Source organism: Parapedomonas caeni (assembly GCF_041060555.1).
Taxonomy (GTDB): Bacteria; Pseudomonadota; Alphaproteobacteria; order Sphingomonadales; family Sphingomonadaceae; genus CAUJIW01.
The window spans coordinates 55,361-112,333 of sequence record NZ_JBEUDS010000009.1 but is presented as its reverse complement, the minus strand read 5'-3'; the positions used below and the strand labels follow the sequence as shown (position 1 = coordinate 112,333).

At 70.0% G+C, this 56,973-nt stretch carries 47 protein-coding genes (2 of these 47 only partly in view); 16 read left to right on the top strand and 31 right to left on the bottom strand.

Features of this window, described 5'->3' with window-relative positions:
• The 13 genes from ABU113_RS08445 to ABU113_RS08385 all read right to left on the bottom strand — a co-directional run.
• Window positions 1-718 carry the start of an XrtA/PEP-CTERM system amidotransferase gene (locus tag ABU113_RS08445; protein ID WP_454559066.1) on the bottom strand. 1,196 nt of this gene lie to the left of the window's left edge, so only the first 718 of its 1,914 coding nucleotides appear in the window; it begins with the start codon at window positions 716-718; the stop codon falls past the left edge of the window.
• Window positions 719-752: 34 nt separating this feature from the next.
• The gene (gene xrtA / locus ABU113_RS08440) at window positions 753-2,363 is read right to left on the bottom strand and encodes an exosortase A (protein ID WP_454559065.1); all 1,611 of its coding nucleotides are present in this window, start codon (window positions 2,361-2,363) and stop codon (window positions 753-755) included.
• Window positions 2,360-3,622: a TIGR03087 family PEP-CTERM/XrtA system glycosyltransferase gene (locus tag ABU113_RS08435; protein WP_454559064.1), complete on the bottom strand. Its 1,263-nt coding sequence runs from the start codon at window positions 3,620-3,622 to the stop codon at window positions 2,360-2,362. The genes xrtA and ABU113_RS08435 overlap by 4 nt, the downstream gene beginning before the upstream one ends.
• Window positions 3,623-3,624: 2 nt before the next feature.
• Window positions 3,625-4,695: a FemAB family XrtA/PEP-CTERM system-associated protein gene (locus tag ABU113_RS08430; RefSeq protein WP_454559063.1), complete on the bottom strand. Its 1,071-nt coding sequence runs from the start codon at window positions 4,693-4,695 to the stop codon at window positions 3,625-3,627.
• On the bottom strand, window positions 4,676-5,512 hold the full coding sequence (locus ABU113_RS08425; RefSeq protein WP_454559062.1) for an XrtA system polysaccharide deacetylase: 837 nt from the start codon (window positions 5,510-5,512) through the stop codon (window positions 4,676-4,678). The genes ABU113_RS08430 and ABU113_RS08425 overlap by 20 nt, the downstream gene beginning before the upstream one ends.
• Before the next feature lie 61 nt (window positions 5,513-5,573).
• A complete protein-coding gene (locus ABU113_RS08420; RefSeq protein WP_454559061.1) occupies window positions 5,574-6,674 on the bottom strand; it encodes an XrtA/PEP-CTERM system-associated ATPase in 1,101 nt (366 codons plus the stop codon).
• 33 nt (window positions 6,675-6,707) lie between these two features.
• A complete protein-coding gene (locus ABU113_RS08415; protein WP_454559060.1) occupies window positions 6,708-8,354 on the bottom strand; it encodes a TIGR03016 family PEP-CTERM system-associated outer membrane protein in 1,647 nt (548 codons plus the stop codon).
• Between the two features lie 51 nt (window positions 8,355-8,405).
• Window positions 8,406-9,371: an XrtA-associated tyrosine autokinase gene (locus ABU113_RS08410; RefSeq protein ID WP_454559059.1), complete on the bottom strand. Its 966-nt coding sequence runs from the start codon at window positions 9,369-9,371 to the stop codon at window positions 8,406-8,408.
• 25 nt (window positions 9,372-9,396) lie between these two features.
• The gene (locus ABU113_RS08405) at window positions 9,397-10,974 is read right to left on the bottom strand and encodes an XrtA system polysaccharide chain length determinant (protein WP_454559058.1); all 1,578 of its coding nucleotides are present in this window, start codon (window positions 10,972-10,974) and stop codon (window positions 9,397-9,399) included.
• Window positions 10,975-11,243: 269 nt separating this feature from the next.
• Window positions 11,244-11,855: an XrtA/PEP-CTERM system exopolysaccharide export protein gene (locus ABU113_RS08400; protein WP_454559086.1), complete on the bottom strand. Its 612-nt coding sequence runs from the start codon at window positions 11,853-11,855 to the stop codon at window positions 11,244-11,246.
• A gap of 287 nt (window positions 11,856-12,142) precedes the next feature.
• A complete protein-coding gene (locus tag ABU113_RS08395) occupies window positions 12,143-13,384 on the bottom strand; it encodes a pyridoxal-dependent decarboxylase, exosortase A system-associated (protein WP_454559057.1) in 1,242 nt (413 codons plus the stop codon).
• Window positions 13,381-15,042 carry an acyl-CoA ligase (AMP-forming), exosortase A system-associated gene (locus ABU113_RS08390; protein ID WP_454559056.1) on the bottom strand — a complete coding sequence of 554 codons (1,662 nt, stop codon included), beginning with the start codon at window positions 15,040-15,042 and terminating at the stop codon, window positions 13,381-13,383. Before ABU113_RS08390 ends, ABU113_RS08395 begins: the two co-directional genes overlap by 4 nt.
• Window positions 15,039-15,713: an N-acetyltransferase family protein gene (locus ABU113_RS08385; protein ID WP_454559055.1), complete on the bottom strand. Its 675-nt coding sequence runs from the start codon at window positions 15,711-15,713 to the stop codon at window positions 15,039-15,041. Before ABU113_RS08385 ends, ABU113_RS08390 begins: the two co-directional genes overlap by 4 nt.
• Before the next feature lie 116 nt (window positions 15,714-15,829).
• Between ABU113_RS08385 and ABU113_RS08380 the strand changes: the two genes are divergently transcribed.
• The 3 genes from ABU113_RS08380 to ABU113_RS08370 are packed head-to-tail and all read left to right on the top strand — an operon-like array spanning window position 15,830 to window position 17,714.
• Window positions 15,830-16,096 (top strand): acyl carrier protein, encoded by a 267-nt coding sequence (locus ABU113_RS08380; RefSeq protein ID WP_454559054.1) that lies wholly within the window; start codon window positions 15,830-15,832, stop codon window positions 16,094-16,096.
• Entirely contained in the window at window positions 16,093-16,875 is a 783-nt protein-coding gene (locus ABU113_RS08375) for a hypothetical protein (protein WP_454559053.1), read from the top strand. Before ABU113_RS08380 ends, ABU113_RS08375 begins: the two co-directional genes overlap by 4 nt.
• The gene (locus ABU113_RS08370; protein ID WP_454559052.1) at window positions 16,872-17,714 is read left to right on the top strand and encodes a hydrolase 1, exosortase A system-associated; all 843 of its coding nucleotides are present in this window, start codon (window positions 16,872-16,874) and stop codon (window positions 17,712-17,714) included. Before ABU113_RS08375 ends, ABU113_RS08370 begins: the two co-directional genes overlap by 4 nt.
• Before the next feature lie 5 nt (window positions 17,715-17,719).
• On the opposite strand, the gene ABU113_RS08365 is transcribed toward ABU113_RS08370, so the two are convergent.
• Window positions 17,720-17,854 (bottom strand): hypothetical protein, encoded by a 135-nt coding sequence (locus ABU113_RS08365; RefSeq protein WP_454559051.1) that lies wholly within the window; start codon window positions 17,852-17,854, stop codon window positions 17,720-17,722.
• 321 nt (window positions 17,855-18,175) lie between these two features.
• On the opposite strand from ABU113_RS08365, the gene ABU113_RS08360 reads away from it, so the two are divergent.
• Window positions 18,176-19,498 (top strand): putative O-glycosylation ligase, exosortase A system-associated, encoded by a 1,323-nt coding sequence (locus tag ABU113_RS08360; RefSeq protein ID WP_454559050.1) that lies wholly within the window; start codon window positions 18,176-18,178, stop codon window positions 19,496-19,498.
• Between the two features lie 49 nt (window positions 19,499-19,547).
• On the top strand, window positions 19,548-20,648 hold the full coding sequence (gene wecB / locus ABU113_RS08355; RefSeq protein WP_454559049.1) for a non-hydrolyzing UDP-N-acetylglucosamine 2-epimerase: 1,101 nt from the start codon (window positions 19,548-19,550) through the stop codon (window positions 20,646-20,648).
• 132 nt (window positions 20,649-20,780) lie between these two features.
• Here wecB and ABU113_RS08350 read toward each other — a convergent pair whose 3' ends face one another.
• From ABU113_RS08350 to ABU113_RS08335, 4 genes are read right to left on the bottom strand one after another with little or no spacing between them, the layout of a single operon-like run.
• Entirely contained in the window at window positions 20,781-21,992 is a 1,212-nt protein-coding gene (locus ABU113_RS08350) for a CCA tRNA nucleotidyltransferase (protein WP_454559048.1), read from the bottom strand.
• Window positions 21,989-22,258 (bottom strand): hypothetical protein, encoded by a 270-nt coding sequence (locus tag ABU113_RS08345; protein WP_454559047.1) that lies wholly within the window; start codon window positions 22,256-22,258, stop codon window positions 21,989-21,991. Before ABU113_RS08345 ends, ABU113_RS08350 begins: the two co-directional genes overlap by 4 nt.
• The gene (locus tag ABU113_RS08340; RefSeq protein WP_454559046.1) at window positions 22,255-22,902 is read right to left on the bottom strand and encodes a CoA pyrophosphatase; all 648 of its coding nucleotides are present in this window, start codon (window positions 22,900-22,902) and stop codon (window positions 22,255-22,257) included. Before ABU113_RS08340 ends, ABU113_RS08345 begins: the two co-directional genes overlap by 4 nt.
• Window positions 22,896-23,510 (bottom strand): DUF1285 domain-containing protein, encoded by a 615-nt coding sequence (locus tag ABU113_RS08335; protein WP_454559045.1) that lies wholly within the window; start codon window positions 23,508-23,510, stop codon window positions 22,896-22,898. Before ABU113_RS08335 ends, ABU113_RS08340 begins: the two co-directional genes overlap by 7 nt.
• Before the next feature lie 48 nt (window positions 23,511-23,558).
• Between ABU113_RS08335 and ABU113_RS08330 the strand changes: the two genes are divergently transcribed.
• Genes ABU113_RS08330 through ABU113_RS08315 form a run of 4 tightly spaced genes read left to right on the top strand, consistent with a single transcriptional unit; the run spans window position 23,559 to window position 30,110 of the window.
• Window positions 23,559-24,554 (top strand): AAA family ATPase, encoded by a 996-nt coding sequence (locus tag ABU113_RS08330; protein ID WP_454559044.1) that lies wholly within the window; start codon window positions 23,559-23,561, stop codon window positions 24,552-24,554.
• Window positions 24,551-25,414 carry a DUF58 domain-containing protein gene (locus tag ABU113_RS08325; RefSeq protein ID WP_454559043.1) on the top strand — a complete coding sequence of 288 codons (864 nt, stop codon included), beginning with the start codon at window positions 24,551-24,553 and terminating at the stop codon, window positions 25,412-25,414. Before ABU113_RS08330 ends, ABU113_RS08325 begins: the two co-directional genes overlap by 4 nt.
• Entirely contained in the window at window positions 25,411-28,104 is a 2,694-nt protein-coding gene (locus ABU113_RS08320; RefSeq protein WP_454559042.1) for a DUF4159 domain-containing protein, read from the top strand. Before ABU113_RS08325 ends, ABU113_RS08320 begins: the two co-directional genes overlap by 4 nt.
• Window positions 28,101-30,110: a hypothetical protein gene (locus tag ABU113_RS08315; protein WP_454559041.1), complete on the top strand. Its 2,010-nt coding sequence runs from the start codon at window positions 28,101-28,103 to the stop codon at window positions 30,108-30,110. The genes ABU113_RS08320 and ABU113_RS08315 overlap by 4 nt, the downstream gene beginning before the upstream one ends.
• Here the strand turns inward: ABU113_RS08315 and ABU113_RS08310 are convergent.
• Together ABU113_RS08310 and ABU113_RS08305 are read right to left on the bottom strand one after the other, a co-directional pair.
• Window positions 30,015-30,620, bottom strand: coding sequence for a GNAT family N-acetyltransferase (locus ABU113_RS08310; RefSeq protein WP_454559040.1), 606 nt, complete (start codon window positions 30,618-30,620; stop codon window positions 30,015-30,017). The genes ABU113_RS08315 and ABU113_RS08310 overlap by 96 nt on opposite strands.
• Before the next feature lie 215 nt (window positions 30,621-30,835).
• Window positions 30,836-31,462 carry a class I SAM-dependent methyltransferase gene (locus ABU113_RS08305; protein ID WP_454559039.1) on the bottom strand — a complete coding sequence of 209 codons (627 nt, stop codon included), beginning with the start codon at window positions 31,460-31,462 and terminating at the stop codon, window positions 30,836-30,838.
• A 114-nt stretch (window positions 31,463-31,576) separates the two neighbouring features.
• Between ABU113_RS08305 and ABU113_RS08300 the strand changes: the two genes are divergently transcribed.
• Entirely contained in the window at window positions 31,577-32,209 is a 633-nt protein-coding gene (locus ABU113_RS08300) for a glutathione S-transferase family protein (RefSeq protein ID WP_454559038.1), read from the top strand.
• 107 nt (window positions 32,210-32,316) lie between these two features.
• Here the strand turns inward: ABU113_RS08300 and trxA are convergent, their stop codons facing one another.
• The 8 genes from trxA to ahcY form a co-directional block, all read right to left on the bottom strand.
• On the bottom strand, window positions 32,317-32,640 hold the full coding sequence (gene trxA / locus ABU113_RS08295; RefSeq protein ID WP_454559037.1) for a thioredoxin: 324 nt from the start codon (window positions 32,638-32,640) through the stop codon (window positions 32,317-32,319).
• A gap of 115 nt (window positions 32,641-32,755) precedes the next feature.
• Entirely contained in the window at window positions 32,756-36,193 is a 3,438-nt protein-coding gene (gene addA / locus ABU113_RS08290) for a double-strand break repair helicase AddA (RefSeq protein WP_454559036.1), read from the bottom strand.
• Window positions 36,186-39,128, bottom strand: coding sequence for a double-strand break repair protein AddB (gene addB / locus ABU113_RS08285; RefSeq protein ID WP_454559035.1), 2,943 nt, complete (start codon window positions 39,126-39,128; stop codon window positions 36,186-36,188). The genes addA and addB overlap by 8 nt, the downstream gene beginning before the upstream one ends.
• A complete protein-coding gene (locus ABU113_RS08280; protein ID WP_454559085.1) occupies window positions 39,121-39,831 on the bottom strand; it encodes a nucleotidyltransferase family protein in 711 nt (236 codons plus the stop codon). Before ABU113_RS08280 ends, addB begins: the two co-directional genes overlap by 8 nt.
• A 59-nt stretch (window positions 39,832-39,890) precedes the next feature.
• Entirely contained in the window at window positions 39,891-40,913 is a 1,023-nt protein-coding gene (locus tag ABU113_RS08275) for an aminoglycoside phosphotransferase family protein (protein WP_454559034.1), read from the bottom strand.
• Window positions 40,914-40,920: 7 nt separating this feature from the next.
• Entirely contained in the window at window positions 40,921-41,394 is a 474-nt protein-coding gene (gene tsaE / locus ABU113_RS08270) for a tRNA (adenosine(37)-N6)-threonylcarbamoyltransferase complex ATPase subunit type 1 TsaE (RefSeq protein WP_454559033.1), read from the bottom strand.
• The gene (locus tag ABU113_RS08265; RefSeq protein ID WP_454559032.1) at window positions 41,391-43,823 is read right to left on the bottom strand and encodes an ATP-binding protein; all 2,433 of its coding nucleotides are present in this window, start codon (window positions 43,821-43,823) and stop codon (window positions 41,391-41,393) included. Before ABU113_RS08265 ends, tsaE begins: the two co-directional genes overlap by 4 nt.
• 121 nt (window positions 43,824-43,944) lie before the next feature.
• Complete coding sequence (gene ahcY, locus ABU113_RS08260) at window positions 43,945-45,342, bottom strand: adenosylhomocysteinase (RefSeq protein WP_454559031.1); 1,398 nt, start codon at window positions 45,340-45,342, stop codon at window positions 43,945-43,947.
• A gap of 244 nt (window positions 45,343-45,586) precedes the next feature.
• Between ahcY and ABU113_RS08255 the strand changes: the two genes are divergently transcribed.
• Window positions 45,587-48,460 carry a PAS domain S-box protein gene (locus ABU113_RS08255; protein WP_454559030.1) on the top strand — a complete coding sequence of 958 codons (2,874 nt, stop codon included), beginning with the start codon at window positions 45,587-45,589 and terminating at the stop codon, window positions 48,458-48,460.
• A gap of 36 nt (window positions 48,461-48,496) precedes the next feature.
• On the opposite strand, the gene ABU113_RS08250 is transcribed toward ABU113_RS08255, so the two are convergent.
• The 3 genes from ABU113_RS08250 to fsa are packed head-to-tail and all read right to left on the bottom strand — an operon-like array spanning window position 48,497 to window position 50,687.
• Window positions 48,497-49,441 carry a tyrosine recombinase XerC gene (locus tag ABU113_RS08250; protein ID WP_454559029.1) on the bottom strand — a complete coding sequence of 315 codons (945 nt, stop codon included), beginning with the start codon at window positions 49,439-49,441 and terminating at the stop codon, window positions 48,497-48,499.
• A complete protein-coding gene (locus tag ABU113_RS08245; protein ID WP_454559028.1) occupies window positions 49,420-50,016 on the bottom strand; it encodes a DUF484 family protein in 597 nt (198 codons plus the stop codon). Before ABU113_RS08245 ends, ABU113_RS08250 begins: the two co-directional genes overlap by 22 nt.
• A gap of 17 nt (window positions 50,017-50,033) precedes the next feature.
• Entirely contained in the window at window positions 50,034-50,687 is a 654-nt protein-coding gene (gene fsa, locus ABU113_RS08240) for a fructose-6-phosphate aldolase (protein WP_454559027.1), read from the bottom strand.
• Window positions 50,688-50,962: 275 nt separating this feature from the next.
• Between fsa and ABU113_RS08235 the strand changes: the two genes are divergently transcribed.
• The 5 genes from ABU113_RS08235 to ABU113_RS08215 all read left to right on the top strand — a co-directional run.
• Complete coding sequence (locus ABU113_RS08235; RefSeq protein ID WP_454559026.1) at window positions 50,963-51,586, top strand: PEP-CTERM sorting domain-containing protein; 624 nt, start codon at window positions 50,963-50,965, stop codon at window positions 51,584-51,586.
• Between the two features lie 305 nt (window positions 51,587-51,891).
• Window positions 51,892-54,057 carry a primosomal protein N' gene (locus tag ABU113_RS08230; protein WP_454559025.1) on the top strand — a complete coding sequence of 722 codons (2,166 nt, stop codon included), beginning with the start codon at window positions 51,892-51,894 and terminating at the stop codon, window positions 54,055-54,057.
• A gap of 154 nt (window positions 54,058-54,211) precedes the next feature.
• A complete protein-coding gene (locus ABU113_RS08225) occupies window positions 54,212-54,751 on the top strand; it encodes a F0F1 ATP synthase subunit delta (protein WP_454559024.1) in 540 nt (179 codons plus the stop codon).
• A gap of 3 nt (window positions 54,752-54,754) precedes the next feature.
• Complete coding sequence (gene atpA, locus ABU113_RS08220; RefSeq protein WP_454559023.1) at window positions 54,755-56,287, top strand: F0F1 ATP synthase subunit alpha; 1,533 nt, start codon at window positions 54,755-54,757, stop codon at window positions 56,285-56,287.
• A gap of 31 nt (window positions 56,288-56,318) precedes the next feature.
• A protein-coding gene (locus tag ABU113_RS08215) for a F0F1 ATP synthase subunit gamma (RefSeq protein ID WP_454559022.1) crosses the window boundary here: on the top strand, window positions 56,319-56,973 show its 5' portion. It continues 224 nt past the right edge of the window; only the first 655 of its 879 coding nucleotides appear in the window; its start codon is at window positions 56,319-56,321; its stop codon lies off the right edge, out of view.

The following is a 56,973-nucleotide window of genomic DNA, read 5'->3' as shown; positions in this document are numbered from 1 at the left end:
CCAGATCATCGGCGCTGCCCTTGTGGCGGGCCTCGAACGAAATATCCCAGTAGCTGCGGGGCGCCGGCACCGGCCTGCCGCGACGGATGGTCAGCGTGTGGGCGGCGGGCAGCTTGCGCGCGGCGCGCAGGATGGTGCGCGGGTCGGGGATGTAGCCGTAGGCGAAATAGTCCTCGACCGCCGGTTCGTCGATGGCCCGCGGCAGGCCGGGGTGGGCCAGCAGCACCTTCAGTTCGGAACCGAAGATCAACTGGCCGTCCGGCAGCAGGCTGTAGTGGAGCGGCTTCACACCCAGCCGGTCGCGGGCGAGAAACAGGGTCTGGGTGCGCCGGTCGTAGAGCGCGAAGGCGAACATGCCGCGAAACTGCTGCACGCAGGCCTCGCCCCATTCCATCCAGGCGTAGAGGATGACCTCGGTGTCGCTGTTGGTGCGGAACTGATAGCCGCAGTCGATCAGCAGCGCGCGGGTTTCCTGGTAATTGTAGATTTCACCGTTGAACACGACGACGACATTCCCGTCCGCCGTCTTCATCGGTTGCTGGCCGGACGACAGGTCGATGATCGACAGCCGCCGGTGGCCCAGCCCGACGCCGGGGTCGAGGAAATAGCCATTCTCGTCCGGGCCGCGATGGGCGATGGTGGTGGTCATCCGCGCCAGCAGGTCGCGGTCGACGGGGCGCTGGCCGGTGGTGTCGAAGATGCCGCTTATGCCGCACATCGGCGTGACTCGTGCAGGGAGGGGCGGTGTCCGCTCATTGAGGGCGCGCTCCGGATTTCAGGATGGACGCGAGCGCCGGTTCCACCGGACCCAGTGCGTCGGCGAAGTGCTGCATCTCGGCAGTGGCCGGCACCGTGGCCTCCCGGCGCTCGGCGGATATGATGATGGTCGCCGCCGTCATGTCGCCGCCGAACAGCTTGGCCTTCAGCGTCTCGATCTTGGCCACGTAAGGATCGGCGATCAGCTTGCCGTTGACCCAGTACCACTGCCAGACATCGCGCACGATTGTCCGCGACCGGTTGATCTGCATGACGGCGCCGGTCGTCGTCCGGCCACCGATGGTGAGTGTCCGTGCCTGATCCATGGCGCGCGTCCACAGCTCCGCCGGGGCGACGGCGGTCTGGCCGAAGGCGATGAGCTCGACGTCGTCGTGCTGACGATCAAATGCCGCGACATAGAGGTCGACCCGGGCATCGCCGTTCCGGTAGCTCTGGAACAGTTCGGCGTTGGCGCCGTTGAAAACGGGTTTCCATTCGGTGCCGGCGAAGGTCGCCGGTGTCCAGCCGGCCGGCGAGGGCGCCGCGAGGCCGCTGTACCGCACGTCGGCCTGCCGGTGGTCGATCCAGTAGGCGTAGGTGGCGCCCGCGCCGACCACCATGGCCAGCAGCGCCAGCGCGCGCGCCGCCTGGGCCGGGGTGCCGGCGCCACCGCGGTTCAACCCGAGCGCGGCCACGTCGACGGCAGGCTCGTCGATCCAGCGATCGGAGAAGGTGCGCCCGATCAGCAGCACCGCCATCATGACGATTGAAAAGAACACCCAGCCGTAGACGATATGATCGACGCCGACGGCATATTCGTTGTCGGTCTTGTAGGCGATGTAGATGATGCCAAACGCCCGGAAACCGTTGGCGATGATCGGCACGATCACCGACACCACCATCAGCAGCGCACGCCGCCATGGCGAGCGGAAGGCGAGGTTGGCGTAAAGACTGCCCACCGCGACCATGGCGATGATGAACCGCACGCCCGAACAGGCGACCGCGACCTCGAAATCCCCGGTGGGGATCGAGATGAAAATGCCGTCGTGATAGACGGGGATTTCCAGCAGATGCAGCATCTGCACCGAGAAATGCGCGGTGAAGTCCTGCATCTGCGGCACGATCTGGTCGCCGAACGGCACCATGAACAGCAGATAGGCGATGGGGAACAGCAACGTCCGGGTGACGTTGAGGCCGAGGATGGTGAGGATGCTCGACTGGATGACGAACAGCACCGCGAACTGTTCGACAAAAGCGACGCGGGCCAGGTGTCCGATCACCCACAGCGCCATCGAGCCGGCGACGGCGACAAGCCCCCAGGCCCAGGGCCTGGGCTCCACCTGGGCCAGTTCATGGCGCCGCATCCAGACCAGCCACAGCGCGATCGGCAGGATCATGTAGGCGTGGCCGAACGTCTCGTCGTTCTCCCACTTCGCCACCATGGTCATGACATCGGCGCGGAACAGCACCAGCAGCGCCGCCACCGTGGCCAGCCAGATCAGGCCGTAGGTGCGCCAGGCACTGGAGAAACGAGGCGGACCGGCAGGCGTCGGCGCCGCCGGTGACGTCGGCGGCGTTGCCGCGGCGGGGTTGTCATCATGCCTCATGCCGAGGCTCCTCCGATCGGCACCGGCACCCGGTCCGGGGTTTCGTGCGTCGAGGCATCAAGGTCGAGCATGGTGTCAAGCGTCGCCAGGCAGTGCCCCCAGTCGTACTGGTCGAGCACCAGCGCCCGGGCGTCATGGCCGATGGCGGCCCGGCGCGGCGCGTCTCCGGCGAGTTCGCCGATCACCCGCGCCATGTCGGCCGCGGAGTCGGCGACGATGAAGTGGCGGCCATCCTCGGCGTTGATGCCCTGGGCGGCGGCGGCCGAAGCGACCACCGTCCTGGCCATCGCCATGGCTTCCAGCACCTTGTTCTGCACGCCGCGCGCGATGCGCAGCGGCGCCACCGCGATGTCGGCGGCGGCGATGTAGGGGCGCACGTCATCCACCGTGCCGGTGACGGTGATGCCGGGTCGCTTGCCCAGCGTCTGTACCTTGGGTGTCGGCCGCGCGCCGACGATGGTGAAGGTCGCCTCGGGATGGCTTTGCCGGACCAGCGGCAGCACATCGTCTGCGAACCAGCTCACGGCGTCCACGTTGGCGAGATAGTCCATGGCGCCCGTGAACACCAGGCGCGGCGCACCCGGCAGGTCGAGCGGCTGGAAATCGCCATCGGGCGAGAAGCGGGCATGATCGACGCCGTTGTGCAGCGCGCGCACATCATGGGCGGCCGAGCCGGCGACGGCCTTGAAGCTGGCGACCTCCGCCTCGGTGACGAACAGCGCGATGTCCGCCTTGTGCGCGCCCAGCTGTTCCAGCCCGAACACCAGGTCGGCTTCCCGGGCATAAATGCGTGACATCGGCCAGCGCGCCGAACGGGCGTACTGGCGCCACTTGTCGGAGTCCATGTCGATGAAATCCATGACCACCCGGCGGCCGGACCGCATCAGCGGCAGCCCGAAGGGCACCATGGCCGAAGAATAAAGATAGATGCGCCGGATATTGTGCTCGCTCACCATCCGCTGCGCCCACGCCTTCATCGGGCTGCGCGGATAGAAGCGGGTGGTGATCGATTCGTTGTTCCACAACGCGGAGACGGCGCGGATCTTGCCCTTCACCGGATCGACCGGCACGAAGCAGCATTCGCCACCGACGACCGAGCGCAGATAATCCTGGTGCTGCATGTCATCGGGGTTGTCGATGAAGCATCCCAGATGCACGCGTGCGCGCTGCGCGAGATGTTGCAGCACGTGCCACGAACGGATCTTGTCCCCCTTGTTGGGCGGATAGGGGATGCGATGGGCCAGAAACAGCACGTCCATGGTCAACCGAGACTCCGCGACAGCAGCGGCCCGATGAAGTTGGCGACAGGCAGCGGCAGGCGCTGCCACAGCTCAACGAACCGCGTGTATTTGGGTGAGTTGGGGTTCATGTCGGGCATCGCGGCGCCTGGCGCGAGCTGGAACTCATAGGCCAGGGGCTCGGGCTCGATGCCCCATTTCAGCTTGAAGTCGTAAGCGCCGGTGCCGACCTTGCTGCGACCGAGATCGTAAGAGGCAAGTCCGCGCCGGCGCCCCGCCTCCATGACCGACCAGAACAGAAAGTCGTTGGCGGCGACGGCCCGGCCGGCGCGGGTGCCACCGGCGTAGAAGATGTGGATTTCGTCGCGGAACACCAGCGACAGGCTGGCGGCGATCGCCACGCCTTCGTGCCGCACGGTCTGGATCACGCAGTCATCGCCGTAGTGGCGCTTCAGCGCGACGAACAGCGAGCGCGGGAATACCGGCGTGCCGAGATTACGCACGGACTCGGCATAGAGCTGCCAGGCGGGATCGACGCCGGTCTCCTCGATGGCCTCCAGTCCCGCTTTCTCGCCCTTGCGGATCATGTTGCGCTGCTTGGACGGCAGTGCCTTCATGTTGGCGTCCGGCGTGTCGAGAATAGGCTTGCGGAAACGGGCATAGACGTCGGTCTTTGCCGGCCAGTCAGGCCGCAGCCGGTGCAGGTTGCGATATTCCAGCAGGCTGGCGCCGGTCTCGTCGCGCAGCCTGATGGCGGCGGCATCCAGCGCGGCGTGCACGTCCGCGTCGTCCGCCAGGGGGCCACCGTAGACCGCGAAGGCGTTGGAGGCCAGCCGGGTGCCGAACAGGCGCGAGCGCACGAGAATCAACGGCAGCAGGCCGACGATGACACCGTCCCGCTCGGCGGCCAGCAGCCAGAACCGATGGCCGAAGGTCTCGGCGATTGCCATCGGCCAGGCGGCGAGATGGAACATGGTGGCGTCGGCGCGTGCGCGCACCGCCTGGTCCCAGCGCGCCCGTGCGGCCGGATCGGCGGCATCGATGGCACGCACCGCGATGGTGCTCTGCGGGCGATCAGGCGGTGACACAAACATCGCTCGTCACCTTCAGGGTGTTGTCGATCCGGTCCCAGGCGAAGTCGTCGCACAGCCGGGCGAGCTTGGCCCGCATCCGGCCGAGATTGACATAGTGGCGCAGGCGGGATTTCAGCGGGGCGTTGGCGACGCGCGGCTGATCGGGGTCCACTTCCCACGGGTGAAAATAGAAAACCACCGGCTGTCCCTCGCTGTTGTTGACCTTGGCGATGGCGCGGCGGGCGATGTCGTAGGGGAGCAGCCGGAAGAATCCGCCACCGAACGACAGCGTACGGCCGGCCATTTTCACTGTCGTGATCGGCAGCTCGATGAGCGGTTGGCCGGCGATCGGCCGATAGGCGAAGCGCGGTGCCTCCGGCCAGCCGTAATGATCGTGGGCGATCGGCGCCACCGACGACGAATAGCGGTAGCCCTGTTCGGCCAGCACGTCGAGCGCCCAGGCGTTGTTCTTGCCGATGGAGAAGCTTGGTGCGCGATAGCCGTGGATGGCGACACCGCCGGCATCCTCCAGCGCCTTTTTCGAACGATCGAGGTCGGCGCGGAACTGGTCGGGGGAGAAGGTGAACACGCGATCATGGGCATAGCCGTGCGACGCGAGTTCATGGCCCTCGCCAACGATCCGTCGCAGCAGCGACGGCTGACGGTCGGCGACCCAGCCCAGGGTGAAGAAGGTTGCCTTGACGTTTTTCTCGGCGAACAGATCCAGCACCACCTGGGTGTTGTAGTCCACCCGGCTGGAGAGGCTGTCCCAGTGATCGCGGGATATGCATGTCTCGAAAGCGCCGACCTGGAAATACTCCTCGATGTCGACGCTCATCGCATTGACGATGGACGAGGTAGCCGCCGGCTGTCCGGCGCGCTGCCCGCCCGCTGGTAGGTCACTGGCCATCGGTTCCCGTCTTGTCGAAGCGATCGGTGGCGGTTTCCGCCCAGTCGGACAGAATCTGCAGCATCTGCTTGATGGTGCGATCATGAGCGCGGACATAACGTTCGAGCACGTCGATCCGGCGCAACAGTTCCGCTTCCGTCAGCGATCCGGCAAACCCCTCCGCCGATGCGGCGGCCAGATCGGCGCGGATCTTCGGCGGCAGGTTCGACCGCACCGGGCCGATGCCCGACAGCGGTGCGTCGAGCTGGGAAATATGCTTGGGCCCGGTGGTCGGCGTGTTGTCCTTCTTGAGGTCGTTGATGACCTCATGGACGATCGCCTCGTCGATCTCGTGCTTTTCCTCAAGGGCGCCGAACAGCAGCACGCGCGAGCTCAGATTGTTGAGGCGACGCGGCACGCCGCCGGAATAGTCGTACATCAGGCGGAAGGCGCCCTCGGTGAACAGCGGGTCGTTGTTCCAGCCGACCATCGCCAGACGATGATAGACATAGCCCGGCAGTTCTTCTTCCTGCATCGGCTCCAGATGGTGCGTGGCGATGACGCGCTGGCGCAGCTGCTCAAGCTCCGGCGACATGGCGAGCTTGTCGCGGAATTCCGGCTGGCCGAGCAGGAATATCTGCAGCAGCGCCCGGTTGCCCTCCTGGAAATTGGAGAGCATGCGCAACTCCTCCAGCGCCGATACCGGCAGGTTCTGCACTTCGTCGACGATCAGCAGCACACGACGGCCGTCGCGGTGCTGCATGCGCAGAAAGTCCTCGATACGGCGCAGGATACCGGCCTTGTCGAGCGTGTCGGTGGCGATGCCGAAGGCATGGGCCACCATCTTCAATGTGTTGTCGGCGTCGAGCTGGGTGCTCACCACCTTGGCCAGCACGAAGCGCGATTTGTCGACCGCGTCGAACAGATGGCCCACCAGCGTCGTCTTGCCGGCGCCGATGTCGCCGGTGATGATGATGAAACCCTCGCCCTGGTTCAGGCCATAGGTGAGGTAGGCCATCGCCTTCTTGTGCGTGCGGGTGTCGAAATAGAAGCGCGGATCAGGGGTCAGCTGAAACGGCTGGCCGCTCAGCTTATAGAACTCGGTGTACATGCCGTGTTCTCCCCGCAATCATGACGATCATCCTCAAAAACTGGCCCTCACGCCCAGGGTCACGGAATTGGACTGGTCATCCGCGCCGGTGGTGTTGCTGATCCGGTGGATGGTCCGCGCGCTGATGCTGGCGGTCAGCTTGTCGGAAAGATCCATGCGATAGCTGATGCCGCCGCCGATGAAGTCGTCCTGGCGGCTGCGCGACAGCGCGTAGGTGGAGTTCTGGTAGGAGGCATCCACCGACAGGCTCTGGCGCTGGCCGAGCTGGCGCCGGAACACCAGCGAGCCGCCCCATGTCTTGTCGTCGTTGCCGGTGGCGGTCGGATCGGGCGCGGGCGTGCTGCTGTCGCCGGTGCGGCCGATGTCGAGGAAAGTGCGCCGGTCGTAATAGCCGAGCATCGTCAACGTATTGCGGCCGCGCTGGTAGGAGACCTGCACCTGAGCCCGCCGCGACCGGAAGGTGGCGTTGTTGATCGAGCCGGCGACGATCGCATAGCCGTTCTCGGTCGGCACGGTGATCAGCGCCGGGCCGACGCGATAATTCTCGTTGACCATGAACGCGAAGGACTGGCCGTCCAGCTCGCCGGAGAAGAGGTTGCCAAAGGTATCCAGCGATTCCTTGTAACTGCCGGTGATCTTCAGCCCCTCGCGGACCTGGAAGGCCAGCGAGCCGCTGAAAACGGTATCGCCGAACTGGCGCCCGCCACGCACCGTCAGCTCGGTCCGGCGGGAAGGAGTGAGCTTGACGCCCACGTCCCACGTCAGGCCGCTGCGGTCGAACACCGTGCGTCGCGGCTGGGCGGGGTCGATCTGCAATCGTCCGTCGCTGTCGAGGACCGGCAGGCCGGTCGTGCTGTCGGTGAGGATATTGTCCTGGCGGTCGAGACGGTCCTCGTAGCCGATGCTGCCCAGCAGATGGATCTTGCGGTTCAGTGCATAGTCGATGTCGAGCACCGAGGTGTAGGTGCGCAGGAACTCGTTGAGGTCTTCCCGCTCGTCCCGCGAGAAATTGTTGCGGATGGCCCATTGCAGCCGCGACGACGGGTTGCGGTTGGCGATGGTGAGCGTGGCGGCGTGATTATAGGAGTCGGAGGCGCGGGCCAGCGAGAAGTTCTCGCCGGATTCCCGGTAGAAATTACTCGGATCGTCCAGGTTGGTGTAGCTGAAGCGGTAGCTGCCCGAGACATTGACCAGCGAGCCGACATCCTGCTTGAACGACGGCGACACGTAGAAGGACGACACCGTCGACAGGTTGTTGTTGTCGGCGTCCGGGTCCGCCGACACGGCGCCGCGCAGGTCGCGCATCACCTGGGTCACCACGCCACCGGCGTTGAGGAACAGGAAGTCGCGCACCAGTTCGGACTGCACCCGGGCCGAGAGCTTGTGGCGGTGCTTTTCCGACAGGTCGCCGTCAATGGCGAACCGGCGGCTGAACTCGTAATCCGCCTGCGCCTTCACCCGGCGCGAGTCGGCTTTCAGCGAGAAGCCGGGTGCCAGCACGGTGATGACGCCGGAGTCATCGCCGCCGCCCACCGAGTCCGAGAAAATCGCCCGGGCATCAACGCGCGGCGTGAATGTGACGTTGGCCTGCGCCGCGCTGGCGGATGCCAGCAGCGAGGCGCCCGCCAGCAGCACCGATACATTGCGGGCCGCCCCCGGCCTCAGCCTCCGCGACTGCATAACAACCCCCTCCATGCGCGCCATTGAGATCCCCTCTGCTTGCCGGCGACCTCAGGAACCGTAGCCGTAGCCGTAGCCGTAGCCGTAGTAGGCGCCGAAGCGGCGGCCTGTGGTCGCAAACCGTGTCTTATTGAGCAGAAGATGCGGTTTTTTGCACCCCGAAATCATCGCCAGGCCCTCGCGCAGCTGCGGCTCGCGGGTGCGCTCGGCCTCGACGACGAACAGCACCTGGCCTACGTGCAGCGCCAGCACCGAGGCGGCCGACGAGGCCAGCGCCGGCGGTGAGTCGAAGATGATGACGCGGTCACGGTACCGCTGGGCGATCTCCTCGATCATCGCGCCCATCCGCTCGGACGCCAGCAGCTCCGTGGTCAGGTGGTGCTGCCGTCCCGCCGGCAGCACCGACAGGTTCTCGATGTTGGTGCGGATGAGGCAGTCGGCGAGGTCGATGGTCGGATCGGCGATGACGTCGATCAGCCCCTTGCCGCCTTCCAGGCCGAGTGTCGAGAGCACTTCCGGCTTCGCGAAGTCGGCATCCACCAGCAGTACCGTGACGTCGCGCTCCGAGGCGATCGACAGCGCCAGGTTGATGGCGCAGAAGGTCTTGCCCTCGTTGGGCTGCGACGAGCACACCAGGATCAGGTTGCCGTTGGCAATGGCGCCGTCGCCGCGGGCGAACGCATTGAGCAGCAGCGTCCGCTTGACGATGCGGAACTCCTCCGCCGTCAGCGTCGAGGGCGAGTCCGGCACCACGAAGCCGTTGTCGCGCAGCGCGATGAGATCGATCTCGCCGCGCCGGCTCTGCTTCGACGAGGCGCGCTTGGACGGCTTGGCCGGCGCCGGAGCCGGCGCCGGAGCCGGGGTCAGGTCCAGTGGCGGCTTGACCACCGGGCTCGCCGGCGCGGCCGGCTTGCTCTCCGGCGCCGCCGCGCGGGCGAGGTCCAGCTTCCGCGCCGCCCGTTCCAGCAGGGAGACGCCTTCCTCGGGAGTGCCCGCCTTTTTGTTGTCGTCGCTCATCGCGTGCGCCTTTCGCCGAAAGATCTCAGATGGCCTGGGATTGCTGGCTGATTTCGAGGATCAGCAGGGCCAGGAACACGCCCGCCAGGCCGAAGAAGCCGATGGCGAACAGTCCGAGCTTGAGGCGTTCCTGCGCCTTCTGCTGTTCCGAGGTGATGGCCGTGATGTTGCCCAGTACCGGGATGCCCGGGAAGGACGACTTCAGGCTATAGATGCTGACGAAGGTGGTGTGGACCTGGCTCAGCAGGAAGGAGAGGCCAATGCCGACACCAAGGCCTGCCATCATCACCATGCCCAGCAGCATCGGCCGGTTGGGCGCGACCGGCTTCAGCGGCACCTCCGGCGGATCGACGATGCGGAACTGCACCTTGTCGGTCTTGCTGTCGAGGTCGGAGGCGACGCGGGTTTCCTCGCGGGACTTCAGCAGTTCCTCGTACTTCGCCTTCAGCACCGAATAATCGCGGTTGAGCTTGGCGCGCTCGGCCTCGATGCCGGGAATGGTCTCGGCCTTCGAGGTCAGGCTGCCAATCTCGCGCTGGTACTGGGCGCGCTGGGCGGCCAGCGAGGCGATCTCCGAGTCCTTGTCGAACAGGCGGCTCTTGAGGTCGACATAGACCGGATTGGGCTGACCCATCGGATCGGCGACGTTCTTCTTGGGCGCCCGCTGCTCGGCCTCCAGCTGCCTGCGCAGGCGGGCGATGGTGTCGCGCGCCGTCACGATGTCGGGATGCTGGTCGGTGTAACCGCGCGCCAGCGAGTCGGTGATCTGGCGTTCCAGCGTCTCGATGCGCCCGGCGGTGGTCGACGGGTCGAGACGCGGGCCGCTGCCCGGCATCGAGAACATGGCGCCAGGAATGGTCTGCGGCACGCTGGCGAGCTGGGAGGCCAGCGCCCGGCGCGAACTCGTCGCCTGCTGCAGCTTGAACTCGATGTCCTGCAGCTGGGTCTGCGCGTTGACCAGCCGCTGGCTGTAGTTGGCGTCACCGGGCAGATAGCCGAGGTTCTGACGCTCGAACTCGGCCTTGCGGCGTTCGGCCTCCTCCAGCTGCTTCTCATAGTCCTGGATCTGCTGCTCGATGAACCGCCGCGTCTCGTTGTAGCTCTCGCGGCTGCCCTCCATGTTGCCTTCGACGAACATGTTGATGAGGTTGGTCACCACGCGCTTGGCGACGGCCGCGTTCTCCTGGTCGGAGCGGCTGGGGTCGCCCGAACGGTAGGAGAGGGTGAACAGGTCGCCGCCCTGTTCCTTGACGCTGATGTTCTTGGTCAGATCGGCGATCAGCTTTTCCATGTCGGTGTCGTCCTTGATCGTCAGATCAAGATCGGAACGGCGGATCACCTTTTCCAGGTTGGGGCGGCTGACCAGCGTGCGGCGGACGATGTCGACCTGGCGATAGACGTTGGTGCTCTCGGCACCAACGATCCGCGGCAGCACCGTGTTGGTGTCGACGAACACGCGGGCGGTTGCTTCATAGACGTCGGGAATGGTGGCGACGACGCCCCATCCCACCAGGCACACCGCCCACATGGCGGCCAGACCGTACCAGCGTTTGCGCCACACCATGTACAAGGTGGACATCACCTGGTCGTAAATTGAAGTCATCGCCCACTCCTCGCATCGGCCTGGCCGGCACTGAACCGGCCGCGCACCGAATCGCCTTTCGACTTCATGTTCCTAACGCGCAGACTTTAAAGCCAAACTAACGCAAGCCGCATGACAGGCGGCAATGCGGCAACACGCAAGTCAACGGGTCGCGTCATCGTTGTGATGACCGACCCGCGACTATCCCGCCTCTGTGTTGCCGCACCAGCCGGCGCAGGCCCGTCCCGTCGGCCCCATGGCCGAAAGGCTGCTTGCGCCGCGTGTCCCGATCAGAAGAAGCTCTCCGGGATGATGATCACGTCGCCCGGCTCGATCCGCACGTTGGCTTTCGTGTTGCCGTCCTTGATCAGGCTGTCGATCTTGACCGCATATTCCCGCTGCGCCCCGCTGTCCTTGTCGAAGCGCACCAGGCGGGCCCGGTTGCCGGCGGCGAAGTCGGTCAGGCCGCCGACGGCGATCATCACGTCGAGCAGGGTCATGTTGGCGCGATAGGGGATCGCCTGCGGGTTGGCGGCCTCGCCGACCACGCGAACCTGCTGGGCGAACGGCCCCTGGAAACCGCTCACGATCACCGACACCAGCGGGTTCTGGATGTAGGCCTTGAGCTTTTCCTCGATCGCCTTGGCGAGCTGGGTCGGCGTCTGGCCGGTGGCGGCGAGATCGTCGATCAGCGGCACGGTGATGCGGCCATCGGGGCGCACGGTCACGCCGGTCGACAGCTCGGGATTGCGCCACACGAAAATGCTCAGCGTGTCGAGCGGGCCAATGATGTAGTCAGGCCCCGGCCCTTCCGCCGGCGAGACGAACTGCGCTGACGGCAGATCGCCGCTCGCGGTGGTTCCGCATCCGCCGAGCGCCAGCAGCGCAACGCACGACACCATGGCACCAGCTTTGAAAATGGAAGACGTCACGGCTTTCCCCCTCGCATAAAAAGCGGCTGCGACTGCCCAAGCCTTGTCTGAGCAGTCATCGGATTGTCAATGCCTTATCCACGATGAATTTTTCGTGAATGCAGGCGTAACGACAGGTTATGGCGGCGCGGGGTCCGGCGCAACCCCCGGGAGTCGTCATTAACCCTCTGTGAATCATTGATTATTCAGTTCGTTTCGGCACCGTTGAGTGGCTGTCACTTTGCCTGTGCCACCGGTGCCCGTATTGGACGGATTCGTCAGGCCAGATACTCGCGCGGCTCCGGGTGTCCGAGGAAGCGGGTCGGACTGGCGGTGAGTCCATAGGCGCCGGCCTGAAACACCGCCACGACATCGCCCGGCCGCCCCTCCGGCAGGGGCACCTTGTCGCCCAGCCGGTCGAGCGGGGTGCACAGGCAGCCGACCACCGTCGCCGTTTCCGCCGCCGGCTGGTCGAAGCGGCTGGCCAGTGCCACCGGGTAGTTGCGCTTGATGACCTGACCGAAATTGCCGCTGGCGGCGAGCTGATGGTGCAGGCCGCCATCGGTGACCAGGAACACCTCACCGTGGGAGAGCTTGCGGTCGATCACCCGGGTCAGGTAGACGCCCGCCTCGCCGACCAGATAACGCCCCAGTTCGATGACGATCTCGGCCCCCGCGATGGCGGGTTCCAGCCGGTCCAGGCGTGCCGCCAGTGCCGCGCCGACGCGGGCGAGGTCGAGCGGCTGGTCGGCCGGCGCATAGGGAATGCCGAAGCCGCCGCCGATGTTGACCAGGCGCGGCGGGCAGGGGGCATCGGCCGCCAGCGCCGCCGCCAGCGCCAGTGTCTTGTCCTGGGTGTCGATGAGGGCGTCGGCGGACAGGTTCTGCGAGCCCGAGAAGATGTGGAAACCCTGGAAGTCCAGCGGCAGCCCGACCATGGCGCGCAGCATCGCCGGCACCCGTTCGGCGTCGACGCCAAACGGCTTGGCGCCGCCGCCCATGCGCATGCCCGACCCCTTGAGCTCGAAGTCCGGATTGACGCGGATGGCGGCGCGCGCCCGTCGGCCGGCAGCGGTCGCCAGCGCCGCCAGCCGGGCCATCTCGCCCTCCGATTCCAGGTTGACCACGACCCCGGCCGCCAGCGCCGCCGCCAGTTCGGTGTCGCGCTTGCCGGGGCCGGCGAAGCTGATGTCGGCGGGTGGCGCGCCGGTGGTCAGCGCCACGTCCAGCTCGCCGGACGAAGCGACGTCGAGCCCGTCTACCAGCGGCGCGATGAACCGTACCAGCGCGGGCATCGGGTTGGCCTTGATGGCGTAGTGCAGCTTCACCCGCGTCGGCAGCACGGCCCGCAGTTCAGCGATGCGCGTGGCGATCAGCGCGCGGTCGTAGAGGAACAGCGGCGTGCCACCGGCCTCGGCGATCCACGCCGACACCGGCCGGCCGGCCACCGCCAGTTCGCCGGCGATGACGCCATAGCCGGCAGGCCAGACGTCGCGATCACCGTGGCCGGGTCGGGTCATTCGGGGTCTCCTGCGGAGGTGGGCGCCGGTGCGGCGGGGTGGCCGGCGGCGATCGCCACCCGGTCGAGCTTGCCGTTGGCGTTGCGGGGCAGGTCGTCGCGCCAGATAACCTGCTGCGGCACCATGTAGGCCGGCAGCTCGCGCCGGCAGTAGCCGAGCAGCGCGTCGGTGGGGCCTGACCCGTCGTCGCTCGGCACGGCCGCGACCACGTCCCCGGCCGCCGGCACGGCGGCAACGACAATCGCCTGGCCCAGCCGGTCGTCGGCGATGCCATAGGCGGCGGCCTCCCGCACCAGGCCGCTGGCGTAGAGCGCCTCCTCGACCTCGGTCGGGCTGACCCGGTAGCCGGAGGTCTTGATCATCTCGTCCAGCCGGCCGACGAAATAGAGGAAGCCGTCGGCGTCGCGGCGCACGGTGTCGCCCGACCATACCGCCGGTTCGCCGGGCGCGGCCAGCCGCGCGCAGGCCGGCGCCGGGCGGAAACGCTGGGCGGTGCGCTCGGGGTCGCCCCAGTAGCCCTGCGCCACCAGCGGGCCGGTATGCACCAGCTCGCCAGGCTCGTCGGGGGCGGCTTCCGAACCGTCGGCGCGCACCACCAGCACTTCGGCAAAGGGGATCGCCTTGCCGATGGACTCAGGCCGGGTGTCCACCAGCGCCGGGTCGAGATAGGTGGAGCGGAAGGCCTCGGTCAGGCCGTACATCAGGAACGGCCGGGCGCCGGGAAACAGCGCGCGCAGCCGGTCAAGCAGCGGACGGGGCATGCGGCCACCGGAATTGGTGAAATAGCGCAAGGAGTTGCGTGCGGCCTCGCTCCACGGGGCATCGGCAAGCTGCGTCCACAGCGGTGGCACGCCGGCCAGCCCGGTGATCCGGTGGCGTTCCACCGCGCGCGGCACGTCGGCAGCCAGCAGATAGTCGAGCAGCACCACCTCGGCGCCCACCAGAAAGGCGGTGGTGAGCTGGCTCAGGCCATAGTCGAAGCTCAGCGGCAGCACCGCCAGCAGCCGGTCCGCGGCGGTGTTGCCGAGGTAGGTCGCGACACTGAGCGCGCCGGTGAGCAGGTTGCGGTGGCTCAGCACCACGCCCTTGGGCCGGCCGGTGCTGCCCGAGGTGTAGAGGATGGCGGCAACCCCGTCGGCCCCGTCGGTGGAGGCCGACAGACTCACCATTCCCTCGGCGGTCGACGGGAAAGTCTGCCCGCCGCCGCGTCGCAGGTCGGCCCAGGCCAGCGTGCCGGGCACGTCGTCGTGGTCCACCAGCACGACATGGGCCAGCGTGGCCGGCAGCGCGTCGGCGGCGCGCAGGCCTTCCCAGCGCTGGCGCGAGGTGACCAGCACATGCACCGTGCAGTCGGCGAGGATGTGCGCCACCTGGCGGGCCTTGAGCACCGGGTTCAGCGGCACGAACACGCCGCCGGCACGCGCCGCGCCGAACAGGGCGGCCACGGTTTCGATCTGCTTGGGCAGGTAGACGCCGACGCGTGCCCCCGCCGGCAGGCCGAGCGCCAGCAGGCCGGCGGCCACCTCGTCGATCAGTGCATCCAGTTCGCCATAGGTGAGAGCGCGCCGGCGTTCGCTCACGGCCGGCCGGCCGGCGTGGTGACGGGCGCTGGCCCGCACCAGGCCATCGAGGGTGTCGACGGGCAGGTCCGGGGTCATGCCGCCGGCACCACCGCGCCCAGGGCCAGCCGCGGCGCGGCGTCGCCGCCAACGCGGTGCCATCGCCAGTTCGGCGACAGGGTCGAGGCGGTGAGCTGCCACCGGCCCACCGTCAGTGCCCACACTGTTCCCACCTTGCGTCCCCCCATGCGCGCCTGCGCGGCCAGCGAGGCGGCGTTATAATCGGTGATCCGGCTCAGCGACCAGTCCAAACCGCGCGCCGCCAGCCAGTCGGCGGCGCCCGCCCACAAGGCGGCGTAGCTGCGGCCCAGGCGGAAGGCCGGCCTGACATAGAGCCCCATGTCCCACGCCGCGTGCGCGCCGGGCTCGTACCAGAGGTCGATCTCGTCCTCGCGGAACGGCCGGTCGGTCAGCCACAGGAAGCCGGTGATGGTGCCGTGCGCGTCGCGGGCGGCGAGGCAGGTGGCGCCCATCGCGCGGCGATGGCGCACAGCCTCGGCCGGCGTGTCCAGTGGCGTGCCCGCCAGTTCGTCGTCGGTCAGCGGCGTCACGGTGAAGCCGCGCGGCATCGCCGGCAGGCCGGCGCGCGGCTGGGCGACCAGCACATAGCGGTGAAAGCCGCAGCCCGGTATCAGGCCGGCCAGACGCGCCAGCCGGTAGGAGGCCTCGGCGTGCGTGTCGAGCGTCAAGGTGGCACCACCGGCTGTCACGCGCGTCCGGTCGATTGGGTTTTGCATCGCTTCATCAGGCCAGTATAACGCCGCCAATTCTAATCGACAGTGAACGTCGCCGGCCAGCGGCGGCGGCTGGGGGACCGGACGGCACCATGAGCGAGCGGGCACAGGCAATCGAGGCGCAACTGAAGGCCTTGCTGGACGAGGCCCTGGGGCTGGGTGGCCGGGCCGCCGCGTTCACGCGCCAGACCGCCTTGCTGGGTGCGTTGCCGGAGCTTGATTCGATGGCCATCGCCACCGTGCTGGCGCATCTGGAGGAACGTTTCGGCATCCTCATCGACGACGAGGACATCAGCGCCGAGGTGTTCGAGACGGTGGGCAGCCTGGCCGACTTTGTTGGCGCGAAGGTTGCCGCTTGAGCAATATCGGCTGGCCAACCCCGGTCGAACTGACCTGCGCCGCCGGCCGGATGCCGGCGTTGTGGCGCGCACCCGCGATCGGTCGCGACAATGCCTGCAACCTGCTGTTCGTGCCGCCGTTCGCCGAGGAGATGAATCGAACCCGGCGACTGATGAGCCTGGTCGGCCAGGGACTGGCGTCACGGGGCGTCGGTTCGTTGCTGCCCGACCTGCCGGGCACGGGGGACAGCGACGGCGCGTTCGCCGATGCCGGCTGGCCGGAGTGGCGCGATGCCGTGGCGTGTGCCGCCACGCACCTTGCCGGGCAGGGCGCGCCCGTTCTGCTGATGGGTTTCCGCCTGGGTTGCCTGCTGGCGCTCGATGCCCTGGCGACGGGGCTTGCCGTCAGGAGCGCCATTCTCGTCGCCCCCGTCGACAGTGGCCGCCAGCATCTCCGGCACTGGTTGCGGGTGCGGGCGGCGGCGTCGCTGGAAAGCGGCCAGCGGGTCAGCGTCGGGGATCTCCAGAAGCGGCTCGAACAGGGCGAAACGGTCGAGTGCGCCGGTTATGAACTGAGCCCCGCGCTCGCGGCGGCGATTGCTCATCTCGACTATGGTCCGCTGCTGGCGGCGACGACGGTGCCCGTGGTGCGGGTCGAGGTGGGGACAGCGCCCGACGGGGTGCACACCGCGCCGGGGCGCCGGCATGTGGCGGCGCCGGCGCCGTGGCTGCTGGCGGAGCCGGGGGAACCGTCGCTGCTGGCGGATACCCTGACCGAAATCGTGCTGGAGGTGGCATGACCGGCACCACCCGGCCGCTGATCTTTGCCTGCGAGGGCCACCCGTTGCTCGGGGTGCTGCATGCCGGCGACCGGAAGACCGGGGTGCTGATGGTCAATGGCGGTGTGCAGACCCGTGTCGGCCCGCATCGCAGTTTTGTCGATCTGGCGCGCGGCTGGGCCGCCGATGGCCATCCCGTGTTGCGCTTCGATCGTCGTGGCATCGGTGACAGCGGTGGCCGCGATCCGGGTTTTCTCGGATCGATGCCCGATATCGAGGCGGCGGTCGCGGCGTTGCTGTGCGGGGGCGGCGTCGATCGCTACATCGGCTTTGGCCTGTGCGACGGGGCGACGGCGCTCACGCTGGCCTGTGCCGGCGATCCGCGTTGTGCGGGGCTCATTCTGCTCAATCCGTGGATCATCGAGGCGAACGACGACCCGGCCCGGCTGACGGCGGCGCAACACTACCAGCGCCGGTTGCGGGATCCGCGCACCTTGCGGCGGTTGCTGCGCGGCGAGGTGCGGATCGGACGGGCGATGCGCTCCCTCGGCCGGCTGGCGCTTGACAAGGTCCGCCGCCGGCGGGCGGCGCGGCCCCTGGCCGGTCAGCTTGCCGAGGCCCTTGTCCGCTTCTCGGGGCCGCGGCTGATTCTGTTGTCGGAGCACGACACCACTGCGGCGGTGTTCGAAGCAGCGCTGCACACGCCGGAATGGGCGCCACTGCTGCAGTCGGGCAACGTGACCCTGCAACGGCTCGCCGGGGCCGATCATACCTGCAGTGCGCCACCAGCGCGCGAGGCCCTGATCGAGACCTGCCGGCGGTGGGTGATGACCGGCGCGGGGCCCGACGCGGCCGCGTGAATGCGTCAGCGCGCGCTGGCGCCGCCATCACCGTCGATGTCGCCGGCATCGTCGTCGATCGTCTCGCCGCCGCGGGCGATGATGAAGAACATGTAGTAGAGCGCGAGACAGACGCAGACGATGAGAAGTTGCGATGCCATGGCGATGCGGTTCCGTTCGTTCCGGATGGTTTGCAGGTCACGCCGTCATCATTGAAGGCGAGGGCTTACAAATTGATAACACACCGCCACTATAGCCATAACCTCGGGCAGGAAAGCCATGATGTACCAGTGGCGGCCCTGCGCCGGGAACAGGCATGAAGGCGTCCGCACGACGGATCAGCGCTTGATTCAACCGCGCGATTGATTCAAGCGGGAGTGACGAAGGTCCGACGTGGCGGCGTGGTTGACGAGGGGTTCGGCATCAAGGCGTCCGGGGGCGGTAGTGCTCGCTGAACGGTCGCCGGGTCGAGGGGAACGCGGTTGAGCAGTCTTTTCGTTCTGCTGGTGGTGCTGGGCGTCCTGCCCCTGATCCTGATGCGTCCCCTGGTCGGCGTGCTTGCCTGGGCCTGGCTGTCGTACATGACGCCGCACAAGCTGGTCTATGGCTTCGCCACGACCATGCCGTTCCTTGATCTGGTTGCCATCTGCACCGCCATCGCGCTCATCCTCAATCGCGACCGCAAGCAGGCACCCATCCATGCGTTGCTGGTGCCGCTGGCCATCTATGTGGTGTGGTTCTCGCTCACCACCGCCCTGTCCCAGAGTTTCGAACTTTCGATCGAGAAATATACCAACAGCCTGAAGGCGGTGCTGCTGGCGCTGCTGGTGCCCGTGGTCACCTATTCGCGTTTCCGCATGACCGCCGTGGTGCTGTCGATCGCCGGCTCGCTCGGTTATTTCGGCCTGAAGGGCGGGTTGTTCACGCTGGCGACCGGCGGCCAGTTCCAGGTGCTGGGCGCGCCGGGCACGTTTCTGGGGGACCGCAACGACCTCGCGCTGGCGCTCGCCATGACCATTCCGTTGTGGCGGTTCGTGCAACTGCACCCGGTGCGCATGGGCTTTATCAGCCCGAAACTGATGTCGCTGTTCGCCGTCTTCATGATGGTGATGACGGCGGTCGCGGTGGTGGGTTCGCAATCGCGCGGCGGCTTCCTGACGCTGGGGGCGCTCAGCCTGTGGCTGATCCTGCTGTCGCGCCGGCGCATTCTGCTGCTGGTCACGGTGGGCGCGCTGGGCGCCGCCATTCTCAACTTCATGCCGGACACCTGGCACAGCCGCATGGAGACCATCGAGAGCTACGACCAGGATGCCTCGGCCCGCAGCCGCATGCAGATGTGGCGGTACGGCATCGAACTTGCCGACGACTATCCGCTCGGGATCGGGTTCCGCGCCTACCGCATGCGCAACGTGGCGGCGGACTATCTGCCGGAAGGCATCAAGATGCGCGCTTCCCACTCGATCTACTTCGAGGTGCTGGGCGAGCATGGCTACATCGGGCTGTTCCTCTACCTGTTCATGAACGCCGCCACCTATTTCACCTGTTCCGAGGTCAAGCGGCAGGCGAGGCAGTTGCGGATGACCTGGGCCTATGACCTGGCGACCATGGTGCAGATCATGCTGGTCAGCTTCGCCGTCGGCGGGGCACTGCTGGAGGTCGCCAGCTTTGATCTTGCCTACCAGCTGATCGGTATCGCCATGGCCCTGCATCTCATCGTGCGGCAACGGCTGGCCGGTCAGCCCGCCACCGCCGCGCCGCCGGCCTTGCCTGATCTGAAGTCGCCCGTGGCGACGCCGACAGCGTGAACCCGACAACCGTCCGACCGACCAAGACACCGCAGTCCAAGAGGAAGCCATGACCGCCATCGTGCACCTGATCGCCGCCGCGCGCCCGAACTTCATGAAGGTGGCGCCGCTTTATCACGCGCTGGCCGCGTCCGGCGATTTCACGCCGAAGATCGTCCACACCGGCCAGCATTACGACGCCAACATGTCGGATGCGTTCTTCGTCGACCTCAACCTGCCGGAACCGCACTTCCATCTCGGCGTCGGCAGCGGCAGCCATGCCGAGCAGACCGGCAACGTGATGATCGCCTACGAGAAGATCGCCCAGGCCGAGCGGCCGGACTGGCTTGTCGTGGTCGGCGATGTCAACTCGACCGCCGCCTGCGCCATGGTCGGCGCCAAGCTGTGGATTCCGGTGGTGCATCTGGAGGCCGGCCTGCGCAGTTTCGACCGCCACATGCCGGAAGAGATCAACCGCCTGGTCACCGACGTGCTGGCCGATGTGCTGTGGACGCCGTCGCCCGACGGCGATGAAAACCTCGCCCGCGAGGGCATCCCGGCCGAGCGCGTCACCCGCATCGGCAACATCATGCTGGATTCCTACGAGCTGCTGCGCGATCGCATCGAGGCCGAGAACGCCCCGGCCCGCTATGGCCTGGCGCCCAAGGGCTACGGTATCGTCACCCTGCACCGGCCATCGAATGTCGATCAGCCGGAGACGCTGACGCCGCTGGTGGAAAAGCTCGAAGCCGTCGCCGCCATGGTGCCGCTGATCTTCCCGGTGCATCCGCGCACCCGCCAGAAGCTCAACGCGTTCGGTCTGTTCGAGCGGCTGGAGAAGGCCGGCGTGCAGCTCGTGGAGCCGATCAGCTACCGGCCGTTCATGAGCCTGGTCAGCAATGCGGCGCTGGTGGTCACCGATTCCGGCGGTGTGCAGGAAGAGACCACCTACCTCGACATTCCGTGCCTGACGCTGCGGGAAAATACCGAGCGCCCGGTGACGGTGAGCGAGGGCACCAACCGGCTGATCAAGCCCGAGGGGCTGATCGAGGCGGTGCGGACGGTGCTCGACGGTCGTTGGCCGTCCGGTCGCCGCCCGGAATTCTGGGATGGCAAGGCCGCCCAGCGCTGCCTAGACGATCTGCGGCGTCGCGCGGCAGCGCGCGGCTAAACAGGGCGCGGCAGCGCGCGGCTAAACAGGGCGCGGCAGCGCGCGGATAAGCACGTCGCGGCAGCGCGCGGCTAAACAGGGCCGGGGGAGCGGGCTGGTGCCGCAGGTGCAAAAGCCAGGTAAAAACCGCGGCTAACCCGCCACGCTGTCGCGCGCCAGCGCCAGCAGTGCGTCCCGATCGGCGGGGAAGCCGGCGGCGATCCAGCGATCCTCGACCGCGCGCAAGGTGGCGGCGACGGCCGGGCCATGCGGCACGCCCAGCGCCATGATGTCCCGCCCGCCGATTGGCAGCCGGGGCGGCGTCCAGTCGCGGGCCTCGGCGCGCAGCGGCGCGACCGTCTCGGCGTCCGGCGCCGACAGCAGCGCGCGATCCAGCACCGTCTCGCCGCCCAGCCGGTAGAGCCGGGCGCGGATGTCGGCGAGGTCGGCCGGCAGCTGCGGCCAGCGTTCCGCCATGGCCACCAGCCGCTTGCGCTCGGCGTTGGACAGGCGCAGCCGGCGGGCGATGTCGTCGAGCAGGTCGGCGTCGGCCGGCAGCAGCGCCGCCAGTCGCCGCAGATCGCAGACGTCGCCCAGCGTGCGCTCGATGCCGACCAGACGGGCGAACGCGTCGAGGTGGTCGACGGTGATCTCCGGCAGCACGGGGGTGAAAATCCCTCCGGTCGTCATCAGGCGCACCGTCGCCACCGGGTCCTCGGCGGCGAGCAGTTTCAGCAGTTCGTCGCGGATGCGCTCACGCGACAGCGCCATCAGGTCGCGGGCGCGGGCGACGCAGGCGGCCAGCCCGTCGGGGTCGGGCGAATCGTGGCCGAAGCGCGCATGGAAGCGGAAGAAGCGCAGGATGCGCAGATGGTCCTCGGCGATGCGAGTATAGGGGTCGCCGATGAAGCGCACCCGGTGCGCGGCGAGGTCGGCCAGCCCGTCGAAATAGTCGTACACCGTGCCGGTCAGCGGGTCGGCGGACAGCGCGTTGATGGTGAAATCGCGCCGGGCGGCGTCCTCCCGCCAGTCGTCGGTGTAGGCGATGGTCGCCCGTCGCCCGTCGGTGGCGACATCGCGGCGCAGCGTGGTGATTTCATAGGGGTGATGGTCGGCCACCGCCGTCACCGTGCCATGCTCGATGCCGGTGGGGATCGCCTTGACGCCGGCCGCCTGCAGCCGGGTCATCACTGCCTCGGGCGGGAAGGTGGTGGCGAAGTCGACATCGGCGCCGGCACGGCCGAGCAGGCCGTCGCGCACGGCGCCGCCGACGACGCGGATCTGGCCGTGGTCGGCTTCCAGGGCTGCAAGGATGCGCTGGACGCCCGGGCTGTCCTGCCAGGGTTGGGGCGGCAGGCAGGTCATCGGGCGTCGGGTCCCTGTTCGAAATTGCCGGGCACGATGCGGCCGTTTTCTTCCCGCGGCGGCACATAATGGGCTGAAGGCGCGGCGGCGTCCGGCAGGGTCAGCGCCAGGCCGAGCCCGAGGATCGCCGCCAGGCCGATGCCGGTGAACAGCAGCAGCCAGCCGGCTTCGCGCTCGGCCTCGGGGTCGCGGCGACGCCAGGCGAGGAAGCCCCACAGCAGCGCGAACGGCGCTAGGAACAGCGCCAGCCGGAACAGCCAGATCACCGTCCGCCCCCCAGCAGGGCGAGCGCGCGGGCGAAATTGACGATGATGCCGGCGGTAACGCCCCAGATGCGGCGCTCGCCGTGATGGATGACGTAGAAGGCGTGCTCGCGGCCCTGCCACTGGCCGATGTGGCGCTCGTGGTTGCGCGGGTCGAGCACATGGCCGAGCGGCACCTCGAACACGTCAGCCACCTCGCCGGCGTGCGGCGTGAGGGTGAAGCCGGGTTCGACGACGCCGACCACCGGCGTGATGCGATAGCCCGAGTTGGTGCGGTAATCCGCCAGCGGCCCGGCGACGTCGATGCGCTCGGCGCCCAGACCGATTTCCTCCCGCGTCTCGCGCAGGGCGGCGGCGATGGCGGACTCGTCGTCATGGTCGACCCGGCCGCCGGGAAAGGCGATCTGGCCGGCGTGCTTGCGCAGCGTGTCCACCCGCCGGGTCAGCAGCAGGGTCGGCTCGCGGTGGTCGACGATGGGCAGCAGCACCGCCGCCGGCGTCAGCGCCGGCGATTCCGGCGGCTGGCTGGGGCCGCTCGGCGGGTCGTCGCCAGCCTCGTGCGGACCCAGCGCGCGCAGGTGCGGCACCGCCTGGCGGATCAGCGCGACATCAAGGCCCGCCGGCGGCAGGGGGGCGGCCCTCAGCATGGCGCGTCCCCGGTCAGGGTCATGAATACGCCCTCGCTCCACAGGCCGAGTGGCGTGCCCACGTCGTCTGTTTCCGCCAGCGCCAGCGCCGCCAGTTCATAGAATACCGGCCGGTTGACCAGCGCCTCCAGCCCGCGCCGGACGTGCAGATAGGGACGCGGTTCCCCGGTGACGGGGTCGACCACCACCCGCAGCCGGTTGTCCGGTCCGGCGATCACGTGCTCGTCGGTGTTGAGGCGGAAGGCCAGCCGGCGGTCGCGGCCGGCGCCGTCGCTGACGACTTCCACCGCGACGAACGGCGCGTCATCGACGCGGATGCCGACTTTCTCGACCGGCGTCACCAGAAAGAAGTCGTCGCCGTCGCGGCGCAGCACGGAGGAGAACAGCTTGACCATCGCCGGCCGGCCGATCGGCGTGCCCATGTACCACCAGCTGCCGTCGCGGGCGATGCGCATGTCGATGTCGCCGCAGAACGGCGGGTTCCAGCGCTCCACCGGCGGCAGCCGGCGGTCGGCCAGTAGGCGCGCGATATCGGCCAGCGAGTGGCCTGCCCCGGTGGCGGGTCCATCTGGCGTCGAAAGTGCGGGCGTGGGCTTGTGGTCTGACATGTTCAAGGGTCTTATATAGGCATTCTTGTCGTGCTTGGAACCGCGTGCATGCTCAATCGCTTCGCTGACGATGGCCACCCGCCGGTCACGCCCGACCGGCTGGCCGCCCTTGCCGACCGGGTCGGCGTGGCGCGGGGCGCCATTGAGGCCCATGTCATCGGTCAGCGCGCCGTCGTCGATCTGGCGCTCATCACCCTGCTGGCCGGCGGTCATGCCCTGCTGGTGGGCCTGCCGGGGCTGGCCAAGACCCGGCTGGTCAAGACGCTGGGGGCGGTGATGGGGCTGGATACCCGACGGGTGCAGTTCACGCCCGACCTGATGCCCTCCGACATTCTCGGCGCGGAAGTGCTGGAGACCGCCGCCGACGGCAGCCGCAGCTTCCGCTTCCTGCCCGGCCCGGTGTTCGGTCAGCTGCTGATGGCCGACGAGATCAACCGCGCCAGCCCGCGCACCCAGTCGGCGCTGCTGGAGGCGATGCAGGAGCATCAGGTGACGGTGGCCGGCCACCGTCACCATCTGCCGGTGCCCTACCATGTGCTGGCGACCCAGAACCCGATCGAGCAGGAAGGCACCTATCCGCTGCCGGAGGCCCAGCTCGACCGCTTCCTGTTCGAAATCCGCATCGGCTACCCGTCGCTGGCGGCCGAGCGCGAGATCCTGCTGGCGACCACCGGTGGTGACGATCCGCTGCCGGCGGCGGTGCTGGGGCCGGACGATCTGGTGGAGGCCCAGCGGCTGGTGCGCCAGCTGCCGGCGCCGGAAGGGGTGGTGGCGGCGATCCTGCGGGTGGTGCGCGCCACCAGGCCCGATGCCGGCGCCACCGATCTGGCCTGGGGCGCCGGGCCGCGCGCGGCGCAGGCGCTGCTGCTGGGGGCGCGGGCGCGCGCCTTTCTCGAAGGCCGCACGGTGCCGCTGATCGAGGACGTGGCGGCGCTGCTGACCCCGGCGCTCGCCCACCGCATGGCGCTGAGCTACACCGCGCGCGCCGACGGGCTGGGCATTGACGATGTCATCGCGCGGGTGGCGCCGCTGCTGGAGGCATGAGCACGCCGGCTGATCCGGGCCGCCAGCACCGGCTGTGGGCGCGGGCGGAGGCCGCCGCCGCCGTGCTCGGGCCGCTGGCGCTGCCGCGCCCCCAGGGCCGTCGGCGTGGCGGGCAGGAGGGCATCCATCGCAGCCGGGTCGCCGGCGAGGGGCGGGATTTCTGGCAGTTCCGGCCGCTGGAACCCGGCGAATCGCGCGAGCAGGTGGATTGGCGGCGCTCCGCCCGTTCCGACGCACTCTACGTGCGCACCCATGAACGCGAGCAGCCGGCGCGGCTGCTGCTGTGGGTCGATCCGTCGCCGTCGATGGCCTATGCCTCGGCGCCCGGCCTGCCGACCAAGGCCGATCATGCCCGGCTGCTTGCCGGTGCCCTGTGCGCGGCGGTCGCCCGGGCCGGCGAACGGGTGGCGGCGCTGGGGGAGGCTCGGGCGGCATCCCCGCGTCTGGTGTTCGAGCACCTGTCCGGTGTCGCGGTGCCCGACCTGCGACGGGTGCCGCTGGCGGCGGGTGACCGGCTGCTGCTGGCCAGCGACTTTCTCGATCCCGCCGTCACCGACGCGGTGGCGGCGCTGGCGGTACGCGGCGCGCCCGGCCTGTTGCTGCAGGTCGCCGATCCGGCGGAGATCAGCTTTCCCTTCACCGGCCGGGTGGCGCTGCACGACCTCGACCCCACCGCTACCGAGCGGGTGGTGGACGCCGGCCCCGAGGCGCGCGCCCGCTACCTCGCCGTCTGGCAGGCGCATCTCGACCGGGTGGCGGCGGCGGCGCGGGCGGTCGGCTGGCAGTGGCGGCTGGAGGCCACCGACCGGCCGTTGTCGAGGGCGCTGGCTGATGCCGCGCGGGCGCTGGTGGGGCCATGACCGGTCTGGGTCCGCTCGCTCTCACCACGCCGACGGTGCTGCTGGGCGCGCTGGTGCTGCCGCTGCTGTGGTGGCTGATCCGCCGGCTGCCGCCACCGCTGCGCCGGCTGCCGTTTCCGGCGATACGGCTGCTGGGGGCGGTCGAGACACCGCCGCCGCCAACGGCGCGGCCACCATGGTGGCTGCTGGCACTGCGGCTGGGCGCGCTGACGGCGCTGCTGCTGGCGCTGGCCGGCCCGGTGTGGGCGCCGCGGTCGGCGACCCCGCCGCCGCAGCGGCTGCTGCTGGTGCTCGACAACGACTGGACCTCGGCGGGCCGGTGGGCGGATGTCCGCGCCGCCGCCGCGCGCCGGCTGGCGGCGCTCGATCCCGCGACCGCCCGGGTGGCGCTGGTCACCACCACGCCGCCACCGGGCGGCTGGGCGGGCGGCGCCCCACCGGCGCCGCGCTGGGTCAGTGTGGAGACCGCGCGTCAGGTGCTGGCGGCGGTGCAGGCCTATGCGTGGCGGGCGGATCGGGCCGGCGTCGCCGCCCGGCTGGCCGGCCTGTCGCCACGGGCCGATGCCGCGTTGTGGCTGTCGACCGGCTGGGCCGCCGCTGACGATGCCGCGCTGGGCCGGGCGCTGGCGGCGCATGGGCCGGCCCGGCTGGTGAATGCCGAGGACACCCCGGTCGTCGTGCGGCAGTTCGATGGCGTGGCGGGCGGCTGGCAGGTGCAGCTCGTCCGTCCGGCGGGTCTGCCGGCCCGCACCGAGCGCCTGCTCGCGATCGATGCCGGCGGGCGGGTGCGCGCCGACGTGCCGGTGGTGTTCGGCCCGCGGGAGATCACGGCCACGGTGCGCGTCCAGGTCCCTGTTGCCGAGCTGGGGCGGATCACCCGGCTGGTGGTCGAGGGCCAGCCGTCCGCCGCGGCGGTGGCGCTGCTCGATGCCGGCGTGCTGCGGCCACGGGTGGTGCTGCTGTCGGGCGAGCGGGCGGGGGCGGCGAGTCCGTTGCGGTCGGCGGCCTTCTACGTCCGGCGGGCGCTGGAGCCCCATGCCGATGTCCAGTCGGCGCCGGCGGCCGAGGCGGCAACGGTGGCGGCCAATCTCAAGCTGCTGGTCGATCTGCCGATTGCCGATGTCGCGCAGGCGCGGGCAATGCTGGCGTGGGTGCGGGCGGGCGGTGTCGCCCTCACCATCGCCGGGCCGCGCGTCGCCGAGAATGGCACCCGGCTGGCGCCGGCGCCACTCGTCACCGGCATCCGCACCGTCGGCACCCGGCTGTCGTGGGACGCGCCGCAACCGCTGGGCGGGTTCGCCGCCGACGGGCCGCTGGCCGGGCTGGCGGTTGATCCGGCGGTGGTGGTGCGCCGGCAGGTGCTGGCGGACCCGTCGGCGCCCGGTGTCGAACGCTGGGCCTGGCTGAAGGACGGCACGCCACTGGTGACGGCGCGGCGCGCGGGGGCGGGGCTGCTGGTGATGCTGCACACCGATGCCGATCCCGCCTGGTCCAACCTGCCGCTGGGTGGACTGTTCGAGCCGATGCTGCGGCGCCTGCTGCCACTCGCCGCCGGGGTGGCGCAGCGGCGCGATGTCACCGCCGAACCGCTGGTGCTGGAAGCCGCGCTCGACGGCGAGGGCGTGCTGGCCGATCCGCTCCAGCCGGCCCTGATCGCGCCCGGGCGCTGGCCGGCGGCGGCGGCGACGGCGCTCACCCCGCCGGGCCTCTACCGCGCCGGCGGGGACGTGCGCGCGCTCAACCTCGCCCGGGTGGCGGGGCCCGTCGGGCCGGCCTACCGCTTCCAGTCGCGCGCCGACGTTACGGGGCTGCCGGTCGACATGGCGTTGACGGGAGCGATCCGCACCCCGCTGGCGCCCTGGCTGCTGGGGCTGGCGCTGCTGCTGGTGGTCGCCGACGGCCTGTGGTCGACGGCGCGGCTGCTGGCCTGGCCCCGGCCGTGGCCGGGTCGTGCCCTGCCCTGGCGGCGCGCGGCGGGCGGGGGCCTGATGGTACTGGTGCTGCTGGTGCTGCTGATGCCGGCGCCGACGCGGGCCCAGTCGGCGGCGGTCGATCCCGACGCGGTGGCGCTGGCGGTGGTCGCGTCCGGCAACCCGGCGGCCGACGACCGGGCGCGCGCCGGGCTGGCGGCGCTGGCGCAGGTGCTGGCCACGCGCACGGCGGTGCGCCCGGCGCCGGTGCGGGTGGTCGATCCGGCGACCGCGGATCTTGGCCGTCACGCGCTGCTCTACTGGCCGGCCGCCGCGCCGCTGTCGCCGGTCGGGGCGCGACGATTGTCGGCCTATCTTGCCAGTGGTGGTCTGGTGGTGGTGGATTTCGGCGCCGACGTGACACCGGCGGCGGCGACGCGGCTGCTGGGGCCGCTGGCCCTGCCCCGGCTGGAGCCGTTGACAGACGAGCATGTGCTCGCGCGCGCCTTCTATCTGCTGGATCGGTTTTCCGGCCGGCGTGAGTCCGGCGCGGTGTGGGTCGAGGCCGGCACCGCCGGACGCGAGGGCGGGGTGGCCGGCGTTGTGTTGGGCGGCGGCGGCTGGGCCGATGCCTGGGCCGGCGATGATGACGCCCGACGCCGCGAACTGGCGCTGCGTTTCGGCATCAACCTGGTGATGTATGCGCTCACCGGCACCTACAAGGCGGACCAGGCCCATGTGAAGGCGCTGCTGGATCGCCTGCCGGAGCGGCAGCGATGAGCGGCGCGCTTGTGTTCCAGCCCCTGCTGCCCTGGCCGGTGCTGTTGCCGGCGCTGGTGCTGCTGCTGGCGCCGGTGGCGCTGGCGGCGCTGGCCCGGCGCTGGCGGATGGCGGCGGCACGGCTGCTGGTGGCGGCGACACTGGCACTGGTGCTGTTGCAGCCGGCGCGGCGCATTGAAGAGCGCCAGCCGCAGGCCGACATCGCCGTTGCCGTGCTCGATACTTCGGGCTCGATGGCGGTCGATGGCCGGGGGGCGCAGGCGCGCGCCGCGCTCGCCGCCTTGCGGGCGGGCAGTCCGCCGGGGCTGCGATGGCGGGTGGTCGAGGCCGGCGACAAGACCCGTCTTGGCGAGGCGCTGACGCGGGCCATCGGTCAGGCGCCGGCGGAGCGGCTGGCCGGTGCCGTGGTGGTGTCGGATGGCATTGTCACGCTGGACGCGCCGCCGGCGCTGCCGCCCGGACGCCCGCTGCATGTGCTGCTGGCCGGCGATCCGGCGATGATCGACCGCCGGCTGAGCGTGGTGGCGGCGGCGCCCTATGCCGTGGTGGGGGGGCGTGCCGGTGTCGTACTCAGCGCCGAGGGCGTGCCGGCCGGCACGGCGGTCGACTGGAGTATCGATGGTCAGACGCAGCCGCCGGCGACGGTGGGTGGCGATGGCCGGGTGAGGCTGGCGGTGCCGGTGGCACGGCGTGGCCCCATCGCCATCGCGGCCGGGGTGCAGCCGGCGGCGCGTGAGCCGGTGATCGCCAACAACGCCGTGCTGACCCACGTCAACGGGGTGCGCGAACGGCTGTCGGTGCTGCTGATTTCCGGCGCGCCAAGTCTCTCGACCCGGTCGTGGCGTGATATCCTTACCGCCGACGCGGCGCTGGAGACCGTGCATTTCACCATCCTGCGGCTGCCGACCTCGTTCGACCCGACGCCCACGCACGAGTTGTCGCTGATTCCGTTTCCGGTCGAGCAGCTGTTCGAGCAGCGGCTGGGCCGGTTCGATCTCATCGTCATGGATCGTTTCGACCAGCTCGACCTGCTGGCGCCGCAGTATTTCACCGCCATTGCCGACTATGTCCGCAAGGGCGGCGCGCTGCTGGTGGTGCCGGGGCGCGACTTCACCCGGCCGACCGGCCTCTTCAACACCGCCCTCGGGCCGATGCTGCCGGCGCGGCCCACGGCCGACTGGTCGGGCGCGCTGACGCGACCGTCACTGACCGCGGTTGGCGCCCGCCATCCGGTTACCGCCACGCTGCCGGCGGCCTGGGGCGGGCGACGCGACTGGGGGCGGTGGTCGGGCCACCTGCCGGCCCGCGCGATACGCGGCGACACCGTGCTGGCCACCGGCGACGGCGCGCCACTGCTGGTGCTCGACCGGCAGGCGCGCGGCCGTCTCGGGCTGCTGCTGTCGTCGGATGTCTGGGCCTGGGGGCGCGGCGTCGAGGGCGGTGGCCCGCGCGACGTGCTGCTTGGCCGGCTGGTCCACTGGCTGATGCAGGAGCCCGATCTGGAGGAGGAAAGTCTCGCGGTGGCGGCTGGCACCGATCGCCTGATGGTGACCGCCCGGGCGCTCGCCAGCGCCGCGCCGCTGCGGGTGACGACGCCGGCGGGCCGCACGTCGACCCTGCCGCTGACGCCCGACGCGCAGGGCGTCGCCCGCCTCGGCGTGACGGCGCCCGCGCCGGGGCTCTACCGGGTCGAGCGGGGCGACTTGCGCCGGTTCGCGCTGGTGGGGGCGGATGCCGAGCGCCAGGAGGTCCGCCCGCGCACCCGGCCGCTGGCCGGGCTGGCGCGCGCCAGCGGCGGCGGCACCTTCTGGCTCAAGGACGGCGTGCCGGCGGTCCGCCGCACCGCGCGCGGCGACCGGCAGGCCGGCGGCGGCTGGCTCGGGCTGGTCGGCAATAACAGCGGCGCGTTGCTAGGCGTGCGCGAGGCGCCCGTCGTGCCCGCCCTGCTGCTGTGGGCCCTGGTGGCTGCCAGCCTCGGCCTCGCCTGGGTGAGCGAGCGGCGCTGAGGTCGCGGCCGCCGGCTTGCTGATGGCCGCCGCCGCTGGCAGCGCCAGCGTGTCGTCGAGCAGTCGGGCCATCACCCGCCGCTGCTCCACCGGGCCGGGCATCCGCCAGCCGCCGGTCGGCGCATTGGTGAAGCCGAAGCGCTCGTAATATTCCGGGTCGCCGACCAGCAGCACCAGCTTGTGGCCGAGCGTGCGGGCGCGTTCCAGCCCGTGGTGGATCAGCAGGCCGCCGATGCCGCGACCGCGACAGGATTCGGCGACCGCGATCGGCCCCAGCAGCAGCGCCGGTGTGGCCGCGCCGTCGGCCTCGGCGACCAGCGCGATCGGCCAGAACTCGATGGAGGCGCAAAGCTGCGCGCCGTCATGCACGGTGAAGCACAGGGCCTCCACCGGCCGCGAGCCCTCGCGCAGGCGGTAGGCGGATTTCTGCTGCCGGTCGGGGCCGAACGCCGTGTCCAGCAACTGTTCGATCTGGGGACGGTCGACGACCGTCGTCTGGGCAATGTGCATCTAGGGGGTGTCCTCGTGAAACCGGGCGGATGGCGCGGGCGTGCGGCGAAGGCGTGGGCAGGCGCGCGGGATGCGCGCGTCCGGTCGCCCACTAGGGTCGTCGCAGGGCCAACGTCGTGCCGGTTGAACGAGTCATCGTCGGGGGTCTTCCTCGATGGAAACCACGGATCAAGCGCGCGCCGATAGCACGCACCCGCCCCCGCCACCAGTGAAATCTACGCGCGCTTCACCGCCACGCAGCGGCTGACCGGAAACAGCGTCGGAAACATCGGGAAATCGGGCTGGATGTCGTGGGTGCCCAGCTCGACGTGCAGGCCGGCGTCTTGGGCGATGGCCAGCGGATCGCGGTTGAGATTGCAGCCGCAGGCGAACGCCCGCTGCAACGGATTGAGGCGTTCCTGCCAGCGGCGATGGCGGGGGTGCCGGCTCGCCACATGCTCGACGAAATGCAGCCGCCCGTCCGTCTTGAGCACGCGCTTGGCCTCCTTGATCACCTGTGCGGGATCGCTGACCGAGCACAGCGTGAACACCAGCACCACGGCGTCGAATCGCTCGTCGTCGAACGGCAGGCGTTCACCGGCGCCCGGTACCAGCTCGACCGGGAATGGCGCCTCGGCGATGCGGGCCCGGGCGCGCGCGGTCATGCCCTCGCTGGGCTCCAGCGCCGTCAGGCGGGTGATGTCGCCGGTGTAGAAGGCCAGCGAGCGGCCGGAGCCGAAGCCGATCTCCAGCACGTCGCCGGCCACGTCGGCCAGCGCGGCGCGGGTCAGTCGCGCCATCGGTGGCGCGTCCATCATCTTGTCGCACATCCAGGGAAAAATACGTTCCTCGTAGAAGCCCATCGGCTTTCTCCCCAAAATCTACCTCTCCTCAGGACTGAAAAGCATGTATATACAGTTTTTATGCGGGAGTCAGGACAAAAGCGCCTGCGCGTGACCATGAAAGGGGAGAGCAGCATGAAATTCTATGACATGAAGATGGCGCCCAACCCGCGCCGGGTGCGGATGTTCCTGGCCGAAAAGGGCATCAGCGTGGAGTCGGTGCAGGTCGACATCCTGGCCGGCGAGAACCAGACGCCGGCCTATCTGGCGAAAAATCCGCGCGGCCTGGTGCCGATGCTGGAGCTGGACGACGGCACGGTGCTCGACGAGTCGGTGGCCATCTGCCGCTATTTCGAGGAACTGCACCCCGAGCCCAACCTGATGGGCCGCACGCCGCTGGAAAAGGCGCAGATCGAGAGCTGGCAGCGGCGCGTCGAGTTCGACGGCGTGGGCGCCATCGCCTCGATTTTCCGCAATGTCGCGCCGCAGTTCGCCGGTCATGCCGTGCCCGGCGTCACCGAGACGACGGAACAGATTCCCGCGCTCGCCGAGCGTGGCGCGCTGCTCATCGCGCTGTTCTGGCGTGATCTCGACGCCCGGCTGGGCACCAGCGCCTATGTTGCCGGCGACCGCTTCACTATCGCCGACATCACCGCGTTTATCTGCATTGAATTCGCCAAATGGGTGAAATCAACCCCGGGGCCGGAATTCGCCAACATTGCCCGCTGGTATGCCGAGGTGTCGGCCCGCCCCAGCGCCAAGGCTTGAGGGGCGTCAAGGCTTGAGGGGCGCCAACGCGTAACGGGTGCGGCGCGTCACAACAAAAAAGGCGGCGCGCGGGCGCCGCCTTTTTTCGATGCGCCGGGGGTCGTCGCTCAGGCGAGCGAGCCGACCAGCCAGTCCTTCAGCGCCGACTTGGGCGCCGCGCCGACCTTGGTGGCGTAGGGCTTGCCGTCGCGGAACAGGATCATCGTCGGGATGCCACGGATGCCATAACGGGTCGGCGCTTCCGGGTTCTCGTCGGTGTTCAGCTTGGCGATGGTCACCTGTTCGGCGAGCTCGCTCGACAGCTCCTCCAGAATCGGGCCGACCTGGCGGCACGGGCCGCACCATTCGGCCCAGAAATCGACCAGCACCGGCTTGCCGGCATTGAGCACGTCCGCCTCGAAAGAGGCGTCGGTCACCTTGATGGAGGCCATGGATAATCTCCTGATACAAGAAGCTGCGGATTTGCTGCGAACGTAAGAAGGCGTTCTGGCGGGGTCAAGCGCGCGCAAGGCCGCACGCAGCGTCGCCGGGCGGGAAACGACCGGTTCAGACGGCGAACGGCAGCGCGCCGGTCAGCAGATCGTCGGGCAGCGGCATCAGCCGGGGCGCGGCCGTCCACAGCAGCGCCGCCTCGATGCGCCGGTCGGGGAACATGCGGGCCAGCGCCGCGCGGTAGGCGGCCATCTGGCGCAGATAGGCGATCGGCGTCGCCGCCGCGTCCTCGGGGATGCGCGCGCCGGTCTTGATGTCCACCACCAGCACCCGGTCCGCCTCCACCAGCAGCCGGTCGACCTGACCGGCCACCACCACCTCGCCGAACACCGCCGACAGTGGCACTTCCGCCAGCGCCTGCGGGCCGAACAGCGCCGCCAACAGCGGGTCGGCGAGCACGCCCGTCACGGTGGTGACGATGTCGGCCAGGGCGGCCGGCTCCAGCTCCGGCGCCTGGCGGGCAAGCCACTGCTCGGCCAGCGTCGCCCGGGCGGCCGGGGCGGCGACGGGCAGCCGCTCCAGCAGCCGGTGGATCAGGCTGCCGCGGCGGGCGGCGCGCTGGTCGCGGCCCATCGGCGAGGCCGCCGGCGGTTCCGGCTCGTCGCCCAGCCGGCTGGGCGCCAGCGGCCGGGGCGGTCGCGGCTCGGCCGGCGCCGGCGTCACCGCCCAGGCCGGCAACACGGCCGGCAGCGGGGCAACGGTGTCCGCGTGCGGCTTGTCGCGGCTGATGACGTCGCCGGTGACGACGAACCGGCGGGCGCTGCCCCACAGCGGGTCTTCGCCGGCCTCGACGCCGAGCCGGTCGAAGGCGGCGTCGATGCTGTCGTACCAGCAGGGGATGCGGGTCTGGCGCTTCTTGCGCGGTTTCCAGCCGCCAACGTACAGCCGGTCCTCGGCGCGGGTCAGCGCCACATAGAGCAGGCGGGCGTGCTCCTGGGCGGTCCGCTGTTCGGCGCGCGCCAGGGCCTCGGCCACCGGGCCGGCCGCCTGGTCCCTGCCGCCGTACCAGACCGGCACCGTGGCGCCGTCGCCGGTCTCCAGCAGCACCATGCCGTCGCGGTCCTCGGGCACCGCGAAGGTGTCGGCGACGATGACGACCGGCGCCTGCAGTCCCTTGGCGCCATGAACGGTCATCACCCGCACCTCATCGCGGGCGACCTCGGGGTCGCGCTTGACCTCGACGTCGCCGCGCTCGATCCAGTCGAGGAAGCCCTGCAGCGACGGCGCATGCTCCCGCTCGAACTGCAACGCCTGTTCCAGCAGGATGTCGATGGGATCGGCCGCCTGCGGGCCGAAGCGCGCCAGCGCGCGGGCACGACCGCCGGCCTCGCTCAGCGCGGCTTCAAGGAATTCATAGGGCGCGGCCCAGTCCGCCAGCGCCAGCAGACGCCCCAGACGGGCGTGGGCCTCGGCGCATCCGGGGTCGGCCTCGGCGCGGTCGCACAGGCGTGCCCACAGCGACTGACGCTCGCGGCCATACGCCAGCGTGAACAGTGCCGTCTCGTCCCAGCCGATGAACGGCGACTTCAGCACCTGGGCGCAGACGAGATCGTCCTCGGGCAGCAGCGCGAAGCGGACGAGGTCGAGCAGATCCTGCACCACCAGCGGGTCGGCGAGCGCCATGCGGTCGACACCGGCCACCGGCACGCCGCGATGGGCCAGTTCGGCCACCAGCGCGGTGACGAACTCGTTGCGCCGGCGCACCAGCACCAGGATGTCGCCGGCCCGCATCGCCCGGTCGCGCGCCTCCAGCCGCTCGCCCGCGCGCAGCCAGTGGTCGATCTGCGCCGCCAGTCGTTCGGCGAAGCGGCGCTCGGCCGGCGGTTCCCAATCCATCGTTTCCGCCGGCGACTCGTCGTCCTCGGCGTCGTCAGCAGTCGAGCCCTCGATCGGCGCCCACAGCACGGCGGCGCCGGTCTGGCCGGCCCGCGCCGCGACGTGCGGGTTGAGGCCGTCGCCCAGCCCCAGCGCCTCGGCGCCCAGGCCTTCCAGCACGGCGTCGACCAGCCGCAGCACGGCGTCGGTGGAGCGGAACGAGCGGTCGAGCGGCACCGTGTCGAGCGCCTCGCCGATGTCCGCCAGTGCCGTGGCGTAGCGTTGCTCGGCGGCGACGAACGTCGCCGGATCGGTGCCCTGGAAGCCGAAGATCGCCTGCTTGACGTCGCCGACCGCGAACACGGAGCGGCGTTTGTCCTCCCGCGCGCCGAGGCCGGCGAAGAACTCCTCGGTGATGGCACCGACGATCGCCCACTGGTCGGCGTTGGTGTCCTGCGCTTCGTCGACCAGCACATGATCGATGCCCAGATCGAGCTTGTAGCGCACCCAGGCAGCACCGGTGTCGCGCAGCAATCGGGCGGCGCCGGCGATGAGATCGTCGAAGCTGAGCGCGCCCACCCGTTCCTTGTAGGCGGTCATGGCGGTGGCCAGCGCCAGCCCCAGCCGCAGGTGGCGGCCGGCGTGCTCGACGATGGCGAAGCGTTTCTGCCCGTCCAGCAGCCCCAACGCCGTATTGGCGGCCACCGTGGCGATGGCCAGTGCGTCCGGCGCGGCGGCCAGTGCGCCCTTGCTCGCCATCTTGCTGTCGGCGAACGGCGTGCCGTCTGCCTTGAGGAAGAGGCCGCAGAATTCCTCGAACGCCGCCGCGCGACCCGGCACGTCGCGCGCCAGCCACGCCGTCAGCCGCGCCGCCTTGTCCTGGTCGGTCTTGGCGCCCTGTGCCCAGGCGCGCGCCAGCCGGTCGAGGCCGGGGCGATCCAGCGCGCCATCACCGAGCCCGCTCGCCAGCCAGTCCTGTGGTCCGCCGTCGAGCGGCAGATCGAACAGCCGGCGCAGCCGTGGTTCAATGCTGCTGGCGCCGCCGCTGCCGGCGAAGGCGATGATGCGCGGCCCCTGGCGCACCAGGTTCGCCACCAGCGGCAGGAAGCGTTGCGGACCGCCGCCGATGCTGAGCTGGGTGATGTCGTCGAGCAGGCCCTGGCGGCCGTGCGACAGCGCGTGGGCGACCTCGGCATTGACGGTCTGGTCGATGGCCTGGGCGGCGGTGCGCTCATCCAGCGTGGTGAAGCCGGGCGACACGCCGGCCTCCAGCGGGAAACTCGCCAGCAGCGACTGCGCCAGCGCGTGCAGCGTCTGGATGCGCAGGCCGCCCTCGGTGTCGAGCGTGCGGGCAAACAGCGTGCGCGCCAGCTCCAACCGCTGGCGGGTGGCGGTCTCGCCAAGGCTTTCCAGCTCGTGGGTCAGCGTGGCGTCGTCGGCGCGGGCCCACGCGCCCAACCGGCGGAACAGCCGGTCGGCCATCTCGGCGGCGGCGGCCTTGGTGAAGGTGATGCACAGCACCGCCTCCGGCCGGCTGCCGGCCAGCAACAGCCGCAGCACCCGGGCGGTGAGCACCTGGGTCTTGCCGGAGCCGGCCGAGGCCGACACCCAGGCCGAGCGGTCCGGCGCGGCGGCACGCGCCTGCTCGGGCGTCAGGGCGGGGCGACGCTCAGTCATGGCCGGTCCCGTCGCCCCGGTTGTCGGCGCGGCCGAACCACTCGGCGACGCGGGCCAGCCGGTCATAGTCGGCGCCCTTGGCGTAGGCCGGGTGGGCCTTGGAACGGAACGGCGCCCGGCCCAGCAGCAGCCGGGTGATCACCCTGGCGTCCAGCTCGGCCAGGGTGCGGGCGATCCAGGCGTCGACGGTGGTCCACGGCTTGTTCTTGTACAGCAGCGCGTCCTTGTCCTCGCCGGGCTGCTTGCCGCCGGAGAGCTTCCAGTAGCGCAGCTCGCCCACCGGCGCGGCCTTGAAGCCTTTGAAGCCGCCGCGCTCGGCGATGGCGGCCAGCAACGGCAGCTGCGGTGCATAGCCGGCCTGACGCTGGGTGTGGCTGGGCGGCGCGCCGGTCTTGTAGTCGACGATGGCGAGCCGGCCGTCGGTGCCGCGGTCGATGCGGTCGGCGCGGCCGGTGAGGGTGATGTCGCCCAGCATGATCGCGCCGCTGACCTCGGTATCGGCCACCGCCCAATCGGGCGCGCGTTCGGCGATGCGCCCCACCACCCAGTCGGCGATGAGCAGGATGCGCGGCCGTTGCAGCAGCAGCGGCAGCGGCTGGCGGATGTGCGCTTCGAGCTGGCCCAGCAGGTGCGTGCGCAATGCCTCGACGCTGTGGTCGCCGCCCTTCCACCACTGGTCGAGGCCATCATGGACCAGGGTGCCGAACGCCGACGGGTCGGGGTCGGTGGCCAGCGGGTCGAGCCGGCGCAGCCCCAGCATCCGCCGGGCGTAGAAGGCATAGGGGTCGGTGAGCAGCTTCTCGACCTCGGTGACCGAGAGCTGGCGCGGCCGGAGCGCCGGATCGGGCGCCGGCGCCGGGGGTTCGGCGGCGCGGATCACGGCCGGCGCGTCGAGCGCGCGGGCGACCGCCAGCAGATCGCTGGCCGGGGGCAGGGCGCCGCCGCTGGCGGTCTCCAGCCGCAGCAGCAGGCGCGACGGCACGGTGGGCGCGGTGCCGTCCTTGCGGGCGCGGGTGAGCAGCACCCGGCGGGCGCCCAGGGCCTGGGCGAAGTCGTGCGCCGACTGGCCGATGCGCCGCTCCGGCGTCGGCAGACCGAGCTGACGGCGGATCGCCGGCGCCAGCCACGGGTCGGGCGCCGGTGTCGCCGGCCAGGTGCCCTCGTTGAGACCGCCGAGAATCATCAGGTCCGCCCGTTGCAGGCGGGCCTCGATGGTGCCCCATACCGCCAGGCGGGGGTGGGAGCCCGCCGACTGGCGCACCACCACGTCGTCAAGCCAGGCGTGGAACAGGGCGGGGTAATCGGCCGGCGTCAGCGGGCCGATCAACGCCCCCAGCCGCACCAGTTCCGCTAGCCGGGCCGACAGCGCGCGGCCGGCCTCGCCCGCCCACAAGGCGTCGGCGCCGGCCAGGGTCTCGGCGGCGGCGATGTGGGTGGCGAGCAGCGCGGCGCCGTCGGCCGTGTCCGCCGCGACCAGTGCCAGCAGCGGCGCCAGCGCGTCTGCCAGTGGCTGCCACCAGTCCGCCAGCTCGGGGGCGTGCTGGCGGATCGCCGCGCCAATGCCGGCGATGCCCGGCGCGGCGCGGGCACCTCGCAGGGCGCGGGCGTCCAGCCGGCGGGTGGCGGCGAGGTGGGCCGCCCGCCCGTCGCCGGCCGCCATGAGGGGATGTTTCAGCAGCGCCAGCAGCGCCACCGGCGCCAGATCCTCGATCACCGCCTGTGCCAGCAGACGCATGAAGGCCGCCGGCGGCGTGTTGGCCAGCGGCATGCCGGCGGAATCGTCGATGGCCAGCCCGAAGCGCTTGAGGTGGCCGGCGACCCGGCGGGCGAGCGTGCGGTCCGGCGTTACCAGCGCCGCCGTGGCCTCGGGGTCGTCGAGCGCCTGGCGCAGCGCGAGCGCGATCGCCAGGGCTTCCTCGGCCGGATTGGCGGCTTCCAGCACCGCGAGGTCGTCGAGCGCGGCGGGCGCCACCGTGGCGCGCTGCCAGCGCGCCGTCTGGCTGGGTGGCAGCATCGCCAACCGGATCAGCGCGTCGCGCGGGCCGCCGCCGGTGCGGCCGGTCGCCGGCTCGTCGGCGGGCCAGGGCAGCACTTCGTGGCGGCCGACGTCGAGGGTGTCGAGCAGCAGCTTGAGGCCGTGCTGCGGGTGGCGCGGGTCGATGGCCGCCCAGGCGTCGTCGTCGAGGTCGGCGTCGAGGCCGGGCAGCACGACGCAGCCCTCGGGCAGGCGGGCGACCACCTTCAGCAACTCGGCGGTGGCGGGGATGGAGCCGGTCGAGCCGGCGGCGATGATCGGCGTGGCCGGCGGCGCGTCGCGCCAGCGGCGGGCGAGCCGGTCGAGCAGCCGGTTGCGGCGCTCGGCGGCGTCGATCAGCCCGCGTTCGGCGAGATGGCGCGGCCAGGCGTCGAGCACGATGGCGAGAAAATCCAGCGTCTGGCGCCAGTGCTCGGCATGGACCTCGGGCGTCGCCTCGCGCAAGGCGGCCGGCGGCACCCGCTCGATGATGAGCTGGTCAAGGGTGTGGGCCAGCGCCACCGCCAGCCGGTGGGCTTCCGCCGCCGGGGCGCCGGCACGGCCGCGCGCGGCCGCCCAAGCGCGGGTGAGCCTGGCCAGCTCCAGCAGCCGTTCCACCGGGCCGATGGCCGGCGGCAGGGCGTCGTCGGCATCCAGGCCATCAAGGAAGCTGCCCAGCGCCTCGTCCTCGTCGACGTCACCGATGGCGATCAGCCGCGGCATCAGGGTGGCGCGCGCGCCGGACTGGCGCACCAGCGCGTCCGTCATCGCCCGCACCGAGCGGCGGTTGGGCAGCAGCACCTGCATTCGCGCCAGCCGGGTGGGGTCGTGGTCGGCCATGGCGAACAGGCCGCGCGCCAGCGTGTCGACGAAGGCCGCGTCGGGCGCGATGGTGTAGACGCGGGGGTGCCGCTCAGCCATGCGCCATCAGCTCGGCGGTGCGGCCGATGGCCTCCGGCGTGCCGACGTGGAACCACTGGCCGGTGTGTACCACGCCGTACAGCCGGCCGCCGCCGATCGCCCTGTCGTACAGCCGGTTGAGCGAGAAGGGTTCCACCGCCACGCCGTCGAACAGCGACCGGCGGAGAATCTGCACGCCGCTGAACACGAACGGCGCCACCTTCGTTTCCGGCCGGCGGCTCAGCCGGCCCAGCCCGTCCATGCGGAAGTCGCCACGCCCGTCATAGCCTTCGGCGCGGGCCAGCGGCACCATCAGCAGCAGCCCGTCCATGGTGTCGGGCTGCCACAGGCGGGCCATGTGGCGCAGCGTGTCGAGCAGGCCGTCGACCCACAGATTGTCGGCGTTGATGACGTAGAAGTCCGGCGCGTCGAGCAGCGGCAGGGCTTTGGCGACGCCGCCGCCGGTCTCCAGCAGCCGGTCGCGCTCGTCGGAAATCAGGATGGTGTCGCCGTCGGCGCGGCCGCGCAGGTGATCCTCCACCTGGTCGGCGAGGTAATGGACATTGACGACGACGCGGCCGATGCCGGCGGCGCGCACATGGTCGAGCGCCCAGTCGAGCAGCGTCTTGCCGGCCACTCGCACCAGCGGCTTGGGGCAGGTGTCGGTAACGGGCCGCATCCGCGTGCCGAGCCCCGCCGCCAGCACCATCGCCGCCGGTGGCACCGCGGCCTCGATGGCCGGGCGGACCAGCCGGGGCGCGGTGGCGCGATGACCGCCGGCGCTCATGCCGGGTCGTTCCAGCGGGCGGCGCGCTGGGGCGCCGGCAGGTGGGTGTCGAACCATGCCTTCACCGGCGCCAGCGCCGGGTGGTGCAGGTTGCGTTCCAGCAGCGACCAGACGCGCGGCTGGTGGCGCAGATAGCCCGGCTTGCCGTCGCGCTGCCACAGCCGGACGAACACGCCGAGAATGCGGGCGGCGCGCTGGGCGCCCAGCACGGCATAGCTGGTGACGAAGGCATCGCGGTCGAGCGTCGGCCGGGCGGCGAGGTAGCGGTCCATCAGTTTCGCTTCGAACGCCGCCGGCACGTCGCGGCGGGGATCCTGGATCAGCGACACCAGGTCATAGGCCGCCGGCCCCCGCAGCGAATCCTGGAAGTCGAGCACGCCGACACGGCGCAGCCCCTCGCGCCCGGGCAGCCACATCAGGTTGGGCGAATGATAGTCGAACTGCACCAGCACCGGCTCGCCGGCCCGCGCCAGCGGCCATACCGCCGCCCAGGCCGCCCGGCAGGCGGCGGCGACATCCTCGGGCACGCCCGTGCCGGAGACGGTGGGCAGATACCACTCCAGCACCAGGTCGACCTCGCGTGTCATGCGCTCGTCGGTGAACACCGGCAGCCGGTGCTCGACATCAACGCCGGGCAGACGATCGGGCACCGGCGCGGCGTGGACGCGGGCCAGCACGTCGGTGGCGGCGGCGTACAGTTCGGCCTCGTCGAAGCCCTCGCTGATCGCCTGCGCGAACAGGCGGTCGCCGAGATCTTCCAGCAGCACCAGCCCGGCGTCCACATCGGCGCCGATGATGGCCGGCACGCTGAGGCCGAGGGTGGCGAGATGACGGCCGATGGCGACGAACGGCTCCACCGCTTCCTTGTCGGGCGGGGCGATCATCAGCACGGCGGACTCGTCGCCGCGGGTCAGGCGCACGTAGCGGCGGTGCGAGGCATCGCCGGCCAGCGGCACCATGGCGGCGCCGTGCCAGTCGTAGGCGGCGAGGAAGGAGGCAACGTTGGCGGGCAGCGGCATGGCGGGGTTACTCGGCAACAGGAAACAGGGAAGCAAGGCGTTTGTCCCAAGCGCCCGGCGCATCGACTGTCAAGCGCCGTCCGCCATCGACCGTCGGTGTCAGCGTCAGCCACAGCCGGTCCGGCGGCATGAGGTCGCCCAGCCGTTCCGGCCACTCGATCAGCAGGGCGGCGTCCCCGGCGGCCTCGTCGAGGCCGAGTTCCACCGCGTCCTCCGGCGTTTCCAGCCGGTAGAGGTCGACGTGCCAGACCGGCAGCCGCAGCGGCGGCGCGTCGTAGGTCTGCACGATGGTGAAGGTGGGGCTGGGGGCTTCCTCGTCGAGCCCCAGCGCCGCCAGCACGGCGCGCGCCAGCGTGGTCTTGCCGGCGCCCAGGTCGCCCGACAGCGCGATGACGTCGCCGGCCGCCAGCACGGGGGCCAGCGCGGCGCCGAAACGGCGCGCGGCCTCAAGGTCGGGCAGGGCGAGGCTGTGCCGGCTCATGCGGCGGGCGCCGGCGTCGCCACCGGAACATGGCGGGGCAGCCGCACCACCACCCGCGTGCCTTCGTTGACGCGGGAGTTGAGCGCGACGGTGCCGCCATGCAGGGTGACGAACTGGCGCACCAGCGACAGGCCGAGGCCGACGCCGGTGGCCGGGCCGGCGTTGCTGCCGCGCCGGAAACGGTCGAACACCGTGTCCTGCTCCTCGTCCAGGATGCCGACGCCGGTGTCGAGCACCTCGATCGCCACCTCCTGATCGTCGCCGGTGGCGATCACCGACACCGAGCCGCCCGGCGGCGTGAAGCGGATGGCGTTGGACAGCAGGTTGTAGAGCACCTGCTTCAGCCGGCGTTCATCGCCGTCGACGGTGCCGGCGTCCGGCTCCACCAGCGAGGTGAGGATCAGCGAACGGCCGCGCGCCTGCTCCTCCACCATGGCGATGACCGCGGTGACCATCGGCTCGATGCTGACGGTACCGATGTCGAGCTCCAGCGCGCCGGCCTCGGTGACGGCGAGGTCGAGAATGTCGTTGATCAGCACCAGCAGGCGGTTCGAGGAGGTAAGGATGCTCGCCACATACTCGCGCTGACGATCGGTGAGCGGGCCGAAATATTCCTGCTCCAGCATTTCCGCGAAGCCGATGATCGATGTCAGCGGCGTGCGCAGTTCGTACGACATGTTGGCGACGAACTGCGACTTGAGCTGGTCGGCGGCCTCAAGCGCCTCGTTGCGGTCGCGCAGTGCCTCCTCGATGTTGGTGGAGGCGGTGACGTCGAGGAAGGTGACCAGCGCGTTGCCGTCAGGCAGCGGCACGGCGGCGAAGTCGAACACCCGGTCGCCGCGCAGGCGCAGGCGGCCGGAGAGCGCCTGGCGGCCGTCGGTGGCCTGAAGCACGCCCTCGCGCAGCCGGCGGGCGTCGTCGAAATCCTCCAGCCGGGCCGCCGAGACGTCGGCGAAGGCGTCCACGTGCGGCTGTTCGTCGAGAAACTCCGGCGACAGCTTCCACAGCTCGGCGAAACGCTGGTTGTAGAGCTGCAGATGACCGGCGGAGCCGAACACCGCCACCGCTTCCGACAGGTGGTTGAGGGTAGCCTCCTGCACCTTGATCAGCGTGTTGCGCGAGCTTTCCAGCGTCAGCTGCTCGGTGCGGTCCTCGAACACCAGCAGCAAGCCGCCGAACGGGTGCGGCTGGGCGATGACGCGCAGCACCGTCTCGTCCGGCAGCACCCAGGTTTCCTCCTGGGCGACGAAGGCTTCGGTGAACCAGGCGAGATGGCGGCGCTTCCAGTCGGGGAAGTCGCGCTGCTCCGGCAAGCGGCGGGCCTGGCGCAGCTCCTCCAGCACCTCGGCCATGTCCGGATGGCCATTGAGCCAGGCGGTGTCGAGTCCGAACAGGGTGGCGAAGGCCTTGTTGTAGAAGGTCAGGCTGGTGTCGGCGGCGAAGATGACGACGCCCGAGGACAGCCGGTCGAGGGTGGCGTTCTGCGCCTGGGCGTAACGGTTGAGCTCCGCCCGCACATCCTCGGCCTCGGTGATGTCGAGCGCGAAGCCGCCGATGCCGGCGTCACCCAGCGGCACGTCGGTGATCTGCAGGGTCCGGCGCTTGCCGTCGATGATGACATGTTCCTCGCGGATCTGGCTGGCGCCGAGATCGCGGGCCCGCTGGGCAGCCTTGGCCGGCGCGGTGGACAACGCGTTGTTGACCAGTTCCATGCCGCGCACCACCGCCTCGGCGGCGCCATGGGCCTCCACCGCCTTGACGTAGGCGGTGTTGACGTGGCGCAGCTTGAGGTCGCCGTCGCGCCGCCAGATCGGGAAGGGCGCCGCTTCCAGCATCGCGGTGGCGGCTTCCAGGTCGTGCGCAAGCTGGTCGCGCTCGCGCTGGAGCTGGCCCAGCGCCTGCTCGCTGTCGGTGGCGTCGATGAACCAGACGACGACACCGGCCTCACCCGCCACTTCCGCCGGGGCCAGCCGGCCCTGGGCCAGCAGCAGGCGGTCGCCACGGGCATTGGCGACCAGGCGGGTGAAGGTGGTGCCCGACATCGCCAGCGCGTCGATGTCGAGTGCCAGCCGGTTGAAGTCATCCTGACGCAGGCCGCTGTCGTCCTGCTGGTTCAGCTCGTCGAGCCGGGTCACCTTGTGGTCGATGGCGAGCCAGGAGCGCAGCGCGTCGGAGCAGGTGACGCGGTCGCCGGCGCCGACGATCAGATAGCCGTTGGGGGTGGTGGCAAGCAGGCCGCGCAACCGCAGCCCCCAGTCCTCGGCCAGCCGGGCCCGGACCCGCGATCGGCCACCGCGGATGATCGCCCAGACCGCCACCGCCAGCCAGGCGGCGGCGACGATGCCGGCGACCGACAGCCGCCAGGGATCGGTCACGATCAAGTGGCTGACCGGCGCCGCCACGGCCGGCAGGCTTGTCAGCGCCGTCATCGCGACCAGGGGTAGAGACCAGGATGCCCGTTTCACGGCGGGCACCATAGAGCCTGATCGCCGGAGATGGAAGCGCGCGGGCGGGGCCGCCCGCGCACCGCCGCCGCGCGCGCCATCCGCCCTAGTAGCGGTAATGCTCGGGCTTGAACGGACCCCGGGGCGATACGCCGAGATAGGCCGACTGCTTGTCGGTGAGCGTCGTCAGCTTGACGCCCAGCTTGGCCAGATGCAGCGCCGCCACCTTCTCGTCGAGATGCTTGGGCAGGGTGTAGACGCTGTTCCGGTAGGCGCCGGCGTTGGTCCACAGCTCGATCTGGGCCAGCGTCTGGTTGGTGAAGCTCGCCGACATCACGAAGCTCGGGTGGCCGGTGGCGCAGCCGAGGTTCACCAGCCGGCCCTCGGCCAGCACGATGATGCGCTTGCCGTCGGGGAACTCGACCTCGTCGACCTGCGGCTTGACGTTGTGCCACTTCAGGTTCTTCAGGCCGGCGATCTGGATTTCGCTGTCGAAGTGGCCGATGTTGCAGACGATCGCCCGGTCCTTCATCGCTCGCATGTGCTCGACGGTGATGACGTCGACGTTACCCGTCGCGGTGACGAAAATGTCGGCGCGCGGCGCGGCGTCTTCCATGGTGACGACCTCGAAGCCCTCCATCGCCGCCTGCAGGGCGCAGATGGGGTCGACCTCGGTGACCAGCACGCGGGCGCCGCCGTTGCGCAGCGAGAAGGCCGAGCCCTTGCCGACGTCGCCGTAGCCGGCGACCAGCGCGATCTTGCCGGCCAGCATCACGTCGGTGGCGCGGCGGATGCCGTCGACCAGGCTTTCGCGGCAGCCATAGAGATTGTCGAACTTCGACTTGGTGACGCTGTCATTGACGTTGATGGCCGGGAATGGCAGGCGGCCGTCCTTGGCCATCTGGTAGAGCCGGTGCACGCCGGTGGTGGTCTCCTCCGAGACGCCGCGGATATTGTCCCGGCACTGGGCGAAGAAGCCCGGCTTCTCGGCGTTGACGCGCTTGATCAGCGCGTAGAGCACTTCCTCTTCCTCGCACGTCGGGCTGGCGATCTTGGCGGGGTCTTTCTCGGCTTCCGCGCCGAGCAGCACCAGCAGGGTGGCGTCGCCGCCGTCGTCGAGGATCATGTTGGGCGTGCCGCCGTCACCCCATTCGAGGATCTTCAGCGCATAGTCCCAGTATTCCACCAGCGTCTCGCCCTTGTAGGCGAACACCGGGATGCCGGCGGCGGCGATGGCGGCGGCGGCCTGGTCCTGGGTCGAGAAGATGTTGCACGAGGCCCAGCGGATGTCGGCACCCAGTGCCTTCAGCGTCTCGATCAGCACCGCGGTCTGGATGGTCATGTGCAGGCTGCCGGCGATGCGGGCGCCCCTGAGCGGCTGGGCGGCGCCATATTCGGCCCGCAGCGCCATCAGGCCGGGCATCTCGGTCTCGGCGATGGCGATTTCCTTGCGGCCCCAGTCGGCGAGGCTGATGTCCTTGACGATGTAATCGGTGAAGCTCACGGGGGAACTCCCTGTTGGGCATGAAGCGGCGGTCGACCGCGTGACGGCAAAGCCCGATCATGGCAGGCTTGCGCGACATATTCAAGTATAAAGATGTCTTTATATGGCTTGCCGCAGGGTGCGGGCTTGCCCCTGTCCTTGGGCTGTGAACCTGTTACAGTCGGACGGGTGGAACGGGAAGGCAGGCATGGCGGAACCTGAGGACGCGCCGCGACCGACTTTGACGCGCGGGGGCCTTTTACTGATGGGCATCGGCATCACCACCCTGGTGGTGTGTCTGGTGCTGCAACTGATGGTGCCGCAGAACGCCGAGGTGCATGGCCCGGCGTTCGTGCTGGACGCGCTGCACTGGAATGTCGCCAGCCTGGTGGCGGCGTGGCTGGCCTGGCTTGGCTATCGCGATGCCCCGCCCGGCATGCGCCCGGCGCACCTGTGGTTCTTCATCGGTCTTGTGCTTTACGAGATCGGTCAGCTGCTCTGGGTGGCGCTGGAGTTCGCCGGGCTGAGCAACTACCCCAACATCACCGATGCCTTTTTCCTCGTGCTGGCGCCTTGTGTCGCCATTGGCGTCGTCAAGACGATGCCGCCGTCGGTGAGCCGCGCCGTGCGCCGTTCCATCGTGCTCGACGCCGCCGGGCTGGCGATCACCGCGCTGGCGGTGTCCCTGGCGCTGTATCTGCCGCTCAAGTCCAACACCAACCTGTTCGGCCTGGCCGTCATCGCCGCCTACCCGATCGCCTACCTGACGGCGGGCTGGATGTGCCTGCTCACGGTGCAGGCGGTGCGGCCGCGCCTGCACGACAGCTGGCTGGCGATGATCGCGTCGCTGCTGATGACCGGCCTGCTGTGGCTGCTGTGGAACCTGTCGGCGCTGGAGACCGATCACGAGTTCGGGGTCTGGTACAACGCGTCCTATTCCGTGCTCAGTCTGGCGCTGGGGTGGGCGGCGTGGCGCTGGCATCTCGCTCCGGCGGGCGGACCGCCGCAAAAGGACCGCATCGACCTGATGGTGCGCCTGCTGCCGATGCTGGTGGTGCTGGGGGTGTCGATCGCCGTCATCGTCATCAATGTCGCACCCGGTGTGCTGCCGTCGGTGCGCCTGATCGTCAACGTCTGCGCGGCGGCGGTGTTCACGCTGGCGCTGTTGCGCCAGAGCCTGTTGCTGCACGAGCATCATCTGCTGCTGGAGGCACAGCACGAGGCGCATCTGCGCGAGCGCCAGGTGCGGGAGAAGTTCGCCAGCGCCTTCCAGTCCAGCGCCGATTTCATGATGATCCTGCGGCAGCGCGACATGGTGATCGTCGAGGTCAACGAAGCGGCGGCCTGTCTGACCGGCTGGTCGCTCGACGCGCTGATGGGCGGCCGCTACCTGTCGTTCAACTTTCAGCGCGATCCGGTCGTCCGCGGCGAGATCGAGGCGGCGCTCAGGGCCCGGCGGCCGATCAAGGACATCGCGATGGTGCTGCATCGCAAGGACGGCACCACCCGTGATTGCCTGGCGACGGTCAGCCGGTTCACCGACGGCGGCCGACGCTATCTCACCCTCATCATCCGCGATGTCACCGCCGCGCGGGCGGCGGAGCGCGAGATTCACGCGCTCAACCGCTCGCTTGATGCCAGTGTGCGGCAGCTGCAGGCGATCACCGACAACCTGCCGGTGATGATCTCCTACGTCGACACCGACCGGCGCATCCGCTTCGTCAACAAGACCGGGGCCACGTGGCTGGCCCGCCCGCCGGTGGCGATCGTCGGCGAGCAGATCGACGCCCTGCTGGACGATACCTTCGCCGACGTGATCCGTGATCTGTCGGCGACGCTCAGCGGCGGCGCCAACTCGCGCGGCGAATGGACCAAGTGTTTCCCCGATGGCGTCACCCGGACCTGCGATCTCCATCGCATCGTCGACCGGGATGATGAGGGCCGGGTTCGGGGAGTCTATTCGCTGCTGACCGACATCACCGAGCGCCGCGCCACCGAGGAACAGCTGCGCCATGCCCAGCGGCTCGACGCGCTCGGCAAGCTGACCGGCGGCGTGGCGCACGATTTCAACAACCTGCTGGCGGTGATGACCGGCAGTCTGGAACTGATCGAGACCAAGCTTGGCGATCGCCCCGATCTGCGCGGCCTGCTGCACCGGGCGATCAATGCCACCGAGCGCGGTGCGACGCTGACCCGCAGTCTGCTGGCCTTCGCCCGTCAGCAGCCGCTGGCGCCCAGCCAGCTCGACCTCAACCACCTGATCCGCGACATGGCGGTGCTGGTGCAGGGTGTGCTGCCCGAGAACGTCAGCCTCGACCTCGATCTCGCGGACCCGCTATGGCCCTGCCATGTCGATTCCGGGCAGCTGCAGAACGCGCTGCTCAATCTTGTGGTCAACGCCCGCGATGCCATGCCGTCGGGTGGCGCGATCACCATCCGGACCGCTCATGCCGAACGGCCGGGCGAGGGCGGTGGCGCGGCGCGGCCGTTTGTCGTGCTGTCGGTGTCCGACACCGGCGCCGGCATGACGGCGGACGTCGCGGCACGGGCGTTCGAGCCGTTCTTCACCACCAAGAGCGGCGGGCTGGGCTCGGGGCTTGGTCTCAGCATGGTCTACGGCTTTGCCAGCCAGTCCGGCGGTCTGGCGGAAATCGACAGCGCGCCGGGCGAGGGCACGACCGTCCGGCTGTACCTGCCCCGTGGCAACCGTGACGGGGATGCGCCGGAGGTGACGATGCCGGAGGAGGCGCCTGCGGCGGCCGGCGAGTCCCTGCTGGTGGTGGAGGATGACCCCGACGTGCTGCTGCTGGTCTCCACCATGGCGCGCGCCCTGGGCTATGCGGTGACCGAGGCGACCGACGCCGCCCAGGCGCTGGCGGTGCTCGACGGCGGGCTGGATGTCGACCTGCTGCTCACCGACGTGGTGCTCAAGGGGGGCAAGAACGGCCGTCAGCTCGCCGAGGAGGCCCAGGCGTCGCACCCCGGCCTCAAGGTGCTCTACATGTCTGGTTATACCGAGAACGCCATCATCGAGAACGGCCGCATCGCCGATGGCGTGCATCTGTTGCAGAAGCCGTTTCGCAAACGCGACCTCGCGGCGAGGATTCGCGAGACGCTGGCCGGTCCGGCAAGCGCCTGACGGTCCGTTACCGGCGTCCGATGCCCCGGGGGCGCTTCACGCGCGCGGGTGGGCGTGACGGTAGACATCGAGCAGCCGGGCGGCATCGACATCGGTGTAGATCTGCGTCGAGGACAGGCTGGCGTGCCCGAGCAGTTCCTGGATCGCCCGCAGGTCGGCGCCGCGCGCCAGCAGGTGGGTGGCGAAGCTGTGGCGCAGGGCGTGCGGCGTCGCGCTGTCCGGCAGAGCGAGCGCGATCCGCGCGCGCTGCATCGCCGCCTGCACGGCGCGCGGCCCCAGCGGTTTGCCGCGCACGCCGATGAACAGCGGGCCGTCGGCAGCCAGCGGGTAGGGGCACAGCGCGAGATAGGCGTCGACGGCGGCGGCGACGACGGGCAGCACCGGCACCCGGCGTTCCTTGCGGCGTTTGCCGAGCACCGTCACCATCGCCGGCAGTGGCGCCTGCGATCGTGTCAGGCCCAGCGCCTCGCTGATGCGCAGGCCACAGCCGTAAAGCAGCAGCAGCACGGCGGTATCCCGGGCGCCGACCCAGGGTTCGGCCTCCGGCTGGTCGGCGGCGGCGGCGACCGCCTCGGCGTCGGCGGGCGCCAGCGGCCGGGGCAGGCGTCTGGGGGTGCGCGGCGGGCGCAGCGCCGCCACGGCGGGGTTGCGGATGCCGGCGGCGCGGGCCAGCCAGCGATACCATGATTTCAGGGCCGAGCCGGCCTGGGCGATCGAGGCCGTCGCCGCACCGTCGCCGCGCCGGGCGGCGAGAAAGGCGCGCAGGTCGGTCAGCGATACGGTGGCCAGATCATCGGGCCCGACCGGACGTCCCCAGTGCTGGCCGAGGAAGGTGAGGAACTGGCGTGTCACCCGGCCATAGGCGTCCACGGTGTGCACGGAGGCGCGGCGCTCGTGGGCAAGCGCCGCCAGCCAGCGCTGGACCAGGGCGTCCGCCGGATGGCACGCGGCCAGGCCGGTCAGGGCTGGGTGGTCAGCCATCGGCTGATGCAGCGGGCGGTGACGGCGCCGAGAAAGGTCAGCAGTTCGGTGCCGTGCACGCCCTCGAAGCTGTGTTCGATGCGCGAGCCCAGTGCCAGCACGCCGCGCGGCAGGGGGGGGGTCAGCGGCAGCCGGATCAGCGCCTGGGAACGGATCAGCGTCGCCGCCGGCCCGAACATGCTGGTGCCTTCGCGGCCGGTGTGTTCCGGCGTGGCCTCCAGGCGCACGTCCTTCACGCCGTCCAGCCAGGTCGCCAGCGCGCCGGGCGCCAGGAACTGCAGGCCCGTCGGTCCCATCCGCACCGCTTGCGCGCTGGTTTCCAGTGCCACCGCCACCGCGTCGAGGCCCAGAATGTCGACCCAGTCCTGGGTGACGACATGCACCAGATGCTCCAGGCTCTGGGCGTCCATCGCCGCCAGGCAGGCGGCGTGGATCTGCGCCGCGGCGCCGGCGTGGCCGCGGGCATAGGCCAGCAGCACCGCGTTGGCCTCGCCCAGCGCGTCGACCCGGGCCCGCAGCCGGCCGATGGCCTCGGTCTGGAAATCGACCACCTTGGAAGGATCGGACGCGCTCATCGGCAGGCCGTCGGGGCTCAGACGATACTCTGACCGGTTTTCGCCCAGTCGGCGAGGAAGGACTCCAGGCCCTTGTCGGTCAGCGGGTGGTTGAACAGTTTCTTGATGACGTCGGGCGGTACGGTGACCACATCGGCGCCGATCTTGGCCGCCTGCAGCACATGGATCGGGTGGCGGACGCTGGCCACCAGAATCTCGGTCTCGAAGTTGTAGTTGTCGTAGATGGTCTTGATGTCCTCGATCAGGTCCATGCCGTCCCACGACACGTCGTCGTGCCGGCCGACGAACGGCGAGATGAAGGTGGCGCCGGCCTTGGCGGCGAGCAGCGCCTGGTTGGCCGTGAAGCACAGCGTGACGTTGACCATGATGCCCCGGTCCGTCAGCACCTTGCAGGTCTTCAGGCCGTCGAGCGTCAGCGGCACCTTGATGGTGATGTTGGGCGCGATCGGCGTCAGCTTTTCCGCCTCCGCCACCATCGCCTCATGCTCGGTGGCGACCACCTCGGCCGACACCGGGCCGGGGACGATGGCGCAGATCTCGGCGATGACGTCGAGAAAGTTGCGGCCCGACCTGGCGATCAGCGTCGGGTTGGTGGTCACGCCGTCCAGCAGGCCGGTGGCCGCCAGTTCGCGGATCTGGCCGACGTCGGCGGTATCGACAAAAAACTTCATGCGGTGGAATCCTCGAATGCGTTGCAGGCCGCGTCCATAGCAAGCCCGGCGGCTTCCACCAATAGCATGGATCGTCCGGCCTCGCGCGGCGGGAAATCCGCCAGTGCGGGTGTGCCCGGGAGTCTGACGATGGAGTCGGGATTCTTTACATTTATCCAGTTGGATATGTTGCGGGAACGTGACGAACGCCAAGTCATTTGCTGATTGCAGTGAGTTGGCACGTCGATTGCGTTGCAAGGGTCAATCTTTGCCCCTGCAATATCCCGGAGACGATCATGAAGAAGTTGCTTGCCGCGTCCCTGCTCAGCCTGGTGCCGTTCGCCACCACCGCCGGTGCCGCTGTTCTCACTGCCACCAACTCGGACTATGGCGTGTTCGACGCCTCGTCCGGCACCCGCGAGGTGACGCTGGGTGCGGGCACGATCCAGGACGTCAACATCACCATCAACTTCGCCAAGTGCGATGGTGGCGCGGCGACCCAGCAAGGATGCAGCGCCGGCGGCACGCCGTACTTCAACGAGATCGTGTTCTCGCTGACCTCGCCGGACGGTACCACCGTCAACCTCATCACCGCCGATCTGTTCCAGACGGGCTCCACCGGCGACGTGTTCACCATCACCTTCGACGACCAGGCCGCCAACCTGCTGGGCAGCCTGCCGATGTCGGGCGACTATCAGCCGGCCGGCAGCCTGTCGGCCTTCGGTGGCGAGAACGCCCTGGGCACCTGGTCGCTGTACGTCGCCGACACCGTTGGTGCCGACGCGCTGACCTTCTTCAGCTACACGCTGGAAGTCTCGGTGCGTGAGGGCAACACCACGGTGCCGGAGCCGGCGTCGCTGGGCCTGCTGGGCGCCGGTCTGGCCGGTCTCGGCCTGGCGGCCCGTCGCCGTCGCAAGTAAGCACGCTCCGGCGCTCGTCGCCGGAACTGGACACGCCTTTTCCCGAGGGTGTGGAGACAGGGGCCAAATGGCCCCTGTTTCTTTTTAGACCGTGCCCCGAGGGCACGGGCGGCCAAATGGCCCCTGCCGCTTCAGACCGTGCCCCGGGGGCACGGGCGGCCAAATGGCCCCTGTTTCTTTTTTAGACCGTGCCCCGAGGGCACGGGCGGCCAAATGGCCCCTGCCGCTTCAGACCGTGCCCTGAGGGCACGGGCGGGCCAATCGGCCTCTGTTGCTTTTGCTGTCCGCGCGATAGACACGGGGCCATGTCGCGCGCCCGGGTCTCCGTCCTGCTCACCAGCGCTCCGCACGGGCCTTATGATTACGCCGTGCCGGAGGGCCTGACGCTGGCCGCCGGCGATGTGGTGCGGGTGCCATTGGGGCCGCGCCGGGTCACCGGCGTGGTGTGGGATGACGCGGGGGACGCCGCCCGGGTGGCCGATGCCCGGCTGCGGCCGGTCGCCGGGAAGCTCGCCAGTCCGCCGCTCGACCCGCCGCTGCGCCAGCTGATCGACTGGACGGCGCGCTATTATCTTGCCGCCACCGGCGCCGTGCTGCGCATGAGCCTCAGCGTGCCGGAAGCGCTGGAGGACGAGAAGACGCTCAGGGTCTATCGTCCAGCACCGGTGCCGCCGGACGGGCTGACGCCCAAACGCCGCCAGGCGCTCGACCGGCTGGCCGGTCACCAGGGCAGTGTCCGCGAACTCGCGGCGGCCAGCGGCGTCGGCGACTCGATGCTGCGCACCCTGATTGGCTGCGGCGCGCTGGTGGCGGTCGAGGTGGTGCTGCCGCCGCTGCCGCTGCCGGCGCCCGATCACGCCCCGCCCCATCTCAGCGACGGCCAGGCCGAGGTGGCGGCGGTGCTGCGCGCGGCGGTCGCGGAGGCGCGGTTCCAGCCGCTGCTGCTGGAAGGCGTCACCGGCTCGGGCAAGACCGAGGTCTATTTCGAGGCGATCGCCGAGGCCCTGCGCGACGGTGGCCAGGCGCTGGTGCTGGTGCCGGAGATCGCGCTCACCGCGCCGTGGCTGACCCGCTTCGCCGCCCGCTTCGGCTGCGCGCCGGTGGTCTGGCATTCCGAACTGTCGCAGGCCGAGCGGCGGCGTGCGTGGCGGGCGCTGGCCAGTGGCCAGGCGCGGGTGGTGGTGGGCGCGCGTTCGGCGCTGTTCCTGCCGCTGCCGGGCCTGCGCGTCATCATCGTCGACGAGGAGCACGAGACCAGCTTCAAGCAGGAGGATGGCGTGCTCTACCAGGCGCGCGACGTCGCGGTGGTGCGTGCCCGCTATCGGGACTGCCCGGTGGTGCTGGCCTCGGCGACCCCGAGTCTGGAGACCCGGCTCAACGCCGAATCGGGCAAGTACCGCCATCTGCGGCTGCCGGCCCGCTTCGGTGGCGCCAGCCTGCCGGTCATCGCCGCCATCGACATGCGGACCAGCCCGCCGCCACGCGGCCGCTGGCTCGCCGAGCCGCTGGCGGGGGCGGTGGCGACCACGGTGGCGCGCGGCGAGCAGGCGCTGATGTTCCTCAACCGGCGTGGCTATGCGCCGCTGACGCTGTGCCGCACCTGCGGCGAGCGCATCACCTGCCCCACCTGTTCGGCCTGGCTGGTGGAGCACCGGCTGACCGGCAGGCTGCATTGCCACCACTGCGGCTTCAGCACGCCGCTGCCCACCGCCTGCCCGGCCTGCGGCAGCGAGGATTCGCTGGTGGCCTGCGGCCCCGGCGTCGAGCGGGTGGCTGAGGAAGTGGTTCGCCTGCTGCCCGAAGCGCGGGTGGCGGTGGTGACCTCCGACACGCTGTCGACGCCGGCGCGGGTGGCCGCACTGGTGGCAGACGTCGAGGCCGGGCTGGTCGACGTGCTGGTGGGCACCCAGATCATCGCCAAGGGCTACCACTTCCCCAACCTGACGCTGGTCGGCGTGGTCGACGCCGACCTCGGACTGGCCGGCGGTGACCTGCGGGCGGCGGAGCGGACCTTCCAGCAGATCACCCAGGTCGCCGGGCGGGCCGGCCGGGCCGACAAGCCGGGCCGGGTGCTGCTGCAGACCTACCAGCCCGACGCGCCGGTGCTGCGGGCACTGGTGCGCCACGACATCGAGGGCTTCTACCGGGCGGAAGCCGAGGCGCGCGAACGCCATCACATGCCGCCGTTCGGCCGGCTGGCGGCGTTGATTGTCTCGGGCACCGACCAGCCGGCGGTGCGGGCGGTGGCCGAATCGCTGGCGCGGTCGGCGCCGCGTGCCGAGGGCGTCTCGGTGCTGGGGCCGGTGCCGGCGCCGATGGCGCTGCTGCGCGGCCGTCACCGCATGCGGCTGCTGCTGCGGGCGCCGCGCGGCGTCGCCGTGCAGCCGCTGCTGCGGCGCTGGCTGGCGGCGGTGGCGCGGCCCGCGAGCGTTCGTCTGGGCGTTGATGTCGACCCCTACAGTTTCATGTGATTGGCATCAAACGCCGCACCTGCATTTGATCCCCTTTGCCGCCTTGCCACACCCCACCCCGCGTGCTAGCAGGCACCCGCTCGCGCCGACCCCCGGCCTGCGCGATCGCTGATGTCATGTTCTTTGCAAGGGGCACCTCGTGGCCGACGCTCAGATGAACGTTCCCGGACTGGCTGGTCGCTATGCCACCGCGCTGTTCGACCTGGCACAGGAGTCCAAAGCCCTCGACGCGGTGGCGGCCAGCCTGAAGACGGTTGCCGACGCGCTGGCCCAGGGCGGTGATTTCGCCAATCTCACCACCAATCCGCTGGTCGGCCGGGCCGCTGCCGCCAAGGCCGTGGCCGCCGTTGCCGGCGCGCTGGGCCTGGATGCCACCACCACCAATTTCCTCGGCGTGCTGGCGGCGAATCGCCGCCTGGCCGCGCTGGGTGACATCATTGCCGCCTTCAACCGTCTGGTCGCCGCCCACAAGGGCGAATCGACGGCCGACGTGGTGGCGGCGCACGCTCTTTCCGCCGATCAGCTCGAAGCGCTGAAGGCGAAACTGAAAGCCGGTCTTGGCCGCGATGTCGCGGTCAACCTCAAGGTCGATCCGTCGATCCTCGGCGGCCTCATCGTCAAGATGGGCTCGAAGATGATCGACAGCTCGCTCAAGACCAAACTCGACACTCTCTCCCTCGCCATGAAAGGGTAAGTCATGGAGATCCGTGCAGCGGAAATCTCGAAGGTCATCAAGGACCAGATCGCCAACTTCGGCGCCGAGGCCCAGGTCTCGGAAGTCGGCCAGGTGCTGTCGGTGGGCGACGGTATCGCCCGCGTCTACGGTCTCGACAACGTCCAGGCGGGCGAAATGGTCGAGTTCCCCGGCGGCATCCAGGGCATGGCGCTGAACCTCGAAACCGACAACGTCGGTATCGTGATCTTCGGCGAGGACAAGTCGATCAAGGAAGGTGACGTCGTCAAGCGGACCGGCACCATCGTCGACGTGCCGGTGGGCAAGGGCCTGCTGGGTCGCGTGGTCGACGGTCTGGGCAACCCGATCGACGGCAAGGGCCCGATCGAGGCGACCGAGCGTCGCCGCGTCGAGGTCAAGGCGCCGGGCATCATCCCGCGCAAGTCGGTGCATGAGCCGATGCAGACCGGCCTGAAGGCGCTTGATGCCCTGGTGCCGGTGGGTCGTGGCCAGCGCGAGCTGATCATCGGCGACCGCCAGACCGGCAAGACCGCCGTCGCCATCGACACCTTCATCAACCAGCGCGAGACCAACAAGAACGCCAAGTCGGACAACGACAAGCTGTTCTGCATCTACGTCGCGGTCGGCCAGAAGCGCTCGACCGTCGCCCAGATCGTCCGCTCGCTGGAAGAGCAGGGCGCGATGGAATACTCCATCGTCGTCGCCGCCACCGCTTCCGAGCCGGCGCCGATGCAGTTCCTGGCGCCTTACACCGGTGCCGCGATGGGCGAGTATTTCCGCGACAACGCCATGCATGCCGTGATCGTCTATGACGATCTCTCCAAGCAGGCCGTCGCCTACCGCCAGATGTCGCTGCTGCTGCGCCGTCCGCCGGGCCGTGAGGCCTATCCGGGCGACGTGTTCTACCTGCACAGCCGCCTGCTGGAGCGCGCCGCGAAGCTCAACGACGCCAACGGCGCCGGGTCGCTGACCGCGCTGCCGGTCATCGAGACCCAGGCCGGTGACGTGTCGGCCTACATTCCGACCAACGTGATCTCGATCACCGACGGCCAGATCTTCCTGGAAACCGAGCTGTTCTACCAGGGCATCCGTCCGGCCATCAACGTCGGTCTGTCGGTGTCGCGCGTCGGCTCGGCCGCCCAGACCAAGGCGATGAAGAAGGTCGCCGGCTCGATCAAGCTGGAGCTCGCCCAGTACCGCGAAATGGCCGCCTTCGCCCAGTTCGGCTCGGACCTCGACGCCGCGACCCAGAAACTGCTCAACCGCGGTGCCCGTCTGACGGAGCTGCTGAAGCAGGCGCAGTATCAGCCGATGGGCTTCGAGGAACAGACGGTGTCGATCTTCGCCGGCGTCAACGGCTTCCTCGACGGCATCGCCACCAAGGACGTGGTGCGGTTCGAAAAGGCGTTCCTGGCCGAGATGAAGTCCAAGCACGCCGACGTGCTGGCCACCATCCGCGCCGAGAAGGACCTGTCGCCGGCCACCATCGACAAACTCAAGGAAATCCTGGGCGCGTTCGCCAAGACGTTCGCCTGACATCGATAGCCCAGGAGCGGAGTAGCCCGGGATGCCGAGCCTCAAGAGTTTGAAGACCCGGATCGGAAGCGTGAAGAACACGCAGAAGATCACAAAGGCGATGAAGATGGTCGCCGCCGCCAAGCTGCGTCGTGCGCAGGAGGCGGCGGAAGCCGCGCGGCCCTATGCCGAGCGCATGGCGTCGGTGCTGACCAGCCTGTCCGCCAAGGCCGACCGGGGCGCCTCGGCGCCGCGGCTGCTGGTGGGCACCGGCAAGGACGACGTGCATCTGGTGGTGGTCGCCACCTCCGAGCGCGGTCTGTGCGGTGGCTTCAATACCAACATCGTGCGCGGCGCCCGCGCCAAGATCGACTCGCTCATCCGTCAGGGCAAGACGGTCAAGATCCTGTGCGTCGGCAAGAAGGGGCGCGCCGTGCTGCGCCGCCTCTATGGCGACGCCGTGATCGACACCATCGATCTCAGCCATGTGCGACGCCTCGCCTTCGCCGACGCACAGCCGATCGCCGAGCGGGTGATCGCCATGTTCAATGCCGGCGAATTCGACGTCGCCTGGCTGTTCTTCGCCAAGTTCCAGTCGGCGCTGGTGCAGATCACCACCGGCCAGCAGCTGATCCCGGCGCCGCTCGCCGAGGCCGACGCGGCGGGTGCCGGCGGCAGCGTCGTCGAGTACGAGCCGAGCGAGAACG

What these genes read in the sequence shown, in the direction of transcription:
- ABU113_RS08310 (WP_454559040.1), bottom strand. Translation starts at nt 30,620, where the DNA reads ATGCACATTGCCCAGACGACGGTCGTCGACCGTCCCCAGATCGAACAG.
- ABU113_RS08365 (WP_454559051.1), bottom strand. Translation starts at nt 17,854, where the DNA reads ATGGCATCGCAACTTCTCATCGTCTGCGTCTGTCTCGCGCTCTACTAC.
- ABU113_RS08245 (WP_454559028.1), bottom strand. Translation starts at nt 50,016, where the DNA reads ATGAGCGCGTCCGATCCTTCCAAGGTGGTCGATTTCCAGACCGAGGCC.
- ABU113_RS08255 (WP_454559030.1), top strand. Translation starts at nt 45,587, where the DNA reads ATGGGCATCGGCATCACCACCCTGGTGGTGTGTCTGGTGCTGCAACTG.
- ABU113_RS08330 (WP_454559044.1), top strand. Translation starts at nt 23,559, where the DNA reads ATGCTCAATCGCTTCGCTGACGATGGCCACCCGCCGGTCACGCCCGAC.
- ABU113_RS08275 (WP_454559034.1), bottom strand. Translation starts at nt 40,913, where the DNA reads ATGCCGCTGCCCGCCAACGTTGCCTCCTTCCTCGCCGCCTACGACTGG.
- ABU113_RS08320 (WP_454559042.1), top strand. Translation starts at nt 25,411, where the DNA reads ATGACCGGTCTGGGTCCGCTCGCTCTCACCACGCCGACGGTGCTGCTG.
- wecB (WP_454559049.1), top strand. Translation starts at nt 19,548, where the DNA reads ATGACCGCCATCGTGCACCTGATCGCCGCCGCGCGCCCGAACTTCATG.
- ABU113_RS08380 (WP_454559054.1), top strand. Translation starts at nt 15,830, where the DNA reads ATGAGCGAGCGGGCACAGGCAATCGAGGCGCAACTGAAGGCCTTGCTG.
- ABU113_RS08300 (WP_454559038.1), top strand. Translation starts at nt 31,577, where the DNA reads ATGAAATTCTATGACATGAAGATGGCGCCCAACCCGCGCCGGGTGCGG.
- ABU113_RS08230 (WP_454559025.1), top strand. Translation starts at nt 51,892, where the DNA reads ATGTCGCGCGCCCGGGTCTCCGTCCTGCTCACCAGCGCTCCGCACGGG.
- ABU113_RS08430 (WP_454559063.1), bottom strand. Translation starts at nt 4,695, where the DNA reads ATGTTTGTGTCACCGCCTGATCGCCCGCAGAGCACCATCGCGGTGCGT.
- addB (WP_454559035.1), bottom strand. Translation starts at nt 39,128, where the DNA reads ATGGCTGAGCGGCACCCCCGCGTCTACACCATCGCGCCCGACGCGGCC.
- tsaE (WP_454559033.1), bottom strand. Translation starts at nt 41,394, where the DNA reads ATGAGCCGGCACAGCCTCGCCCTGCCCGACCTTGAGGCCGCGCGCCGT.
- ABU113_RS08405 (WP_454559058.1), bottom strand. Translation starts at nt 10,974, where the DNA reads ATGACTTCAATTTACGACCAGGTGATGTCCACCTTGTACATGGTGTGG.
- ABU113_RS08395 (WP_454559057.1), bottom strand. Translation starts at nt 13,384, where the DNA reads ATGACCCGACCCGGCCACGGTGATCGCGACGTCTGGCCTGCCGGCTAT.
- ABU113_RS08420 (WP_454559061.1), bottom strand. Translation starts at nt 6,674, where the DNA reads ATGTACACCGAGTTCTATAAGCTGAGCGGCCAGCCGTTTCAGCTGACC.
- ABU113_RS08335 (WP_454559045.1), bottom strand. Translation starts at nt 23,510, where the DNA reads ATGTCAGACCACAAGCCCACGCCCGCACTTTCGACGCCAGATGGACCC.
- ABU113_RS08370 (WP_454559052.1), top strand. Translation starts at nt 16,872, where the DNA reads ATGACCGGCACCACCCGGCCGCTGATCTTTGCCTGCGAGGGCCACCCG.
- ABU113_RS08400 (WP_454559086.1), bottom strand. Translation starts at nt 11,855, where the DNA reads ATGGTGTCGTGCGTTGCGCTGCTGGCGCTCGGCGGATGCGGAACCACC.
- ABU113_RS08225 (WP_454559024.1), top strand. Translation starts at nt 54,212, where the DNA reads ATGAACGTTCCCGGACTGGCTGGTCGCTATGCCACCGCGCTGTTCGAC.
- addA (WP_454559036.1), bottom strand. Translation starts at nt 36,193, where the DNA reads ATGACTGAGCGTCGCCCCGCCCTGACGCCCGAGCAGGCGCGTGCCGCC.
- ABU113_RS08340 (WP_454559046.1), bottom strand. Translation starts at nt 22,902, where the DNA reads ATGCTGAGGGCCGCCCCCCTGCCGCCGGCGGGCCTTGATGTCGCGCTG.
- ABU113_RS08250 (WP_454559029.1), bottom strand. Translation starts at nt 49,441, where the DNA reads ATGGCTGACCACCCAGCCCTGACCGGCCTGGCCGCGTGCCATCCGGCG.
- trxA (WP_454559037.1), bottom strand. Translation starts at nt 32,640, where the DNA reads ATGGCCTCCATCAAGGTGACCGACGCCTCTTTCGAGGCGGACGTGCTC.
- ABU113_RS08325 (WP_454559043.1), top strand. Translation starts at nt 24,551, where the DNA reads ATGAGCACGCCGGCTGATCCGGGCCGCCAGCACCGGCTGTGGGCGCGG.
- ABU113_RS08415 (WP_454559060.1), bottom strand. Translation starts at nt 8,354, where the DNA reads ATGCAGTCGCGGAGGCTGAGGCCGGGGGCGGCCCGCAATGTATCGGTG.
- ABU113_RS08265 (WP_454559032.1), bottom strand. Translation starts at nt 43,823, where the DNA reads ATGACGGCGCTGACAAGCCTGCCGGCCGTGGCGGCGCCGGTCAGCCAC.
- ABU113_RS08435 (WP_454559064.1), bottom strand. Translation starts at nt 3,622, where the DNA reads ATGGACGTGCTGTTTCTGGCCCATCGCATCCCCTATCCGCCCAACAAG.
- ABU113_RS08350 (WP_454559048.1), bottom strand. Translation starts at nt 21,992, where the DNA reads ATGACCTGCCTGCCGCCCCAACCCTGGCAGGACAGCCCGGGCGTCCAG.
- ABU113_RS08425 (WP_454559062.1), bottom strand. Translation starts at nt 5,512, where the DNA reads ATGAGCGTCGACATCGAGGAGTATTTCCAGGTCGGCGCTTTCGAGACA.
- ABU113_RS08390 (WP_454559056.1), bottom strand. Translation starts at nt 15,042, where the DNA reads ATGACCCCGGACCTGCCCGTCGACACCCTCGATGGCCTGGTGCGGGCC.
- atpA (WP_454559023.1), top strand. Translation starts at nt 54,755, where the DNA reads ATGGAGATCCGTGCAGCGGAAATCTCGAAGGTCATCAAGGACCAGATC.
- ABU113_RS08410 (WP_454559059.1), bottom strand. Translation starts at nt 9,371, where the DNA reads ATGAGCGACGACAACAAAAAGGCGGGCACTCCCGAGGAAGGCGTCTCC.
- ABU113_RS08315 (WP_454559041.1), top strand. Translation starts at nt 28,101, where the DNA reads ATGAGCGGCGCGCTTGTGTTCCAGCCCCTGCTGCCCTGGCCGGTGCTG.
- xrtA (WP_454559065.1), bottom strand. Translation starts at nt 2,363, where the DNA reads ATGAGGCATGATGACAACCCCGCCGCGGCAACGCCGCCGACGTCACCG.
- ABU113_RS08305 (WP_454559039.1), bottom strand. Translation starts at nt 31,462, where the DNA reads ATGGGCTTCTACGAGGAACGTATTTTTCCCTGGATGTGCGACAAGATG.
- ABU113_RS08235 (WP_454559026.1), top strand. Translation starts at nt 50,963, where the DNA reads ATGAAGAAGTTGCTTGCCGCGTCCCTGCTCAGCCTGGTGCCGTTCGCC.
- fsa (WP_454559027.1), bottom strand. Translation starts at nt 50,687, where the DNA reads ATGAAGTTTTTTGTCGATACCGCCGACGTCGGCCAGATCCGCGAACTG.